Source organism: Sinobaca sp. H24, from assembly GCF_023845525.1.
In genome coordinates, this window is sequence record NZ_JALBWT010000010.1 from 57,672 (window position 1) to 114,489 (window position 56,818).

General features: G+C 45.8%; 60 protein-coding genes and 12 pseudogenes (2 of these 72 only partly in view). All 72 read right to left on the reverse strand.

Annotated features, from left to right (window positions below; translation table 11 throughout):
* Positions 1-407, reverse strand: the 5' portion of a protein-coding gene (gene rimP / locus MMY81_RS14420; RefSeq protein WP_252313457.1) for a ribosome maturation factor RimP. 25 nt of this gene lie to the left of the window's left edge; only the first 407 of its 432 coding nucleotides appear in the window; its start codon is at positions 405-407; its stop codon lies beyond the left edge, outside the window.
* A 225-nt stretch (positions 408-632) separates the two neighbouring features.
* Positions 633-4,909: pseudogene (locus MMY81_RS14425) on the reverse strand (PolC-type DNA polymerase III).
* A gap of 155 nt (positions 4,910-5,064) precedes the next feature.
* A pseudogene (locus MMY81_RS14430) lies at positions 5,065-6,767 on the reverse strand (proline--tRNA ligase).
* 162 nt (positions 6,768-6,929) lie between these two features.
* Positions 6,930-8,195 (reverse strand): annotated as a pseudogene (gene rseP / locus MMY81_RS14435) (RIP metalloprotease RseP).
* Between the two features lie 13 nt (positions 8,196-8,208).
* Positions 8,209-8,543: pseudogene (locus tag MMY81_RS14445) on the reverse strand (hypothetical protein).
* Entirely contained in the window at positions 8,516-9,349 is an 834-nt protein-coding gene (gene dxr / locus MMY81_RS14450; RefSeq protein ID WP_252313459.1) for a 1-deoxy-D-xylulose-5-phosphate reductoisomerase, read from the reverse strand. Before dxr ends, MMY81_RS14445 begins: the two are co-directional and overlap by 28 nt.
* 43 nt (positions 9,350-9,392) lie before the next feature.
* Positions 9,393-10,193 (reverse strand): phosphatidate cytidylyltransferase, encoded by an 801-nt coding sequence (locus MMY81_RS14455; protein ID WP_252313460.1) that lies wholly within the window; start codon positions 10,191-10,193, stop codon positions 9,393-9,395.
* A gap of 14 nt (positions 10,194-10,207) precedes the next feature.
* Positions 10,208-10,909, reverse strand: a complete 702-nt coding sequence (locus MMY81_RS14460; RefSeq protein ID WP_374562005.1) for an undecaprenyl pyrophosphate synthase — start codon at positions 10,907-10,909, stop codon at positions 10,208-10,210.
* A gap of 295 nt (positions 10,910-11,204) precedes the next feature.
* A pseudogene (gene frr, locus MMY81_RS14465) lies at positions 11,205-11,711 on the reverse strand (ribosome recycling factor).
* A 59-nt stretch (positions 11,712-11,770) separates the two neighbouring features.
* Entirely contained in the window at positions 11,771-12,478 is a 708-nt protein-coding gene (pyrH, locus tag MMY81_RS14470) for a UMP kinase (RefSeq protein ID WP_252313461.1), read from the reverse strand.
* A gap of 101 nt (positions 12,479-12,579) precedes the next feature.
* A pseudogene (gene tsf / locus MMY81_RS14475) lies at positions 12,580-13,453 on the reverse strand (translation elongation factor Ts); the annotation flags it as partial.
* Positions 13,454-13,699: 246 nt separating this feature from the next.
* Positions 13,700-13,956 (reverse strand): annotated as a pseudogene (gene rpsB / locus MMY81_RS35285) (30S ribosomal protein S2); the annotation flags it as partial.
* A 14-nt stretch (positions 13,957-13,970) separates the two neighbouring features.
* Complete coding sequence (locus tag MMY81_RS35290; RefSeq protein ID WP_374562008.1) at positions 13,971-14,150, reverse strand: hypothetical protein; 180 nt, start codon at positions 14,148-14,150, stop codon at positions 13,971-13,973.
* 7 nt (positions 14,151-14,157) lie between these two features.
* Complete coding sequence (locus MMY81_RS35295; RefSeq protein WP_374561949.1) at positions 14,158-14,307, reverse strand: 30S ribosomal protein S2; 150 nt, start codon at positions 14,305-14,307, stop codon at positions 14,158-14,160.
* A gap of 238 nt (positions 14,308-14,545) precedes the next feature.
* Positions 14,546-14,971: a sigma-70 domain-containing protein gene (locus MMY81_RS34045; RefSeq protein ID WP_308215329.1), complete on the reverse strand. Its 426-nt coding sequence runs from the start codon at positions 14,969-14,971 to the stop codon at positions 14,546-14,548.
* Positions 14,956-15,270: a sigma factor gene (locus MMY81_RS34050; RefSeq protein ID WP_308215330.1), complete on the reverse strand. Its 315-nt coding sequence runs from the start codon at positions 15,268-15,270 to the stop codon at positions 14,956-14,958. Before MMY81_RS34050 ends, MMY81_RS34045 begins: the two co-directional genes overlap by 16 nt.
* A 23-nt stretch (positions 15,271-15,293) precedes the next feature.
* Entirely contained in the window at positions 15,294-15,494 is a 201-nt protein-coding gene (locus MMY81_RS14490) for a hypothetical protein (protein ID WP_252313462.1), read from the reverse strand.
* A 298-nt stretch (positions 15,495-15,792) separates the two neighbouring features.
* Positions 15,793-16,422 (reverse strand): chemotaxis protein CheC, encoded by a 630-nt coding sequence (locus MMY81_RS14495; RefSeq protein WP_252313463.1) that lies wholly within the window; start codon positions 16,420-16,422, stop codon positions 15,793-15,795.
* Positions 16,423-16,449: 27 nt separating this feature from the next.
* A complete protein-coding gene (locus tag MMY81_RS14500; protein ID WP_252313464.1) occupies positions 16,450-17,496 on the reverse strand; it encodes a protein-glutamate methylesterase/protein-glutamine glutaminase in 1,047 nt (348 codons plus the stop codon).
* 18 nt (positions 17,497-17,514) lie between these two features.
* Positions 17,515-19,553 (reverse strand): annotated as a pseudogene (gene flhA, locus MMY81_RS14505) (flagellar biosynthesis protein FlhA).
* A 19-nt stretch (positions 19,554-19,572) separates the two neighbouring features.
* Entirely contained in the window at positions 19,573-19,749 is a 177-nt protein-coding gene (locus MMY81_RS34055; protein WP_308215331.1) for an EscU/YscU/HrcU family type III secretion system export apparatus switch protein, read from the reverse strand.
* A pseudogene (locus MMY81_RS14510) lies at positions 19,733-20,559 on the reverse strand (EscU/YscU/HrcU family type III secretion system export apparatus switch protein). The gene MMY81_RS34055 and the pseudogene MMY81_RS14510 overlap by 17 nt, the downstream one beginning before the upstream one ends.
* Before the next feature lie 184 nt (positions 20,560-20,743).
* Complete coding sequence (locus MMY81_RS14515) at positions 20,744-20,902, reverse strand: flagellar biosynthetic protein FliR (protein ID WP_252313465.1); 159 nt, start codon at positions 20,900-20,902, stop codon at positions 20,744-20,746.
* 35 nt (positions 20,903-20,937) lie between these two features.
* Positions 20,938-21,072, reverse strand: a complete 135-nt coding sequence (locus MMY81_RS14520; protein WP_308215336.1) for a flagellar biosynthetic protein FliR — start codon at positions 21,070-21,072, stop codon at positions 20,938-20,940.
* A gap of 440 nt (positions 21,073-21,512) precedes the next feature.
* Positions 21,513-21,611 carry a flagellar biosynthetic protein FliQ gene (locus MMY81_RS35300; RefSeq protein ID WP_374562012.1) on the reverse strand — a complete coding sequence of 33 codons (99 nt, stop codon included), beginning with the start codon at positions 21,609-21,611 and terminating at the stop codon, positions 21,513-21,515.
* A gap of 188 nt (positions 21,612-21,799) precedes the next feature.
* Positions 21,800-22,375 carry a flagellar type III secretion system pore protein FliP gene (gene fliP, locus MMY81_RS14525; RefSeq protein ID WP_374561954.1) on the reverse strand — a complete coding sequence of 192 codons (576 nt, stop codon included), beginning with the start codon at positions 22,373-22,375 and terminating at the stop codon, positions 21,800-21,802.
* Positions 22,372-22,764 (reverse strand): flagellar biosynthetic protein FliO, encoded by a 393-nt coding sequence (gene fliO, locus MMY81_RS14530; protein WP_252313466.1) that lies wholly within the window; start codon positions 22,762-22,764, stop codon positions 22,372-22,374. The genes fliP and fliO overlap by 4 nt, the downstream gene beginning before the upstream one ends.
* Positions 22,761-22,961 carry a hypothetical protein gene (locus tag MMY81_RS14535; protein ID WP_252313467.1) on the reverse strand — a complete coding sequence of 67 codons (201 nt, stop codon included), beginning with the start codon at positions 22,959-22,961 and terminating at the stop codon, positions 22,761-22,763. The genes fliO and MMY81_RS14535 overlap by 4 nt, the downstream gene beginning before the upstream one ends.
* 505 nt (positions 22,962-23,466) lie before the next feature.
* Complete coding sequence (gene fliY, locus MMY81_RS14540) at positions 23,467-24,582, reverse strand: flagellar motor switch phosphatase FliY (RefSeq protein WP_252313468.1); 1,116 nt, start codon at positions 24,580-24,582, stop codon at positions 23,467-23,469.
* Positions 24,575-25,564, reverse strand: a complete 990-nt coding sequence (fliM, locus tag MMY81_RS14545) for a flagellar motor switch protein FliM (RefSeq protein ID WP_252313469.1) — start codon at positions 25,562-25,564, stop codon at positions 24,575-24,577. The genes fliY and fliM overlap by 8 nt, the downstream gene beginning before the upstream one ends.
* 18 nt (positions 25,565-25,582) lie before the next feature.
* On the reverse strand, positions 25,583-26,020 hold the full coding sequence (gene fliL, locus MMY81_RS14550; RefSeq protein WP_252313470.1) for a flagellar basal body-associated protein FliL: 438 nt from the start codon (positions 26,018-26,020) through the stop codon (positions 25,583-25,585).
* Positions 26,021-26,236, reverse strand: a complete 216-nt coding sequence (locus MMY81_RS14555; RefSeq protein ID WP_120192248.1) for a flagellar FlbD family protein — start codon at positions 26,234-26,236, stop codon at positions 26,021-26,023. It lies immediately after the preceding gene.
* 57 nt (positions 26,237-26,293) lie between these two features.
* Complete coding sequence (gene flgG / locus MMY81_RS14560; RefSeq protein ID WP_252313471.1) at positions 26,294-27,085, reverse strand: flagellar basal body rod protein FlgG; 792 nt, start codon at positions 27,083-27,085, stop codon at positions 26,294-26,296.
* 80 nt (positions 27,086-27,165) lie between these two features.
* Positions 27,166-27,555 (reverse strand): TIGR02530 family flagellar biosynthesis protein, encoded by a 390-nt coding sequence (locus tag MMY81_RS14565; RefSeq protein WP_252313472.1) that lies wholly within the window; start codon positions 27,553-27,555, stop codon positions 27,166-27,168.
* Between the two features lie 15 nt (positions 27,556-27,570).
* The gene (flgD, locus tag MMY81_RS14570; protein ID WP_252313473.1) at positions 27,571-28,050 is read right to left on the reverse strand and encodes a flagellar hook assembly protein FlgD; all 480 of its coding nucleotides are present in this window, start codon (positions 28,048-28,050) and stop codon (positions 27,571-27,573) included.
* Positions 28,051-28,057: 7 nt separating this feature from the next.
* Positions 28,058-28,915, reverse strand: a complete 858-nt coding sequence (locus tag MMY81_RS14575; protein ID WP_252313474.1) for a flagellar hook-length control protein FliK — start codon at positions 28,913-28,915, stop codon at positions 28,058-28,060.
* Positions 28,916-28,980: 65 nt separating this feature from the next.
* Positions 28,981-29,391, reverse strand: coding sequence for a hypothetical protein (locus MMY81_RS14580; protein ID WP_252313475.1), 411 nt, complete (start codon positions 29,389-29,391; stop codon positions 28,981-28,983).
* Positions 29,392-29,422: 31 nt separating this feature from the next.
* Entirely contained in the window at positions 29,423-29,830 is a 408-nt protein-coding gene (locus MMY81_RS14585; RefSeq protein ID WP_252313476.1) for a hypothetical protein, read from the reverse strand.
* A 33-nt stretch (positions 29,831-29,863) separates the two neighbouring features.
* A complete protein-coding gene (locus tag MMY81_RS14590) occupies positions 29,864-30,103 on the reverse strand; it encodes a magnesium transporter MgtE N-terminal domain-containing protein (protein ID WP_252313477.1) in 240 nt (79 codons plus the stop codon).
* A complete protein-coding gene (locus MMY81_RS14595; protein WP_252313478.1) occupies positions 30,069-30,467 on the reverse strand; it encodes a hypothetical protein in 399 nt (132 codons plus the stop codon). Before MMY81_RS14595 ends, MMY81_RS14590 begins: the two co-directional genes overlap by 35 nt.
* Before the next feature lie 3 nt (positions 30,468-30,470).
* A complete protein-coding gene (gene fliJ / locus MMY81_RS14600; RefSeq protein ID WP_120192254.1) occupies positions 30,471-30,917 on the reverse strand; it encodes a flagellar export protein FliJ in 447 nt (148 codons plus the stop codon).
* The gene (fliI, locus tag MMY81_RS14605) at positions 30,914-32,233 is read right to left on the reverse strand and encodes a flagellar protein export ATPase FliI (RefSeq protein ID WP_252313479.1); all 1,320 of its coding nucleotides are present in this window, start codon (positions 32,231-32,233) and stop codon (positions 30,914-30,916) included. Before fliI ends, fliJ begins: the two co-directional genes overlap by 4 nt.
* Positions 32,208-32,450: a flagellar assembly protein FliH gene (locus MMY81_RS14610; RefSeq protein WP_252313480.1), complete on the reverse strand. Its 243-nt coding sequence runs from the start codon at positions 32,448-32,450 to the stop codon at positions 32,208-32,210. Before MMY81_RS14610 ends, fliI begins: the two co-directional genes overlap by 26 nt.
* 8 nt (positions 32,451-32,458) lie before the next feature.
* Positions 32,459-32,998 (reverse strand): flagellar assembly protein FliH, encoded by a 540-nt coding sequence (locus tag MMY81_RS14615; RefSeq protein ID WP_252313481.1) that lies wholly within the window; start codon positions 32,996-32,998, stop codon positions 32,459-32,461.
* A complete protein-coding gene (fliG, locus tag MMY81_RS14620) occupies positions 32,991-34,004 on the reverse strand; it encodes a flagellar motor switch protein FliG (RefSeq protein ID WP_252313482.1) in 1,014 nt (337 codons plus the stop codon). Before fliG ends, MMY81_RS14615 begins: the two co-directional genes overlap by 8 nt.
* An 18-nt stretch (positions 34,005-34,022) precedes the next feature.
* Positions 34,023-35,606, reverse strand: a complete 1,584-nt coding sequence (gene fliF, locus MMY81_RS14625) for a flagellar basal-body MS-ring/collar protein FliF (protein ID WP_252313483.1) — start codon at positions 35,604-35,606, stop codon at positions 34,023-34,025.
* Between the two features lie 27 nt (positions 35,607-35,633).
* Positions 35,634-35,936, reverse strand: a complete 303-nt coding sequence (gene fliE, locus MMY81_RS14630) for a flagellar hook-basal body complex protein FliE (protein ID WP_120192259.1) — start codon at positions 35,934-35,936, stop codon at positions 35,634-35,636.
* A 17-nt stretch (positions 35,937-35,953) separates the two neighbouring features.
* Complete coding sequence (flgC, locus tag MMY81_RS14635; RefSeq protein ID WP_252313484.1) at positions 35,954-36,406, reverse strand: flagellar basal body rod protein FlgC; 453 nt, start codon at positions 36,404-36,406, stop codon at positions 35,954-35,956.
* A 3-nt stretch (positions 36,407-36,409) separates the two neighbouring features.
* Entirely contained in the window at positions 36,410-36,553 is a 144-nt protein-coding gene (locus MMY81_RS14640; RefSeq protein WP_252313485.1) for a flagellar basal body rod protein FlgB, read from the reverse strand.
* A gap of 43 nt (positions 36,554-36,596) precedes the next feature.
* On the reverse strand, positions 36,597-36,806 hold the full coding sequence (locus tag MMY81_RS14645; RefSeq protein ID WP_252313486.1) for a flagellar basal body rod protein FlgB: 210 nt from the start codon (positions 36,804-36,806) through the stop codon (positions 36,597-36,599).
* A gap of 273 nt (positions 36,807-37,079) precedes the next feature.
* Positions 37,080-37,862, reverse strand: coding sequence for a GTP-sensing pleiotropic transcriptional regulator CodY (gene codY / locus MMY81_RS14650; protein ID WP_120192262.1), 783 nt, complete (start codon positions 37,860-37,862; stop codon positions 37,080-37,082).
* A gap of 20 nt (positions 37,863-37,882) precedes the next feature.
* Positions 37,883-39,277 (reverse strand): ATP-dependent protease ATPase subunit HslU, encoded by a 1,395-nt coding sequence (gene hslU, locus MMY81_RS14655; RefSeq protein ID WP_252313487.1) that lies wholly within the window; start codon positions 39,275-39,277, stop codon positions 37,883-37,885.
* Between the two features lie 32 nt (positions 39,278-39,309).
* Complete coding sequence (hslV, locus tag MMY81_RS14660) at positions 39,310-39,867, reverse strand: ATP-dependent protease subunit HslV (RefSeq protein WP_120192264.1); 558 nt, start codon at positions 39,865-39,867, stop codon at positions 39,310-39,312.
* A gap of 3 nt (positions 39,868-39,870) precedes the next feature.
* A complete protein-coding gene (gene xerC, locus MMY81_RS14665; RefSeq protein WP_252313488.1) occupies positions 39,871-40,794 on the reverse strand; it encodes a tyrosine recombinase XerC in 924 nt (307 codons plus the stop codon).
* Between the two features lie 69 nt (positions 40,795-40,863).
* Positions 40,864-42,171: an FADH(2)-oxidizing methylenetetrahydrofolate--tRNA-(uracil(54)-C(5))-methyltransferase TrmFO gene (gene trmFO / locus MMY81_RS14670; RefSeq protein WP_252313529.1), complete on the reverse strand. Its 1,308-nt coding sequence runs from the start codon at positions 42,169-42,171 to the stop codon at positions 40,864-40,866.
* Between the two features lie 129 nt (positions 42,172-42,300).
* Positions 42,301-44,379, reverse strand: a complete 2,079-nt coding sequence (topA, locus tag MMY81_RS14675; RefSeq protein ID WP_252313489.1) for a type I DNA topoisomerase — start codon at positions 44,377-44,379, stop codon at positions 42,301-42,303.
* Between the two features lie 185 nt (positions 44,380-44,564).
* A complete protein-coding gene (gene dprA, locus MMY81_RS14680) occupies positions 44,565-45,443 on the reverse strand; it encodes a DNA-processing protein DprA (protein ID WP_252313490.1) in 879 nt (292 codons plus the stop codon).
* A gap of 87 nt (positions 45,444-45,530) precedes the next feature.
* Positions 45,531-46,448 carry a succinate--CoA ligase subunit alpha gene (sucD, locus tag MMY81_RS14685; RefSeq protein WP_120192267.1) on the reverse strand — a complete coding sequence of 306 codons (918 nt, stop codon included), beginning with the start codon at positions 46,446-46,448 and terminating at the stop codon, positions 45,531-45,533.
* Between the two features lie 18 nt (positions 46,449-46,466).
* Entirely contained in the window at positions 46,467-47,627 is a 1,161-nt protein-coding gene (sucC, locus tag MMY81_RS14690; protein ID WP_252313491.1) for an ADP-forming succinate--CoA ligase subunit beta, read from the reverse strand.
* A 190-nt stretch (positions 47,628-47,817) separates the two neighbouring features.
* A complete protein-coding gene (locus tag MMY81_RS14695; protein WP_252313492.1) occupies positions 47,818-48,102 on the reverse strand; it encodes an EscU/YscU/HrcU family type III secretion system export apparatus switch protein in 285 nt (94 codons plus the stop codon).
* Positions 48,099-49,781, reverse strand: coding sequence for a hypothetical protein (locus MMY81_RS14700; RefSeq protein WP_252313493.1), 1,683 nt, complete (start codon positions 49,779-49,781; stop codon positions 48,099-48,101). Before MMY81_RS14700 ends, MMY81_RS14695 begins: the two co-directional genes overlap by 4 nt.
* A gap of 77 nt (positions 49,782-49,858) precedes the next feature.
* Entirely contained in the window at positions 49,859-50,560 is a 702-nt protein-coding gene (locus MMY81_RS14705; protein ID WP_374561972.1) for a ribonuclease HII, read from the reverse strand.
* 43 nt (positions 50,561-50,603) lie between these two features.
* Positions 50,604-51,465 (reverse strand): annotated as a pseudogene (ylqF, locus tag MMY81_RS14710) (ribosome biogenesis GTPase YlqF).
* Positions 51,466-51,569: 104 nt separating this feature from the next.
* The gene (rplS, locus tag MMY81_RS14715; RefSeq protein WP_120192273.1) at positions 51,570-51,914 is read right to left on the reverse strand and encodes a 50S ribosomal protein L19; all 345 of its coding nucleotides are present in this window, start codon (positions 51,912-51,914) and stop codon (positions 51,570-51,572) included.
* 88 nt (positions 51,915-52,002) lie between these two features.
* Positions 52,003-52,742 (reverse strand): annotated as a pseudogene (gene trmD, locus MMY81_RS14720) (tRNA (guanosine(37)-N1)-methyltransferase TrmD).
* Positions 52,742-53,241 (reverse strand): annotated as a pseudogene (rimM, locus tag MMY81_RS14725) (ribosome maturation factor RimM). Before rimM ends, trmD begins: the two co-directional pseudogenes overlap by 1 nt.
* Positions 53,228-53,644 (reverse strand): YlqD family protein, encoded by a 417-nt coding sequence (locus MMY81_RS14730; protein ID WP_252313494.1) that lies wholly within the window; start codon positions 53,642-53,644, stop codon positions 53,228-53,230. The pseudogene rimM and the gene MMY81_RS14730 overlap by 14 nt, the downstream one beginning before the upstream one ends.
* A gap of 97 nt (positions 53,645-53,741) precedes the next feature.
* A complete protein-coding gene (locus tag MMY81_RS14735; RefSeq protein ID WP_252313495.1) occupies positions 53,742-53,972 on the reverse strand; it encodes a KH domain-containing protein in 231 nt (76 codons plus the stop codon).
* Between the two features lie 28 nt (positions 53,973-54,000).
* Positions 54,001-54,285, reverse strand: a complete 285-nt coding sequence (gene rpsP / locus MMY81_RS14740; RefSeq protein ID WP_120192278.1) for a 30S ribosomal protein S16 — start codon at positions 54,283-54,285, stop codon at positions 54,001-54,003.
* An 83-nt stretch (positions 54,286-54,368) separates the two neighbouring features.
* Positions 54,369-55,718 carry a signal recognition particle protein gene (ffh, locus tag MMY81_RS14745; RefSeq protein ID WP_120192279.1) on the reverse strand — a complete coding sequence of 450 codons (1,350 nt, stop codon included), beginning with the start codon at positions 55,716-55,718 and terminating at the stop codon, positions 54,369-54,371.
* Positions 55,700-56,044 carry a putative DNA-binding protein gene (locus MMY81_RS14750; RefSeq protein ID WP_120192280.1) on the reverse strand — a complete coding sequence of 115 codons (345 nt, stop codon included), beginning with the start codon at positions 56,042-56,044 and terminating at the stop codon, positions 55,700-55,702. Before MMY81_RS14750 ends, ffh begins: the two co-directional genes overlap by 19 nt.
* A gap of 109 nt (positions 56,045-56,153) precedes the next feature.
* Positions 56,154-56,818, reverse strand: partial view of a signal recognition particle-docking protein FtsY gene (gene ftsY, locus MMY81_RS14755; protein WP_120192281.1) — the 3' portion only. The gene runs 313 nt beyond the window's last position; the window shows 665 of its 978 coding nt (coding positions 314-978); the start codon falls outside the window, past its right edge; its stop codon occupies positions 56,154-56,156.

Genomic DNA, 56,818 nt, shown 5'->3' on the forward strand with positions numbered 1-56,818 from the left:
TTTCTGCTTTTCTTTTGGCTGATTTCCAATATGCCATCTTGAAAAGAGAGCAGCGTTCCTTCGAAGACTTTATCGCCGTTTAAAGGCTTATAGGTCGTAATGTTAATATATTTGCCTACAGCGCGCTTAATGTCTTCCTCCGATTTGAGCGGCCGCTCTGCACCTGGTGAGGATACTTCGAGGTAATAATTTTCATTTACCGGATCCTGTTCATCAAGTTTTTCGCTTAGTCTCTCACTTACGGTTCCACAGTCTTCAATAGCTATTCCTTTTGGACTATCTATATATACACGCAGAAACCAATTTTTTCCTTCTTTTTTATATTCCACTTCAACTAGTTCTAGCCCTAAATCTTCCAAGATGGGCTGAACAAGTCGTCTGGCGGTATCTTTGACCCGCTCGCTCATAACCATCCTCCTTGATTATATGATAAGCTGTTTTCTTTACGCTACGCCTGTTCATGTATGAAATAAGTGCAAAATACCCTTTTTTACAAACGAAAGAGTGGGTATTTACCCACTCTTCTCCCGACGCTTCATATCCATTGCTTTCGCTTAATAGATTACCATAAATCGACTGAAAGTGCAACCAGGGCTTGTTTTCATGCGCCTTACAGGCTCCTGTTGTTCGTTTTACCATCCAGCTTCTGCTTCATCGTGTCTGTTTTTAAATAAAGACAGCTGATTGGAATCCGGCAGACCCTGCAGGCAGCCGTGCAGATCAAGGTTTTCAATAACCGTTTTTGTCGCTTTACTGCGCTGCTGCAGATCTTCTTTGGATAGAAATTCGCCGCCTTCTCTTGCTTTTACAATACTGAGCGCCGCATTTGTGCCGACTCCGTCAAGCGCGTTAAAAGGTGGTATAAGCGAATCTCCTTCTACGATGAATTCTGATGCCTTGGAGCGGTACAGGTCTGCTTTCTGGAAGGAATAGCCCCGTTCTACCATTTCAAGAGCAAGTTCGAGTACGGTCACAATGTTTTTTTCTTTCGGTGTGGCATCAAAGCCTTTTGCCTGTATTTCCTGAATCCGGCTCTTAATGGAAGTACCGCCTTTGATCATCGTATTTAAATCAAAGTCATCGGCCCGGACCGTGAAATAAGCGGCGTAGAAAAACATTGGATGATGCACTTTAAAATAGGCAATCCGCACTGCCATTAACACATACGCAGAAGCGTGGGCTTTTGGAAACATATACTTGATTTTTAAGCAGGATTCCACATACCAGTCCGGTACGCCGTGCTTCTTCATTTCTTCAACCCATTCTTCCTGAAGACCCTTTCCTTTACGGACGAATTCCATAATTTTAAATGCCAGGGCGTCGTCCACCCCTTTATAGATAAGGTAAACCATAATATCGTCACGACAGCCTATTACATCTTTGAGCTGGCATGTGCCGCTCTGGATCAGCTCCTGGGCATTTCCAAGCCATACGTCTGCGCCGTGGGAAAGTCCGGAAATCTGCAGCAGCTCTGAAAATGTGGTCGGGTTCGTTTCCTCAAGCATCTGCCGGACGAACCGCGTACCAAATTCAGGAATGCCATAGGTGCCCGTTTTACACATAATCTGCTCCGGCGTTACGCCGAGTACTTCGGGTGAGCTGAATATTTTCATTACTTCTTTATCATCTACGGGAATAGTCTTTGGATCAATACCGCTTAAATCCTGCAGCATACGAATGACAGTCGGGTCATCGTGTCCGAGAATATCGAGCTTCAGCAGGTTATCATGAATGGAATGAAAGTCAAAATGGGTCGTCCGCCATTCCGAACTTTTATCATCGGCCGGAAACTGAACCGGGCTGAAATCGTGGATATCATACTCCTCGGGTACAACGATTATACCCCCCGGGTGCTGGCCGGTTGTCCGCTTTACACCTGTACAGCCTGACACAAGCCGGTCAATTTCCGCACCGCGCAGATGCATATCATGATCACTTTGATATCCCTTGACGTACCCGTAGGCTGTTTTATCAGCCACGGTACCTATCGTTCCGGCCCGGTAGACGTTTTTTTCGCCAAATAACTCTTTTGTATAATGATGCGCTCTCGGCTGATAGTCACCGGAAAAGTTTAAATCGATATCAGGCACTTTATCCCTTTAAATCCAAGGAACGTTTCAAACGGGATATCCTGACCTTCTTTAATATATTTGCTTCCGCACTTTTCACACGCTTTGTCAGGCAGGTCATAGCCCGACATTACGGAACCGTCGTTAAAGAAGTAGGAATGCTTACAGGACGGACACACATAGTGGGGCGGTAGCGGATTTACTTCCGTTATTTCAGTCATCGTGGCTACAAATGAAGATCCGACCGACCCTCTGGAGCCGACCAGATAGCCATCGTCCAGTGATTTTTTTACAAGCTTCTGTGAAATAAGATAAATAACATCAAATCCATGGCCGATGATGCTGGCAAGCTCTTTTTCCAGCCTGCTTTCAACGATCTCGGGAAGCGGGGAGCCGTAAAGCTCCTCCGCTTTCGTATAGCACATATCCCTGATTTCTTTATCCGAGCCTTCAATGGTAGGCGTATAAAGCTGGTCGGGGATGGGATGAATCTCCTCGACTGAATCGGCCAGCGCCCTCGATTCGGTCACTACAACTTTCTTTGCAAGATCATCTCCAAGAAACGAAAACTCCTCCAGCATTTCATCTGTTGTCCGAAAATGTACGGCGGGCAGCGTCTGACGGTTCAAAGGGTTCGCTCCGCCCTGTGAAGCTACCAGTATTTTACGATAGACGCTGTCTTCCGGTTCAATATAATGGGCATTACCCGTAGCGATAACAGGCATGCCGAGCTCTTCACCCAGAGCGGCTATTTTTTTAGTAATGTCATAAACAGCATCCTGGTCTTTGAGCAGCTCTTTTTCAACCAGATGGGCGTAGTTGCCGGGCGGCTGGATTTCCAGATAATCATAGAATTCCGCGGCTGCCTTGGCTTCTTCCGCCGACTTCTGCATCATCGTTTCAAACACTTCTCCCTTGTCACATCCGGAGCCGACTATAAGTCCGGCCCGGTGCTTCTGCAGAACCGACCTTGGAATACGGGGGGTCCGGAAGAAATACTCCAGATGGGATTTGGAAATAAGCGTATAAAGATTTTTCAGGCCTTCCTGAGTCTGGGCAATCAGCGTGCAGTGGGAAGGGCGGAGTCTGTAGAAATCGCCCTGACCCATGTTCTGATTCAGCTGATTATGATTGGCAATTTCTTTGTTCATTGCGTCTTTAAGCATTTTCCAGAGCAGGTATCCTGTTGCTTCCGCATCATAAATAGCCCGGTGGTGACTGACGAGTTCAATATCAAACGCTTTACATAAAGAATTCAGGCGGTGGTTTTTTAAATGCGGGTATAAAAACGTCCCAGCTCCAATGTGTCAATCACAGGATTTTTTACTTTATCCTGATCCATTTTCCGGTAGCCTTCATTTAGAAATCCCATATCAAAGCTGGCATTATGGGCAACGAGAATACCATCCTCCATAAAAGTTTCAAAATCAGTAAGCACGTCGTTAAGTTCCGGTGCCCCTTCGAGCATATCATCGGTAATACCAGTCAGATCAATAATCGTATCCGACAGCTTCTGATGCGGGTTGGAAAATCGTTCAAACCGGTCTACGATTTCTCCATCTCTTATTTTCACAGCTGCCAGCTCAATAATGGTGTCGTACACAACGCTCAGTCCCGTCGTTTCTACGTCAAACACAATATAAGTGCCGGTCGCCAGATCCCTGTCCGCTTCGTTATACGCAATCGGCACCCGTCATCTACAAGGTTGGCCTCCAGCCCGTACAGGATTTTCACGCCGTGCTTCTTCGATGCGCTGTACGCATCCGGGAAAGACTGGGCTACACCATGGTCGGTGATGGCAACTGCCTGGTGTCCCCATTCTGCTGCTTTTGCTACGTATTCGGAAGCCGTCGTCGTCGCATCCATCTGACTCATATTTGTATGAGCATGAAGCTCTACTCTTGTTTCCTCAGGATCTGCTTTATCCGTTCTAACCGCAGGCTGAATCTGTGTGACATCATTTCCGATCATCACCAGGTCACGCACAAATGTATCGTTCTGTACGCCGCCCCTCACTTTCACCCACATGCCCTTTTTCAGGGCCAGGTACATCGGCAGATCTTCTTTATCCCTGGAGAACATTTTCACGCTGATGGAATCGGTATAATCCGTAATTTTAAATGTTAGAAGCGTACGTCCGCTTCGCAGCTCTCTTGTTTCCGCCTCAAAAATACCCCTGTATAGCAATCCGGCGTTCGTCCTGGATCGTTTCAATCGGAACCGGTTCCTCTTTAATAGGATAACCGATACGAAGCGAACCGGAATCGCCGGCTTTTTTGGACCGGTCTTCCTGCTTTTTACGCTCCATCATAGCTTCGACTACTTTGGAGTGGTCTTCTTCTTTCTTCTTTTCTTCAAACGCCTCCCGCTCTTCCTGGGAGTTCTTGACATCCGCTTTAACGATGCACTTGCCGAATCCAAGCCCCGGCATAATCTCCTGAAGGGAATCCGCGAGCTTTCTCTCCATCATCGAAGCTTCTGCCTCATTTTTGCAGGAAAGAGTGATCACGTTATTTTCGATAGCAGGCAGACCTCCGTTAAGACGCTGCCTCAATGAGGCGCCATGCGTCAATCCGCTTAATTACGGCCGGCCAGTAAGATGTCAGACGGTCAAACGGCTGTTCTTCTTGATATTGTATTGAAAAAGCGGTAGACGCAACGTGCGTAAACGCTGTGTTCATCTTATTTTCAATCAGCTCGAATATTTCATAGGGAAGCGGAACCGGAAGGTAGAAATAAAAGTGCCACTTTTTCTCCTGCTTACTGATTTCCAGTTTTTCTATCCGCCCCTCCTGCAGGTATCTCTCTTTTATGTCAGCGGGGACATCCAGCTGCTCCATCAGCAGCTGAAATCTTTCTTCTCTGATACGGTTGTCTGAACTCACTGCAGAGCACCCCTTTCGTTACTTTCTTCATAAAATTATCCCATGGTTTTCTTCGATTAGAAAGTGTCATTTCTAATAAAGGGCCATGGGATAATAGCTTGATTCTTCGATTATGCGTGCTGTTTTAAATAGTCCATAAGGCCGGATACCGCAACTTCCACCGCTTCTCCGCCTTCTCTTAGTTTCACTTCCACAACATCTTCCGCCGCTTTTTTGCCGCAGGCTACTCTAACCGGAATACCGTATAAATCAGCGTCTTTAAATTTCACTCCGGCGCGTTCTTTCCGGTCATCGTATAACACATCAAAACCGGCTTCGCGGAGCTTCTTGTACAAGGATTCGCCAAGGGCAGCCTGGTCTTCCTGCTTTACGTTCATCGTCAGCAGGTGGATATCGAAAGGAGCGACATTCTTCGGCCAGATGATGCCGGATTCATCATGATGCTGTTCGACAATTGCCGCAATGGTACGGCTCACGCCGATACCGTAACACCCCATGATTAACGGTTGTGCTTTCCCCTGCTCGTCCAGAAAATCAGCTTTTAACGCTTTAGAATACTTGGTGCCCAGCTTAAATACCTGGCCGACTTCAATCCCTTTGGCGAAGCGGATCGTTCCTTTGCCGTCCGGAGCCGGATCTCCTTCTTTAATAAAGCGCAGATCTTCATAGGAGCTGACGTTAATATCGCGGTCCGGATGAACGTTCATAAAATGCTTATCTAATTCGTTAGCTCCTGTTACCGCTTCCGCTATGCCTCGCACAGCATAATCAGCCAGTATTTTCACGTTTTCCGGTGCACGGACCGGCCCGATAAAACCTGTCCGGCATCCCATTACCTGCTCGACCTCAGCATCTTCTGCCAGCCTGACTTCTGAAGAGTCCAGCAGATTGGCAACTTTAATCTCATTTACTTCATGATCTCCCCTGACTAAAACAAGCACGGGTTCTTCATCTGCTATAAATAGCACAGATTTAATAATGGAAGTACTTTCTATCGAAAGACCCTTCATCAAATCGTCAATCGTTTTCATCGACGGGGTATCCACCGGCGCCATGGACGTTTCCGGCCTGGCCGGCTTTTCATAACCGTCTGCAATCTTTGCCACTTCAATATTGGCCGCAAAATCGAAGCGTCTGAATAGGCAATCGTGTCTTCACCTACATCGGAAAGGGCCATAAATTCATGGGTGCCGCCTTTGCCGCCGATCGCTCCGGCATCCGCTTCCACTGCACGGAAATCGAGGCCGCATCTTTTAAATACAGACTGATAGGCACGGAACATGTTCCAGTAGCTTTCTTCAAGTCCTTCTTCACTGCTGTCAAAAGAATAGGCATCTTTCATGACAAACTCACGGGAACGAAGCACCCCAAAACGCGGTCTCTTCTTTCATCCCTATATTTGTTTTGAATCTGGTACAGGTTGACCGGCAGTTTTTTTGTAGGAATTCAACTCATCGCGCACGAGTGAGGTAATCACTTCTTCATGCGTGGCACCGAGTACGAAATCGCGGTTGTGCCTGTCTTTCAAGCGCATCAGCTCCGGGCCGTAATCGTGAATACGGCCGGATTCCTCCCATATTTCAGCAGGCTGCACGGCCGGCATAAGAATTTCCTGAGCTCCGGCATTGTTCATTTCTTCTCTAACGATATTTTCAATTTTTCTAAGTACTTTATAGCCGAGCGGAAGATAGCCTGTAAATTCCGGAAGCCGTCTGACGGATAAGTCCGGCTTGAGCATCAGCTGGTGGCTCGTTATGTCTGCGCCCTGCGGCACATCACGCATCGTGGGACTGAAAAATGATTGTTGTCTCATAGTAGTAGGAACCCTCTTCTTCAAGTTAAACAGACAGAAATATTCCTGCCGGTATCGTATTTAGATAAAACAAAGGCGCAGTACCCGCTCCCGACAAAAGGCTTCACCTTTTGAGTCGTTATTCCTTAGAGAAAGCTCGGGCACTGAAGCCTTGCAGCATTATTATAAAAAGAAACGGTTGATATCATTCCATGTTACTTGCCAGCATCAGCAGAATCAGCAGGGCAAATCCGAGTAAATGGACCATTCCCTCTTTCTGCGGATCAATCGGCTTGCGGCGGATCGCTTCAAGCGTAATAAAGATAAGCCTTCCGCCATCCAATGCCGGAAGCGGCAGCAGGTTCACAATACCAAGATTCACACTCAGCATTGCAGCCCACTGCACAAGCACCAGAATGCCTAGAGAGGCAACTTCGCCTGTAGCATTATAAATACCGACAGGCCCCGCCAGATCATCGAGTGAAAACTGACCGGTTAAAATCGTGCTCAGTACCTGAAAAATCAAAGTGGCTACTTCGACGACGCTGGTCGCACCGTATTCAATCGCTCCAAAGAAGGAATGCTCCGGAGCAGGCGCATTTACGCCGATCTGGCCGATTTCCTGCTCCGCCATTTCATCGTACACGCTGTCCGGCTCTACGGTAATAGTCTGTTCCTGTCCATCACGTACAATATCAAACGGAACAGCCTGACCCGGGTTCTGCTGAATGACTGACGTCATTTCCTGCCACGTATTTACCTGCTGGCCGTCCACGGCGTTTACTTCATCGCCCTGCATCAAGCCAGCCTCCTGGGCGGGACTTCCGTCCACCAGCTCTCCCATGGAAGCTTCGTCTGTCGGTACGCCGTTAATCAGCGCAAACGTCATAAACAGTATAAAGGCGAGAATAAAGTTCATGGCCGGACCCGCAAATATGGTCAAAAACTTGGGACCCGGTTTCTTGGAGCCGAACTGCCTGTGGTACGGCGCAATCTGCTCCGGCTTTTCATCGACAATCATATTGCAGGCATCATCTACATCAAAGCGCTGCAGCTCTTCTTCGTCATCGGTATATGCTTCAATAAACAGCTGTTTATCAAGATCTATACGTTCGACAGACACTACTTTTGCTTCAGGATGCTTTGATTTATTGTTTACGATGATTTCTTTTACCTTGCCGGCTTCATTCCAGACAAGACCTACTTCATAGCCGGGCTTAATCTGCACCTGCTCCGGCTCTTCACCGGCCATGCGAACATAGCCTCCAAGCGGAAGCAGCCTGACAGTATAGAGCGTTCATTGCGCTTTGTTGAAAATATTTTCGGGCCGAAGCCAATTGCAAATTCCCGGCATAATATACCGGCTTTTTTGGCAAAGTAAAGATGCCCCCATTCATGGACTGCCACCAGCACCCCAAAAATAATAATTATTGCAATTAATGTATCCAATTTTTTCCCACCTTTACCCTATTAAAGAAGCCACATATTTCCTTGTTTCTTTATCCACTTCAAGAATGGTCTGTAAATCAGGAGCACGCTGGGACGAATGCCGATGCATTGCTTTTTCTATATACTCTTCAATCGCCACAAAGGAAATACGGCCTGCGAGAAATTCCGCCACGCTATTTCATTTGCCGCATTTAAAACAGTTGTCATCGTACCCCGGTTTTCCTGCATCATACGCATACTGCAGACAGCGGTACGGTCAAAATCCGGCTTTGAAAAATGTAGCGCTCCTGCTTCCCATAAGTTTAACCTGTTTGTATCTTTTAATTCAAGCCTTTTAGGCTGGGACAGGGCAAACTGATAGGAACCCTCATATCAGGGGATCCAAGATGGGCTATCACGCTTTTGTCTTTATATTCCACGAGGGAATGCACAATACTCTCACGGTGGATAACGACTTCAATGTCATCATACGCCATATCAAAGAGCCAGTGGGCTTCGATAACTTCAAAGCCTTTGTTCATCATCGTTGCCGAATCGATCGTTATTTTTGCGCCCATTGACCAGTTTGGATGGTTCAGGGCATCCTCTTTCGTTACATTCTGCAGCTGATCCCGATTTAGATCACGGAAGCTTCCACCGGAAGCTGTAATAATTAACCGGTCTACGTCTTCTCTTCTATTGCCGAGCAGGCACTGATAAATAGCCGAATGCTCGCTGTCCACGGGCAGCAGCAGCGCCTCATGCTTTTTAGCTGCCTGCGTAACGATGTGACCGGCCGTCACAAGCGTTTCTTTATTGGCGATACCGATGTCCTTACCCGCTTCAATAGCTGCAAGCGTCGGTTCCAGTCCGACACTTCCCATCACTGCGTTCATTAGAAAATCAGCTTCCTTATACGACGCAGCTTCAATCAGCCCGTCTCTTCCAAAAAGAACCCGGATATTCGGAAATTCTTTTTGAAGCCGCTCTGCATCTTCTTTTCGTTCTACGCTGACCAGCGATGGCTTAAACAGCGCTATCTGTTCTGCCGCAAGCGTAATGTTTTTACCGGCTGTCATAGCCGCGAGCGAAAATTCTTCCGGGTGGCTTTTAATGACGTCCAGCGTTTGTGTGCCAATAGAGCCGGTGGATCCAAGCAGTGAGATTTTTTTCATAGTAGTCTCCTTTATTAATCAGCCTGTCTGTAGTATGTACGTTCTACGATAAAAAATAGAAAAAGTGCAGCAGAGGCATGACAAAAATCAAGCTGTCAAAGCGGTCGAGCACACCGCCGTGGCCCGGCAGCAGCGTCCCGGAATCTTTTACGGCATAATGGCGTTTTAACGCTGATTCTACCAGATCTCCGAGCTGTCCAAATATAGACGCCGTTAAAATAAATGCAGTGACGACCCATGCCGACGAATAGATAGGAAAGAACATGTGAAATACCCACCCTACAATAAGCGCGGCACCTATTCCTCCTATGAATCCTTCAATTGTTTTTTTCGGACTGATATCGGGCCAGAGCTTATGCTTTCCCCACTTCCGGCCGATAAAATAGGCACCGGAATCGGTCGCCCAAATAATAAATAAAGTAAAAAATACAATGAGCAGTCCAATATCATCGAGGTTGCGGGTAATAATCAGATGATAAAATCCGTAACCAACGTAGACCGCTGATAAAATAACAAAACCGGCTTCATCAAATGTAAATGAGTTTTTGGTTACTACGGTCCATGCAAGCAAAAACAAAATCATGACGAAGAAAAGCTCGGACTTGGACACATGATCCAGAAATACGACGTTCAGCCATTCAGCAGGAATGAGGAGCGTCCACATAAACAACATGCTTATCAGTCCCATAAACGACCTGGCTTTAATATGTTTCATTCGAATCAGTTCATACATAGCAGCTGAAGCAATAATAGCTACAAACGCTGTAAAAAACATTCCGCCTGCAATAACAGCGCCAAGTAATACGATGCCTCCAATTACTGCTGTTACTATTCGTTGTCTCATTGTGTCTCCCCCATCTAAACGCCCCCGTACCGCCGCTTCCTTTCCTGAAACACCTTAACTGCTTCTTCCAGGTGCTCCCCGTTAAAGTCCGGCCAGAGAACATCTGTAAACCAAAACTCGCTGTAAGCCAGCTGCCACAGCATAAAGTTGCTCAGGCGTATCTCTCCGCTCGTTCGTATGAGCAGATCCGGATCCGGAAGATTGCTGCTGAAAAGTTTTGCCTTTATATCTTTTTCCGAAATATCTTCAGCTTTAATAGAACCGCTCTCCACTTCTTCTCCAAGTGCTTTCACGGCGCGGACCAGCTCATCCCGTCCGCCGTAATTCATCGCAATATTCATAACAATACCTGTGTTGCCGGCCGTATCATCGATTGCTTTTTTAACAGCTTTCAACGTATGGGCCGGAAGCAGATCCGTGCTCCCCATCATTTGAACTTTAACGTTGTTTTCCATCAGGGAGGGAAGCTCTTTCGTAATAAATTTTTCCGGCATCCTCATGAGAAATTCCACTTCTGACTTGGGACGTTTCCAGTTTTCCGTTGAAAATGCATAGAGCGTTATATATTTAATTCCCATTAAATGGGCTTTTTCTACAATGCGATTAATGGTTTTCATGCCTTCACGATGTCCAGCGACGCGCGGCATGCCTCGTTCCTTTGCCCAGCGCCCATTTCCATCCATTATGATAGCAACGTGAGCCGGTATGTTACTGATTTAGCAGTGTCGGCCTTTTGATGCGGGCGTTTTCTGGATTTTTTAAAAATCTATCAATCATGGTTGGGGCACCAGCCTTCTTTTAATATGTAACCCATTATTTTTTTCTGCCTGTTTTCTATACCGGCAGAGTTATGCAGTCCTTTTTCATCTTAAAGCATTAGTGCTCTCAAACACAAGAGATGAGGGAAACTTTTCCTGTTAGGCGGCAGCCCTTTTCTTTATTTCTTTATAAAAGGAAAAACCCTCCTGCAAGAAGAGGGTTTTACATTCTTTCTATGTATCGTCTGTGAGCTTAAACTTCCATAATTTCTTTTTCTTTATCTGCTGCTGCTTTATCATTTCTGCAATGTGCTGATCTGTTACTTTTTGAATATCATCCTGCTGGCGACGAGATCATCTTCTGTAATATCTCCATCTTTTGCTGCTTTTTAAGAGATTCGTTAGCGTCGCGGCGGAGATTGCGGATCGCCACTTTTGCCTCTTCTGCATATTTGCCTACCAGTTTTGATAAGTCTTTGCGGCGTTCCTCTGTAAGAGCCGGTATGGAGATACGGATCACTTCGCCGTCGTTGCTCGGAGTAAGACCAAGGTTGGCTTTTTGGATTCCTTTTTCCATATCGTTGATAGAGGATTTGTCATAAGGTGCTACAACCAGAAGCCGTGCTTCCGGCACAGAAATGGAAGCCAGCTGGTTAAGAGGTGTTTCCGCCCCGTAATAGCTCACGATTACTTTATCAAGCATAGAAGGGTTAGCCCTTCCTGCTCTTAATGTTGCAAGCTCCCGTTGAAAGGAGTCGATGGATTTTTCATTTTAGCGGATGTTTCCTGCTTTGCGTTCTCTGCCACGTTTATTTCCCCCTAATTACTGTACCAATTTTTTCTTGAGTACAGCCTTTTTAATGTTGCCCTCTTCCATAATGGAAAACACGAGAAGAGGATGTCGTTGTCCATGCAAAGAGTAGAGGCCGTTGAATCCATGACGCCAAGGTTTCCGTTCAGCAGATCAAGGTAAGTAAGCTCCTGATACTTTTTGGCTTCCGGATGAACGAATGGATCCGCATCATATACGCCGTCTACTTTATTTTTGGCCATAAGAATCACTTCGGCTTCAATTTCAGCAGCGCGAAGGGCAGCTGTCGTATCTGTAGAAAAATACGGATTGCCTGTACCGGCTGCAAAAATAACAACACGTTTTTTCTCCAAGTGCCTGATCGCCTTGCGTCTTATGTATGGTTCAGCAACCTGTCTCATTTCAATGGATGTCTGCACTCTGGACTGAACGCCGTTATCTTCCAGGCTGTCCTGAAGTGCCAGTGAGTTCATGACGGTTGCAAGCATTCCCATATAATCAGCTGTTGCGCGGTCCATTCCTTTTGCGCTGCCAGCCATTCCGCGCCAGATATTTCCGCCGCCGACTACGATAGCTATTTCAATATCATAAGCCACAATCTCTTTAATCTGGGTGGCTATGGACTGAATAACTTCCGGGTCAATTCCATATCCTAATTTTCCGGCAAGAGCTTCACCGCTTAATTTCAATACTACTCTATTGTACTTTTCCATCATTTACCTCCGCTTGTCAGGTATTATTGTGAAACCCTTCTATAACATGGAAAGAGGGCCTGCCCCACTGGATATATCCAGGGAGCATACCCGCTGCACCATTATTTTTTCACTTGGGACATAACTTCTTCAGCAAAGTTATCTTCACGTTTTTCCATACCTTCTCCAACTTCATAGCGGACAAAGCCTTTTACTTCAGCGCCGAAGCTTTTCACATACTTGCCGACTTTCTGGTCCGGATCTTTTACGAATTCCTGATCCAATAGGCAGATCTGCTCGAAGTATTTGTTAATACGGCCTTCTACCATCTTTTCAACGATGTTTTCCGGCTTGCCTTCGTTAAGAGCCTGCTGCTTAAGAACTTCTCTTTCACGATCTGCTTCTTCCTGAGGTACCTGATCACGGGACGTGTAGCTCGGGTTGATAGCAGCGATGTGCATTGCTACGTCTTTAGCTGCCTGATCATCGGTTGTGCCTTCAAGAAGCGTAAGAACACCAATGCGTCCTCCCATATGAAGATACGAGCCGAACGAATCATTGTCGCTTTCTTTACAATTTCAAAACGGCGGAGGGAAATTTTCTCCCCGATCTTAGCGATCTGGTCGTTCAGGTAATCCTGAAGCGTTACTCCTTCTTTAAACGAAGCAGCAAGTGCTGTGTCAACATCTGCCGGCTCTTCTGAAAGAAGATAGGAAGTACATCTTTGACCAGTGCCTGGAAGTTTTCGTTTTTAGCTACGAAATCTGTCTCTGCATTAATTTCAAGAATAACTGCTTTGTTTCCTTCGATTAATACGGAGGAAAGACCTTCTGCTGCCACACGATCTGCTTTCTTTGCGCTTTGGAATACCTTTTTCACGAAGATAATCAACTGCCTGATCCATATCTCCGTCTGTTTCCGTAGTGCCTTTTTGCAGTCCATCATTCCGGCTCCTGTTTTTGCGCGGAGCTCTTTTACCATACCAGCTGTAATTGCCATTGTTATATTCCTCCTCAGAATAAATGCCTGTTTCTTTTCTATAGCAAAAGGATGATAAAGGGCAATCCCCTTATACCACCCTTTTGTGTACAGCATCGTTATGATGCTGTGATTATGAAATTGTTTCCTGTTTTCAGCAGCTTCTTCTTCTGTTTCTTTCTCAAGTTCAGCCTGCTCATTAGCTCTATTTGCTTCAATAACAGCGTCTGCCATTTTTGAAGTTAAAAGGCGTACAGCGCGGATCGCGTCATCATTACCAGGAATTACTTTGTCAATTTCATCCGGGTCGCAGTTTGTATCTACAATAGAAACGATTGGGATATTAAGCTTGTGCGCTTCTGCGACAGCAATTCTTTCCTTGCGCGGGTCAATAATGAAAATGGCTGCAGGCAGCTTCTTCATTTCTTTGATTCCGCCAAGGAATTTTCCAAACGGTCCATTTCTTTAACTAGGAGCATTACTTCTTTTTTAGGCAGGACTTCAAAAGTTCCATTTTCCTGCATTTTTTCGATATCCTTTAGGGCGGCAATACGCTTACGGATCGTTGCAAAGTTTGTAAGAGTTCCCCGAGCCAGCGCTGTTGATATAAACTGGCCTGAACGGATAGCTTCGTCACGGACTGAATCCTGTGCCTGCTTTTCGTTCCAACGAAAAGAATTTTTCCTCCGTCTGCAGCAATGTCGCGTACGTAGTTTATGCTTCTTCTACTTTTTTAACCGTCTTCTGAAGGTCAATGATATAAATACCATTTCTTTCAGTAAAATATAACGGCTCATTTTCGGGTTCCAGCGTCTAGTCTGATGACCAAAGTGTACCCCTGCTTCTAGTAATTGTTTCATGGAAATAACTGCCATGATTGATTCCTCCTTAGGTTTTTTCCTCCGCCTGCATCTTCTCTGCAATTGAGCTGCGCTGTGCAGCCACCTTGTTACAGATCAGCCGGGCGTGTGTATTTAACACCGTCAATTAATATATCATATGCTTATAGGCAAATCAAGATAATGAGCTTTATTTATTTGTAAAAATATTTCATTTCTAAAACCGATTTTATCCGTTGTTCTGCAGTTTTCTTTTTTCCAGGCCTGTTTTAATTTAAAGGCTTTGGAATGGATCTGGGAAATCGGGAAGTGGAAGGCTCATAATTTCCCCAATTTCCGTAAGCGTCATCTCTCTGTATAAAACAGACTGACGACCATTTTTCTTTTCAGTGAGGGATTGAATCACTTCGGCAAGTTCCTGAATGGAAGCATCTTTCATCATTAGATCTTCAGGGCTCAGGGTTTTTTCATCACGTATAGCTACTTTAAATGATTCTGATTTATCGCCTTCCGCGCTCTCTTCGTCCATTGAAAGGACATTAGCGAAAAAGCTTTCTGCACTTACCTTCCGAACTTCCGCAGTCGTTACGTTCATCTGCATGGCCACTTCCTCTTCCGTCACATACCTGCCGTGCTTTTGTTCAAGCATTTCCGTCGTTTCTTCCAGTTTTTTCGACTTTTCCCTTAATGACCTGGGCATCCAATCCTCCTGCCGAGACCGTCCAGAATAGAGCCTTTAATACGAAAAGAGGCGTAGGTATCAAATTTCAGGTCACGGCTGAAATCAAATTTTTTCATTGCGTCATACAGGCCTGCCATTGCATGGCTCCACAGATCGTCCCGACGTACACTTTTTGGCAGCCCTGCCCCAATACGCTGCACGTGATAATGAACAAGCGGCTGGTACTCATGCATGAGCTGATTGCACGCCTCCATGTCTCTATGCTCTATCCATTTTTCCCAAAGCTCCTGATGCTCATGAAAAGTTGTTCTTGCCATTGTAGTTCCCCTTTTCCATCATTTTAAATTGCGTTTTCTTCTCCATAGGCTTTTCGTATGTAAAGGTTGGCTGACCCAGGATCAAATGTAATCGTTCTGCCTTTATCGCCCCCGGTATCCTCAGCAAGCAGCGGTACGGAGTAGAGCTGCAGCGCTTCTTTTACCGCTTCTGCATTCCTGAAACCGATGCTTTTGTTTTCTTTTGCAGAAGATACAGCAAACATCTGTGCTCCCCTGCATTTTGGCGGCAAGTTTTCGGGAGGGGATATTTTGTTTATGAAAAAAATGAATAATATCTTCTATAGAAGTATCAGCAAATTTAGCTCTCAGCTGCGTGTTTTCCAACTGGTTCTCCGGGCACGCAGGAAGCAGAATATGAGCCATGACTTGCCAGAGGGCCGCTCCGCTGGTAAATGATACGCCGATGCAGGAGCCGAGCCCGGAAGTGCGAAGCTGCTCTTTTTTCTGTAGAGGCCTTTCCAGTCGGACATTCCCACCCTTATATATAACCCAGCTGAAATACTAGTCATTTATTTTTTCCTCCAGCCTGCGCAGCAGCACTTGAAAAGAGGGTGCATCAGGCAGAAATAAGAAACGTCCCGAGGCTGTCCCGCCCGGAAGGGAAACACTCTTCCATTCTGATTCCAGAAAAAGCACTTCGTTCTGCGTTTCCTGGGTGTATGTCAGCCCCTCATTCCACAGAGAAACAGCCATATCCACGGCTGCGGAGGGAGCAGCCGTCTGCATGTTTAAAGAGGTAAAGTCAGCCAGCGCGGAAATGTAGGCTCCTGATAGAATATTGCCAAGCTCCATCAGCATAGAGTTCATATACGGATCCGTTTCCAGTTCTTTCATTGTTACAGTTCTTCCTATTAAGGAGCCGGCTAATGCGTTTATATCGTCCTGTGAAAAAAGCAGGTATACAATGCCTTCTAAATCACCGTAGAAAGGAAGCAGAGAAGCTGCCATCACTTCCTCTTTATCACCATATTCAGACATAAGTTCTTGAAAAGAGACTATTTTCAATTGAACAGGCTTCATTGTTACGGGCTCGTCCAGCAGCAGGGACAGCGAATTAACAGCACGGCCGGAACCAATATTGGCCGCCTCCTTAAGCATATCCTCAAATCTGGCATCTATCGTCAGGTTCATTTCTCTGCGTCCTTTCTATTATCATTTTCAGCCGGAAAATTCCCGGGTAAGAAAAGCCGTTATATGCTCCAGTGCTATATTTTCCACTCCGGCAATCCGGGCTGCCGCTTTTGGCATTCCGTATATAACTGCAGTCGTTTCCGACTCCGCTGCAATGCGGCTGGAATTCTGTTCAAGCAGCTGCCTTACTCCCTCCGCTCCGTCCCTTCCCATTCCGGTAAGCACTGCCGCTGTCACACGGACGTGATTTAAGGCGGATAATGATTTAAATAAAACGTCTACTGAAGGCCGGTGCCCTTCGTTAGCTTCTTCCTGTGTCACGGAAAGAAACAGCCTTCCCTCTTTTTTACCGACACGCATCTGGCTGCCCCCCGGCGCTATATAAACGACACCGTTTTCGGCCGTTTCATTATGCTCCGCCTCTTTCACACGCACTCCGGAAATCTGGTTAAGTCGTCTGGCAAGAGAGCCTGTAAAGGAGGGAGGCATATGCTGAACTACAAAAACAGGGGCCGGCAGTGATGCCGGAAGTTTTGGTATAACAACCTGAAGAGCTTTCGGCCCTCCCGTTGATGTACCGATGGCAATAACGTTCCTGCACCCTGAATGGATAACTGCTTTAGGTGGAACCGTCGGTGCAGATGCTCTGGATAGGCTTCGATCCACCACCGGCTTTCCCGTACCTGCCGCTGCCGCTATTCTTATTTTAGAAAGAAATTCTTCTTTAACTTTTTCTATATCAAGGGATATAGATCCCGAAGGCTTGGCCACTACTTCTACTGCTCCCAGTTCCAGGGCCTCAACGGCCATATCGGAACCGCGCTGGGTTTTTGAGCTGACCATAATAACGGCCGGCCCGCCTGCCGGGATTTTCTTTAATACGTCTATGCCGTTCATAACAGGCATTTCCACATCCAGCGTCATTACGTCAAAATGTTCCGCCTGAACTTTTTTCAAAGCATCGCTGCCGTTTCTTGCTGCTGCTTTTACGGTCATATCCGTCTGACTGTTTATAAATTCCGAAAGCATTTTTCTCATAAACGCTGAATCATCAACTATCAGCACATCGATCACTTTCCAGTCCTCCTATTCCTATAGCTGAACGATGCCAATACTCTGGACTTCCTGGCTTGGCTCGAGTTCATTGTAAGAAAGAACCGGCACCTGCGGCAGATAGCGTTCCACAAGCTGACGCAGATGCATACGCACAGCCGGTGAACAAAGGAGAATGGCCGGCTGTCCGTTTCCGGCAGCCCGTTCCGTTTCCCTGCTTATCGATTCCAATATCTGCTGGCTTACGCCTGGATCCATCGCCAGATAATTCCCATGTTCTGTCTGCTGGATATTGTCAGCTATCTGCTTTTCAATTCCTCCACTGATCGTAATGACCTGCATCGCGCTTCCTTCCTGCGCGAACTGTTTGGTGATCTGTCTGGAAAGCCCCTGCCGCACATATTCTGTAATTAAATCCATATCTTTTGTCATCTGGCCGTATTCTGCAAGAATTTCAAAAATAGTAGGCAGGTTGCGGATCGATATTTTTTCTTTCAGCAGATTGGAAAGCACTTTCTGAATTTCTCCAAGCTGCAGCGGAGAAGGTGTTACTTCCTCCACAAGCGTTGGATATGTTTCTTTCAGATGATCCACCAGCTGTTTGTTTCTTCCCTTCCAAGCAGCTCGTGCGCGTGGGCTTTTACAACTTCTGTTAAATGCGTGGACACAACGGAAGGCGGATCAACAACCGTATAGCCGGAGCCTTCAGCGGTGTCTTTCATGTCCTCGGTTATCCAGAGGGCCGCCAGACCAAATGCCGGCTCCACTGTTTCGATCCCCTGTACGGCCGGATCTTCGACTCCCGGGCTCATAGCCAGATAGTGATCGAGCAGCATTTCCCCTCCTGCTACTTCATTGCCTTTCATTTTTATCACGTATTCATTGGGCTGCAGCTGGATATTATCCCGGATGCGGATGACCGGAACAATCATTCCCATTTCCAGAGCGAGCTGACGGCGGATCATCACAATCCGGTCGAGCAGGTCGCCCCCCTGATTGGTATCAGCTAATGGAATCAGCCCGTACCCGAACTCAAATTCAATAGGGTCAACCGTTAACAGATGAACCACATTTTCCGGAGACTTCATGTCCACTTCTTCTTCCTGGCCTGCCGCTGCTGCCGTTTCGGCTTCGAGAGCTTCCGATTTGAGCGTTTTGTTGGCAAACCAGGCTAAAACAAAGAGCAGCGAAGCAATGGAAAATGTTAAAAAGAAGTTAATCGGCGTAAAAACGCCGAGAGCAAAAATGGATCCTGCCGCAATATAGAGCATGGTAGGAAAAGCCAGCAGCTGCCGGGTTACATCCGAGCCCAGATTGCCTTCCGATACGGCTCTTGTAACGATAATACCGGTAGCAGTCGAGATAAGCAGCGCAGGTATTTGGCTGACAAGTCCGTCTCCTACGGTAAGAAGCGTAAAAGTATTCGCTGCGGTGCCGACATCCATACTGTGTTCGGTCATGCCGATCACGATACCAAAGATCATGTTAATAATGACGATAACAATACCTGCAATCGCGTCCCCTTTTACAAATTTACTTGCCCCGTCCATGGATCCGTAAAAGTCAGCTTCCCGTTCAATTTTTTCACGGCGCTGCTTGGCTTCGAGGTCGGAGATCATACCCGCATTCAAATCTGCATCAATACTCATCTGCTTACCAGGCATAGCATCAAGCGTAAATCGGGCGCCGACTTCCGAAACCCGCTCAGCCCCTTTTACGATCACGACGAATTGAATAATAATTAAGATAAGAAAAACAACAAAGCCGACTAATGCACTTCCCGATATAACGAAATTACCAAATGTTTCAATGACGTTCCCCGCATCGGCATTGCTTAATATTGAACGGGTCGTGGAGACGTTGAGACCCAGCCTGAAAAGGGTGACGAGTAGAAGAAGGGTCGGAAATATAGAAAATTCCAGTGGTTCTTTCGTATTCATTGCGACAAGAATAATTAAAAGCGCCAGCGAGATATTTAAAATGATTAATAAATCCAGTATTAGGGTGGGAAGAGGAATAATCAGCATAACTACAATCATGATGACGCCGAACAATACGGAAAACTCTCTAATTTTCATTTACTTCCTCCTCTCCTTTTCATATTTTGTGCTTGAGCCGGTAAATATACGCGAGTACTTCTGCGACGGCTTTGAACAAATCCTCCGGCACTTCGTCGCCGATATCCGCCTGGCTGAACAAGGCTCTTGCAAGCGGCTTGTTTTCCACCATCGGAATATGATTTTCGCGGGCCAGCTCTTTAATTTTTTTTTGCAACGAAATCCGCGCCTTTGGCAGTGACTACCGGAGCAGCCATCGAACCATCTTCATATTTGAGCACGACAGCAAAATGGGTAGGGTTGGTTATGACAACATCCGCTTTTGGGACTTCCTGCATCATCCGGTTCATCGCCATATCCATCTGTTTCTGGCGCCTTTTTGATTTGATGCGCGGATCCCCTTCCATTTTTTTATGTTCTTCTTTCACGTCATGCTTGGACATTCTCATCTGTTTTTCATGGTCATAGCGCTGATAGATATAATCCGGAACCGCCAGGATAACGAGCAGGATGGCGCTTGCCACCCCGATCAGGCCGGTAAGCCTCGCAATCAGGTAGAACCCGTCCAGCGGATGCTTCTGGTACATCATCAGCAGGTCATCCAGATGAATATAAATAATCGTAAAAACAACGGCTCCAACGAGCGTGATCTTGAATAATGATTTGAACAGCTCCACAATCGCCCGGGCGGAGAATATTCGTTTAAAGCCTTTTAAAGGATCGATTTTCTCCAATTTCATTTTGATGGCTTCCGGAGTATACTTCAGCCCCACCTGCATAGCAGCCGCGGCAGTACCGATTATGACGGCTACGGCCATCAGCGGCAGCAGAACGATGGAGGATTCCACCGTTATTTCAAACATGATGTCTTCCACGCTTGCAATTGTAATGTCACGAAGCAGGTATTCGGTGAACACATGGCTCATCATGTCCATGAGATATTCTCCGACTGTCCCGGCATAAAAAAACAAAACAGGAAAAAACCAAGCATCATCAGCGCTGTATTCACATCGTTACTTTTTGCCACCTGGCCTTTATTTCTTGATTCTTCTTTTTTCTTCGGGTGGCTTTTTCTGTTTTTTCACCCGAAAAAACTGCAGATCCAGACGAAGCTTCATATTATGCACTCCCCAGCAAAGTCATTAACACACGCATCGCCTCATATGTTTGATCGAATAGATTTTCCACTACTAAGTAAAAGCTGGGCAGGCCTATAGCCAAAAGCGGCATCCTGCAAATATTTTAAGCGGCAGTCCAACTACAAATACGTTCATCTGCGGAACCGCCCGCGCCATCATGCCAAGCGCGATATCTACTAAAAACAACGCACCCATAACCGGAAAGGCCATTTGGAAGGCAATCATAAACATCAGCGCAAAAGACCTGCAATATGCCGCACGACTTCTCATCTCCAAGGCAGCGTTACCTGTTCCATCGGAATAAAGTTGTAGCTGTAAAACATTCCATCGAGCATCATGTGATGACCGTCCAGCGCGAGAAGCAGCAGAAGCGTAAACGTATAAAGATACCCACCTGTCAGCGGCGTCTGAGCACCGTCTGCGGATCAATCACGTTGGCCATTAGAAACCCGAGTGACGTATCCAGAAACATACCCCGTCTGCACCGCGTATAAAAGCATCCCAGCCAGCAGGCCGATGCTAAGGCCTACCAGATCTCTTTAAATAGAATAAGCACGAACGTGCTGTCTACCTCCATCGCCGGGCATCAATGCTGAATAGTAATAAAAAAAGCAAAGAAAATACCAGTCCAACTTTAAAATAGGAGGAACATTCCGATAAGAGAATAGAGGCATCGTTGTAAAAAAAGCCAGGACTCTCGCCAGGACCAATAAGTATGCAGGCAGCTGCTCTATCCATTCCATAATGTTCTCCCTATCCAATAAAGTCGTTTAAATTACTAGCAGCTGGTATGTAAAATGCACCATCTGTGGAGCATCCAGGCCCGAATAAATCAGGCAGATCAATACTCCAAAATTTTCGGTATAAACGCCAGTGTCTGTTCCTGAATCTGTGTGTTGCCTGGAAAATCGCTACGCCAAATCCCAGGACTAAAGCACAACCAGCAGCGGACCGCATAATGAATACCATCCAACGCCGCTTTCTGCTATATTAATGACCGTTTCCGGCGTCATATCATCCACCCTCTAATAACTTAATAAAAGCGATTCTACAATCAAATACCAGCCATCCACGAGTACGAATAACAAATTTTAAACGGCAGGGAAATCATGACCGGCGGAAGCATCATCATACCCATGGACATAAGGAACTCGCCACAATCATGTCAATAACCAGAAACGGAACAAAAATCAGAAACCCGATTTGAAACGCTGTTTTCAGTTCACTTATTGCAAAAGCGGGAATCAGTGCTGTTAGAGGAACATCTTCCAGCGTTTCCGGCCTCTCGAGTCCGGCATATCCCATAAATAAAGCCAGATCCTTTTCCCTCGTATGCTGGGACATAAATTCTTTGAGCGGCTCGGTGCCTTCCGTAAAGGCTTCTTCCTGCGTCATCTCCCCATCAAGCATCGGCGTCAGCGCGGACTCATTAATGTCCGAAAATACCGGGGCCATAATGAAAAAAGTCATAAATAATGCCAGGCTGATAAGAACCTGGTTCGGAGGCATCTGCTGGGTAGCTAGTCCCATTCGTACAAAACTTAGTACAATAACAATTCGGGTAAAACTGGTCATTAAAATAAGAATAGCTGGAGCTAGTGATAAGACCGTCATAAGCGCTACAAGCTGCAGTGTCGTTGCCATGTTTTCCGGGTCGTCGCTTGTAAAGGCCCCAAAATCAATACTTGGAAACATCAGTATCATGAACCTTCATCCCTCCCGCTTCCCGGTTTGCGGTTTTTTTCTATTTCTTCAAGTCTTTTATCCAAAATCGACTTGAATTGAAATCCGGCGTGGTCTTCTTTTTTTTGTTTTTTCTTGAAAAAGAATGATGGTTCAGGTTCAGGCTGTTCCAATAATGTCTCCCTTTCCTCCTCATCTTCTATTTCTTTTAAAAGCTGAATCGATTCGCCTACGCCTACAACTAAAAGTCTTTCACCGACTTTGACGAGCTGAACCGATTTGTTCTGCCCAAGCGGCACCCCTCCCAGATTCTGCATCGTCTGGTTGGAAGAATATTTTTTGGTTCGTTTGTTTATGAATTTGAGAAGCAGGTACATAATCGTAATGACGGCTGCCAGGGCAAGAATCATCTGACGAAGATCATGACCGCGCTTCGTTCTTCTACAAGAGCGATTTCTTCTTCTGCAGCATCCGTTTCTTCTGCCGGCGGCGTTCCTTCTTCGAGCGCATCATTCAGCGTTCGGTTTTCTTCCGCCTGAACAGATGCAGCCATTCCAAGAAAAAACAATAAAGAGATAAGCCACATGCTGCATATTTTTTTAATCATTGCTTCGCCTCTTATCTTTATTAAGTAAAATACAGTGCAGTACTATGTAACAGTCAGAGCAGCTGAAAATAGAAGCATCCTCACCACATTTTTTGAAAATGTATTTATACCCAACTGCCTCCCTCCATCTGGGTACAAGGATCCTCTGTTTTCTAAAAATTAATAATAAACGTAAATATATTATGACTTTATAACAACTTTTATTCCAAATTATTACAAACTATCAGATCAACTATTAAAATTGTACAAAAAATTAGGACGTTTGTCTAACAGTCTTTTGGTTTTTGAATATGTTAGTAATAAATGCCCAGTTTATTTTTATAGTCCTTTGTATAAGACTGCAGCAGCAGTGATTGTAAATATCTTATGTTTAACCATCAAAGGTAGAATTCCGATAGGATGTTCCATCATTCAAGGAATAAAGGACTACTTTAAACTAGTTTCTTTCATCAAATCAAAAACACGCTATATCCGTTTAGAGATAGCGTGTTTTGAAAAAAATATTTTATTGAATATGGCGGATTCGGTCTTCCCGGCTTGCGATATCTGTCACACGCACTCCGAAATTTTCATCAATAACGACAACTTCCCCGCGTGCTACCAGCTTTTGGTTAACTAAAATATCAACCGGCTCGCCGGCAAGCTTATCCAATTCGATAATGGACCCCTGCGAAAAATGCAGAATATCTTTAATCGATTTCTTTGTCCTGCCCAGCTCAACCGTCACCTCTAATGAAATATCAAGAAGCATGTCGAGATTTTTCGGGTCTGATGTCCCTCGATCCATTTCTTCAAATGGAGAAAAAGCAGCATTTTCGACCCGGCTGGCAGCCGGCTGTTCTTTTGACTCCGAAACAGAAGCGTTCGTTTTTTCCTGCATGGGAGGAGCCGGAGGAACCGGCTCCTCGACGATATGTTCGTCAGCAGAGAGCTCTTCTTCCGGCGTGCCCATTAATTCTTCCACCATTTTTTTAGCAAAAGGAATCGTGACAATCTGCATTAAATAAGAATCAACCAGCGTACCGATTTTCATATGAAACGCAATTTTTACGAGCTTTTTATCTTTAGGTATATGGGATGTTCCTTCTTCATTTCCCACGTCCATTACTTCAATACCGGGCGGGGAAATATCTACTTTTTTGTTAAAAATAGTTGACATTGAAGTAGAAGCAGAGCCCATCATCTGGTTCATCGCTTCCTGCATGGCACTTAAATACATCTCACTTAATACAGCTTCCGGAGATGTTCCGTCATTGCCCATCATTAAATCTGCAATAATCGCCGCATCCGTTGAGTTAATTACCAGTAAGTTGGTTCCTTCAAATCCAGCGGTATAATCTACGTTTACTGCAACATGAGGGACCGGAAACTCCTCATTGAGCTCTGAGCTGTCAATAACGGAAATTTCAGGTGTAGTAATTTCCACTTTTTGGTTTAGCAGCGTAGAAAGAGCGGTCGCCGCACTTCCAAACGAAATGTTCCCTATTTCTCCAAGCGCATCTTTTTCAATGGAATCCAGCGCAGGCAGATCCTCTTCGGCTGGTCCCCCGCCGTTTTCTTCTTCTGCTACTCGTTTTAACAGATTGTTGATCTCGTCCTGGGAAAGCATATCATCACTCATTTGGTTCCTCCTTAATATCTTCTATAATCTGCACGCCGAGCTTTTTTCCACGTCTGCCGGGCTGTGCTTTATACTTGGGCACACCTTCTGTTAATACCGTTAACGGCTCGGTAATTTTCTGATCGAGTTCAATAACGTCTCCTTCATACAGCTGCAGAAATTCTTCAATCGTAATACTAGAATGACCGAGCACCGCCTGCAGCGTAAGAGGAGCGGTTTTTATCTGGTTGGACAGCTTCAGATACTCTTCCTGATTGGTTTCCTTTTTGGCTGTCTGCATCCAGTAATGACCCGAAATATCGGGAAGTATATCCTCCATTACAACGTGGGGAAGGCAGATATTGATCATGCCCGTCGTTTCACCGATAGTCGTCGATAACGAAATCACCACAACCGTTTCGTTGGGAGAGACCATCTGCAGAAACTGCGGATTTACTTCCATTTCTTCTGCTACCGGATCGATTTCCATCACCGATTCCCATGCTCCTTGAAAAGAATCAAGCATCGTCTGGAAAAGCCTCGTCATAATGATTGTTTCGATTTCTGTTAAATTGTCGATTTTATTTACACTGCTGCCATTACCGCCGAGTAGGCGGTCCATCATGGCATAAGCGATATTTGGATTCACTTCCATTAAAAGCCGGCCTGCCATAGGCTGTGCTTCAAATACGTTTAAAAGCGTCATTTTCGGTATGGAAATAATAAATTCATCGTACGGCAGCTGATCCACTGTGGAAACGGAAATCTGCACAAACGTCCGCAGCTGTGCGGAAAGGGTGGTAGTGAGCAGTCTGGCGAAATTTTCGTGAATTCTGGAAAGACTGCGGATCTGATCCTTGGAAAATCGGAGTGCCCGTTTGAAATCATACGTCCGTACTTTTTTTTCATGTTCTTCCTGCTTGAGTTGATCTGCATTCATTTCGCCTGTTGATAATGCAGACATCAGGGCGTCTATCTCTCCCTGGGATAATACATCAGCCACTTGCTCCCCCCTTTATTTCTATTGAATTAAGCGCTGGGTGATGTATACTTTAACCACTTTGCCTTTTGTCATTTCTTTATTTATCGTTTCCTGAAGCGCTTTTTCCATTTCTTTAAGGCCTTCTGTCGTCTGCAGTGATTCCGCAGAACGCGAAGACAAATCCATGATTATTGCGTTTTTCACCTGATAATCTCTTTTTTCCAGCTCTTCTCTTCCTTTTTCTGAATCCAGCTGGATTTTGAATGAGGCTTTAATAAAATGATCATCCGCCAGATTAGTTGTCAATTCTTCGAGTTCCCAGGAGTTTGCAGCCATTTCATCTGCCGATAATACTTCCGCCTCATCCGCCTCTGCCGTTGAACTGGTGTTTTGAATAAAATAAAACGCTCCAGCTCCGATAACGCCCACGGTTACTATAAAAATTAACAGCATACCCATTACTTTTTTGTTATTCACTCAGCTCTCCCTTTCCGGGTTTATAATTGATCCTACCAGCCCCATTTTGCGGTATGCTTCCTCACACAGTGCTTTCACTTCTGTCAGGGATTCTTTCACAAAAATCTTTTTTCCGCTCCACAGCGTAATCGTTGTATCGGGACGGGCTTCCATTTGTTCAATAAAAGGGACATTCAACAAAAACGTATCTCCTGTTAATCTGGTTAATGTAATCATATGTAATATAACAGGCCGGAACCCTGTTTTACCCGGCCTGCTCTCCTTTTCTTAGTATTAACGCTTCAGGCTCATCAGTTCCTGCAGGATTTCGTCTGCCGTTGTAATACCGCGGGTGTTCGCCTGGAAACCACGCTGCGCTACGATCATTTCCGTAAATTCATCCGCCAGGTCCACGTTGGACATTTCCAGCGTCCCGGAGATAACATCTCCCCTGCCGTCAACTCCAGGTATATCCTGAACGCCTGCTCCAGAGTTATCCGTTACTCTGTATGTGCTGCCTCCGGCTTTCTCCAATCCTTCCGGGTTATTGAACGTAGTAAGTACTATTTGGCCGACGTTCTCGTTATCTCCGGCAGCGTTTGTAATATTAACAGCTCCGTCTGTGCTGACGCTGAAGCTTTGTGCATCTGCCGGGATATTAATAGCTCCATCCTCTCCCTGGAGAATCATGCCTTCGGCGTTGACTACCGTGCCGGCTTCATCAAGATAGAAGTTACCTGATCTTGTATACAAATCTTCCTCGCCGTTATTGACCTGGAAAAATCCTTCTCCTGTAACACCAAGGTCAAGCTGGCGGCCTGTATTCTGCAGACTTCCCTGCGTATGAACCGTATCAATGCTTCCCATTTTGGAACCCATACCTATCTGCTTGCCATTAATGCCTCCCTGGCCGCCTGCTGCAGCCTGTGCTCCTCCACCCATCTGCTGGCTGATCATGTCCTGAAACGTCGCTCTTCCTTTTTTAAAACCGAACGTGTTGACGTTGGCGATGTTATTACTTGTTACGTCGAGCTTCTGCTGAAAGTTCTTCATTCCTGCAATACTTGAATACATGGATTTAATCATAATAGTTCCTCCTGGTTTTTTTATAAGTTATTTGACAGCATCAGAATCGTCGGCCTGATGCATGAAGCTTCCTCGTAAGGTCAGGCTTCTTCTTTTACGAACATCGTTCCGTTAATATTGGTGAATACGTGGTTGCTTGCTTCTTTATGGGTCATCGCTGTAATAACCGTATGATTTTCTGCGCTCACGACAAGCGCTGCACGGCTCGTCCATACTACTGAATCTTTGACTCCCTGACGCCGCGCTTCCGACATCTTTTCTTCAATCGCTTTCCATTCCCCTTCCGACACCCGGACGTCCCGCTGCGTGATTCTTTTTTCTGCATGTCTGCTGATTTTCAGCGGTTCGGCCTGCCGGGAATGAAGCAGGTCGGCAAAAGAGGCTTTCCGGCTGTTATCTGTGGGGTGCTTCACCGCCGCGCCTGGATGCGGAAGCCGGTTCCAGTCCTGCTTTCCAATATCCTGAATCATAGGTTGGGATCCTCTCTATAAGGTTGGGGGTTCCGCAGTTCCCTTATCTGCCCTTACCTGTACGAGCTGAGTACTGTCAATCCAGCTGTTGTTGTCAAGTAAATAGCGGATAGCTCCTTTGCTGTCTTTCTGAACGGATGTCACCGTATTTTGATGATCTTTTGTTTTAGCAAGCCCGTTTACTTCATCTTCTTTAGACTGCCATGTAATTTCTTTATTGATCAGCTGGCTGTGCTGAACAAGCGAGCCGCTTTCCTGTGCTTCTGTGAATTTCTGCAGTGACTGATTCATATTTGTCATTTGTTCAAGTGAGGAAAAAGAGGCCATCTGCGCAATGAATTCCTTATCTTCCATTGGATTCATCGGATCCTGATTCTGCAGCTGCGCGATTAGTATTTTTAAAAATTCATCTTTTCCGAGTGCACCGTCTTTTGCGTCTTTTACAGCAACTTTATTATCCTGGGGAAGCAGGTAATTCATATCTACACTATTCATTTTATCCCTACACTTTCTCGTTAAAGAGTATGTCTTCGAGAACATCTGAGAATGCTGATTCTTCAGAGTCCGGTTCAGGCTGGATATGTTTGAGCAGACGGCGCTTTTCTTCCTGCTCCTCTTTTTCTTTCAAGAGGCTCTCCTGCTGTTCCGTAATATCAATACGATCCACCTGCAGCTGCTGGGAAGCGAAACTCTGCCTTAACGAAGGAAGATTCTGCTCCATAATCTCTCTTGCTCCTTTGGAAGAAGCGGTGAGCTGGGCGGTCATGACCCCATCCTTCATTAAAATTTTCATATCAATCCTTCCTAAATGGGCAGGTCTTAATATAAGAGTGAGCTGCTGCGTTCCATTTTTAAATGCCTGAAGCGATGATCTGTTTAATATTTCCTGAAACTGCTTAATAAATTCCTGCTGCCGGCCATTAGCCGTTTTCGCTTCACCCAGCTGTATAAGAACCTGCTGCACCTGCGGGGTTGCTCCTGACTCTACTGCAGATTTTGTTAAAACCTGCTGCAGTTCAGCCCCGCCATCAGTTCTCGAAACTGCAGCTGGACTGATACTCGTTTCCGCCTGTGCCACACCTGGTTTTTCAGGCAGAACAGGTCCGGAACTGCCTGCTTCCGATAAAAGCTGCACGAAGCGGACAGGATCTGTAATCACTTTGTAGCCTTCTGTCGTTTTTCTGTTCGCCTCCACTCCCGGCTCTTTTACAAGAAGCACTGGTGCTTTTACTGTATCTGACAGTTTTTCACCGGCAGCGGTACCTGCGGGTAGACTGCCTTTTAATAACTCAGGCAATCGGCCAGAAATCGGAGATCCATTTTTTAACAGCTCCTGCCCGGATGGAGCGGCTGTTTTCATCGTTGCGTCGTTCAGGGCGGTTTTTAATACATCTAATTCTGAAGCCAGTCTGGATAATGCTTTTTTTACAACAGCAGGCTCTGCCCGGCTGCGACGGCTTTTTCCAGATTGGATACTGCTTTTTCCAATGCCGGTGTGATCAACGCAGCTTCTTTTAGGAGAGACTGGTTTTTGAGTGCAGGAAGCTCTTTGGCCATCTGCTCTACCATCTGCCGGCCTTGCGGTTCTGCCTTTGTTGTTTGATCTGCCGCTGCAGTTTCACTCTGTTGATGCAGAGTATGAATCTGTTGCAGAAGAGCGGCCTCCGGATGGGATGAAGCAGTTTCCACTGCACTGTTTCGAATCACAAGAGCAGTGACAGCTGAAATGACAAGTTCCGGCCTTACCTTACTGTTGTTTTCCAAAGCATCCGCCGCGTCGTATACGGCTGCTTCCTGCCTTTGCAGCGCTTCGACATCTGTTTGCTGCCAATCCACCTCAGCGCCCTGCTCCTGAACGTCCTGTTGTTCAAAAAAAACATGCAGTTCGTTTTCCAGAGAAAGAATCGTACGTTTGGAAAAGCTTGTTTACTTGTTCAGCAATTTCTTCGGGCGATAACCCGGACTGTGAAGAAGAGAGTTCTTCCAATTTCGCTTGCAGCTCCTCGGCGGCGGGTGATGAGGCCGATGCTTCTGTAGTTGCAGAAAAGGCTTTTTTCAGCGTCTTTATAATATGACCTAATGACGCTTCTGCTTCTATCCTGCTCTCCGGGGCATCTTTTCCCGGCTCGTTACCGCTCTCCTGCTGCATTTCATTATAATTTCTGCCCGCTTTACCTAGAACATCGAGGAAACCCGCATTGTTTCCTTTAGCCTGGTTCTGGGCCCCCGCCGGTTTAACCCCGGAAAGGCTTAATATCTGCTGAATAGCCTGCACTAGTTCACCTCCTTTCTTAGTAATACAGGAGTGTCATCCGGTTTCTGCGGCAGGTTCTGCAAATGCTCCCATAATTACCGCTGCTTTCTCCACTTCCATTTTTTCCAATATAGCGGACCGGTTTTCTGTATTCATTTCCTGCATGTGGCGGATGGCTTCGGCGTCGTCCAATTCATTTAGTATAGCTGCTGCATTTTTTGCGGACATTTCTTCATACATGGAAGCAAGTTCCGCCAGTTCAGGGTTGGGTTCGATTTCTTCTTCTTCCCGCATCTGCTTCTTGCCCCGCTGCGTCCACTTCCTCCTGCATCGAAAGCAGCTCTTCATCCTTTTCAACGAGTTCCTGCTCCATTGCCTGTATTTCCTCTTCAAGCAGGGCGATCGTCTCTTCATTTTCCGGTGATGCTCCAACTTCCTGCTCCGGTTCATCTTCCACGAGGGCGGAGATGCCCGGTATGCTGGCAGCCGCATTTTTACTCATTTCCGCAAGCGGTACGCCCATCATCGACAAAATGACGACGCCGATAATGATCGCAAAAGTGACCGGTACGAGTACAATCAACACAAACCACTGCACCATACCGCCTTTTTTTTCTTTCTCTTTTTCATCAATGGATGGTTTTTTCGTTTTCGCCATCGTTTAATTCCCGTTAAAAACAAAGGCCCGTGCAGAAAGTTCGTCCATTAATTTTGCATCGGTTTGTTTTGTAAGCTTTGTTTCTTCTTCTTTCTTTTTTTCCAGAAGTTTTTCATATTTTTTAAACTCCTGGAAGGAAACCGTCAGTTCTTCTTTAGCGGTATCCATTTTGGAACGCGCTTTGTTTGTTTCTACTGTTAATGTATGTATGTCCTGATGTATAAATTTCATTACTTTTCCATGGTGCTGTAAATGCAGAACCGGTACCCCTGCTCTTAGAGCTTCGGTGTCTTTACCTTCCTGCTCTTCTTTCTTTCGGAGAAGTTCGTACAATTTTGTAGCCGTTTCTTCAAAAAAAGTAAGCGCCTGCTGATATTCCTTCGTTTTTACCTGTTTTTCCTGTTCGTGCCACTTCAGCATTTTTTCAAAAACATCTCTTGTTTTACTCATGGCCGCTCTCCTTCACCAAAATCTTTTAATAACTGCTCCTCTGCTTCTAACAGGGTAAAGCGCTCTGTTTCTTCCTGCTGAACGAACTGTAATGTCAGCTCCCGCATGGAAACAGCTTCATCAATTTTCTGCGAAGAACCTCTTTTATAGGCACCGATCTGGATTAAATCTTCTGCTTCTGTATAGGTGGCCAGCATTTCCCTCAGCCTTCTGGCAGCTTTTGCATGATCCGTTGAAACGACTTCATTCATCACACGGCTGACGCTTTTTAAGACGTTAATAGATGGATAATGAGCTTTATCGGCAAGGCTGCGGTCCAGCACAAAGTGTCCATCCAGAATACCCCGCACCGCATCTGCTATCGGTTCATTAAAATCGTCCCCATCCACGAGCACTGTGTAAAAAGCGGTAATAGATCCGGCACTGCTTGTTCCCGATCGTTCCAAAAGACTGGGCAGCATAGCGAAAACAGAAGGAGTATATCCTTTCGTTGTAGGTGGTTCCCCGACGGCAAGTCCTATTTCACGCTGAGCCATGGCAAAGCGGGTAACAGAATCCATCATCAAGTTCACTTTTTTGCCCTGGTCCCTGAAATATTCGGCAACGGCGGTGGCTGTCATTGCACCTTTTATTCTCATTAGGGCGGTCTGGTCTGATGTAGCAGCCACTACAATAGATTTTTTCATTCCTTCTTCCCCAAGATCTCTTTCAATAAAATCCTTTACTTCGCGCCCCCGCTCCCCGATGAGCGCAATTACGTTAATATCAGCTTCGGAATAACGGGTAATCATGGACAGCAGGGTACTTTTTCCTACCCCGCTTCCGGCAAAAATCCCTACACGCTGGCCTTCTCCTACCGTAAGCAGCCCGTCTATTACTTTAATGCCAAGCGACATCGGCGCTTTTATCCGGGGTCTTGATAATGGATTAGGCGGTTCTTTGGACGTATTTACTTTAAGCAGCCCGGAAGGAAGAGGCCTGCCGTCCATAGGCTGTCCCATGCCGTCAATCACTCTGCCTATCAGGCCGGCGCCTGCCGATATCTGCAGCGGTTTTCGTGTTGTTTCCACCAGGCTGCCCGGGCTGATATCCGTTCCTTTTTTTAAGGGCATCAACAGCACATTTTCTTCTTTAAAACCAACAACTTCTGCTGTAATTGGCGTCGAGTGATCAGAATGGTGAATATAGCAGAGGTCTCCTATGGACGTTTTTGGCCCTTTTGACTCAATGGTTAATCCCACAACCTTCGTTACTTTTCCATAACGAATGTAAGGACTCACTTTCTCGATGCTAGGAAGCAGTTGAATGGCTTTCATCAGCAGTCCCTTCTTCCAGCAGGTGCTCGAGCTGCTGCTTTATTTCCGCAAATTGAGTGTCAAGAGACGCATTCACCCTTCCAAATGGCGTTTCTATGTAACACTGATTTTGTTCAAGCTGATGACTAGGTACAATCCAGAGCTGCTGATTTTGATACAGTACCGCTTCTATTTCATCTTTACGATCAACGGTAATATCATATTGATCGGGCGCCACATAAATAGTTATTTCTTTTTCTTCTTCACTTCATTAAGTGCCTGTTTTACCAGATCCACCCAGAGTGTTTCATCCTGAAGAACGGATTTTCCAAGCATTCGTTCTGCTACCGCCATAGCCAGTTTCAAAATCGTCCCTTCAGATGCTTCCAGGTAGGCTTCTTTTTCCACCCGGGAAGACTGTACTACCCGGCCTGCTTTGTTTATTTCCTCTGCCCAGCTTTTTCTTCCGGTCTCATAACCTTCTGCGAAGCCTTCCGCAGTACCGGCCTGTTTTGCGTCTTCATACGCCTGCTGAATTCCTGCTTTCGAATCCTCTTCTTCCCGGCTTATTTGAAAGCGGGCCTGTTCGAGCTCCCATTCTGCCTGCTCCAGCTTAGCGCGGGCATCCGCTTCAACCTGCCGCGCCCGGATTCTTGTCCGGTGAATTTCCGGAAGTACAGAAGAACCCTGGGTTGTTTGTTTTTCCGGAATAAAGGAGGCGTGAATAGCTATAGAGCGTTCAGAAGCCTCGTAAAGCGCATGTGTTTCTTTAATTACTCTAGACAACGATATCGTCCCCTCCCCCTCTTGTAATAACAATTTCCCCATTCTCTTCCAGGCGGCGCACGGTATTAACGATACGCGTCTGGGCTTCTTCCACACTTTTAACCCGTACAGGTCCCATATACTCCATCTCTTCTTTGAATGATTCGGCCATCCGATCGGACATATTCTGGAAAATAATAGCTTTTACTTCTTCACTGGCTACTTTCAGGCTGAGCTGCAGGTCTTCGTTTTCCACATCCCGGATTACGCGCTGAATCGAGCGTTTGTCCAGGGTAACAATATCTTCAAATACGAACATCCGCTTTTTGATCTCTTCAGCCAGTTCAGAATCCTCCGCTTCCAAGGCCTCCAATATGGTCCGCTCGGTGGCTCTGTCTACGCTGTTTAATACTTCAACAACCGACTCAATACCTCCGGCTTCGGTATAGTCCTGGGTCACCGTTGCCGAGAGCTTCTGTTCCAGAATATGCTCCACCTGGCTGACGATTTCTGGCGATGTGCTGTCCATGGTAGCGATGCGTTTTGCTACATCCGCCTGCAGTTTTTCAGGAAGAGCGGACAAAACCTGCCCTGCCTGCTCTGACTGCAGATACGAAAGAATAAGCGCAATCGTCTGAGGATGTTCATTTTGAATAAAGTTAAGAATTTGTCCCGCATCCGCTTTCCTGGCAAAATCAAATGGCTTTACATGCAGCGTGGACGTGAGTCTTTCAATCATTTTCATGGCATGGTCTTCTCCGAGTGCTTTTTCAAGCACATTCTTCGCATAGCCGATGCCGCCCTGGGTAATGTATTCCTGGGCCATGGCAATGTGATGAAATTCGTCCATAATCGTATCTTTCACATCATTTTCCACTCTGCGTACGTTGGCAATTTCCAATGTTAATTTTTCAATTTCCTGCTCCGTCAAATGTTTATATACTCCCGCGCTGACATCAGGGCCCATGGAGATAAGAAGAATAGCGGCTTTTTGTCTGCCGTTTAGTTTATCTTTTGTTTTTGCCACTGCTCTGCCCCCTCTCTTTTAGTCATCTGAAAGCCACGTTCTTAAAAGTTTTGTGAATTCATCCGGATTTTCCTTAGCCAGTTTTTCCAGCTGCTTTCTTTTAGCCGTTTCCGGCGACTCCTGCGGTTCTTGCAACGGCAGGACTGGATCAGGTACTGCTGACGCTTCCAGCTCATCAATATCTTCTTCTTCATCTGCTTTTCTGCGTCGGATAAGAATGATGACCAGAACAATTACTGCAGCGGCAAGAACGCCTCCTACTGCATAAGCCCACCATGGAAGACCGTTTCCGGCTTCTTCGGTTTCTACTTTTCCATTAAACGCCTGAGAAGAAACAAAAATTTTATCTTCAATGTCTCCGGCATTTTCTTCGTTTAAAAATTCTTCATCAATACTGGTGCTTACCGCCGTTGTAAGAATGTCTTCGATATCGGTAATGCTTTCAGCCGGCAGCGAGTTGGGATCTTCCGGATCCGGCGGCTCCACCATCACCTGAATGCCCAGATCTCTTATTTTATATGGACTTTCTGCAATTTCTTTGTGGATACGGTTTACTTCTGTATTAATTCTTTCTTCTGTCCGTTCGGAATCTCCGGCTGCACCGTAGGCTCCGGCAGGATAGTTAGCTATATCCTCTTCTCCGGCTCCAACAACACCGCCTTCTTCCACATCTGCTCCTTCAAAGGTTTCGGTTATTCGTTCTGCACTCACTTCCAGCCCTTCCATGTTTTCTTCATCTACAGGCTCTACAAGCGCTTCTTCCCGGTTCTCCTGAGTAAAGTCAATGTCTGTGGTAACAGAAACAACTACTTTATCATTGCCCATCATCGTGCCGAGCATTTGGTGCAGCTGCTGCTGAAGGTCTTTTTCTATTTGCTTTTGAATTTCATTTTGTTCTTCAAAAGCACTCATCGTGCCGCCTGATCCGCCGCCGTCGTAATCGAACTGCTCTGAATTCTGGTTCATGATAACGACGTTTTCGACCGGCAGGTTGGGTACACTTTTCGATACAAGGTGGTAGAGTGCTTTAATCTCGGACTCCTCGAGGGTTTCACTTCCCATTTCCACCACGATAGAAGCGGTTGCTGTACCGGCTTCGTCAGCAAGCCATGTTGATTCTTCCGGAAGGGTGATCATCACGCTTGCCGCCTGCACGCCGTTAATATTTTCAATAAGCCCCTGCAGCTCCGTCTGCATCGCAGCGCGCTCCATAACAGAGAACTCATTATCGGTCATGCCAAAACCCATCTGATCTTCGATAAACGTATAATCGATCGCTCCGCTTTCGGGGATGCCTTCTGATGCCAGCTCTACTTTAAGCGCATCCGCCTGTTCTTTCGGAACGCTTATACTTGTTCCATCATTTGTAATCTCTGACTTTACGCCCTTGCTGTCCAGACTTTCTTTAATCTGCCCTGCTTCCGCGGCTGGAAGATCCGAATACAAGGTCACGTAATTGGTTCTCATCGTGAAGAATAGCAGTAAAAAGAAAAATAGAATAATAGCAAGAAGTCCGCTTATTAACATCACATGCTGCTTTTTTGTTTTAGCAGACCAGTACTCTTTCCATTTCGCTCTTAATGTTGAAAATTGTTCCTTCATAGCTCCCCCAGCTCTCGCCCTGCTTTCTTACACCTGCATGCGCATAATTTCTTGATAAGCTTCAATCACTTTATTTCTTACTTCTACCGTGGTCTGCAGCATAACGCTTGATTTCTCCGCTGCCACCATAACTTCATGCAGGTTATCTGTTTCTCCTGTTGCAAGTTTTGTTGTCATTTCATCCGAATGAAGAGACGCTTTATTCACGTTTGTTACAGCATCATTTAAAACATCTTTAAACGAATTCATTGCTTCTGCCGGAGTATTTTCAGCCGGTTTCTGCTGAAGAGCGCCTGAAGCACTGTTAGGCATAACAGATTCTATATTCATTTTCTGCCTCTTTTCTATTAATTTCTGCCAATCTCAAGTGCTTTGAGCATCATATTCTTTGTGGCATTCATTGTTGTAACGTTTGCTTCATAAGACCTTGTTGCTCCCATCATATTAACCATCTCTTTTAATGGATCTACGTTTGGCAGCTGTACATAGCCTTCCTCATTGGCTTCCGGATGTTCAGGCTGGTACACTTCCCGAAAAGGCGTCGTGTCATCCTGGATCGTACGCACATTCACGCCGCCCTGATCGGTACTGCCTTTCTTCATCGCCTGTGAAAGATGGGAAGAAAAGTTTTCCTGTGGTTCGAAAGCCACCATCTTTCTTCTGTAAGGCTCCCATTCCCCATCCACCAGCGTACCTCTTGTGGAATCGGCATTTGCCACGTTAGCGGAAGTAACATCCATGCGGAGCCGCTGCGCAGTAAGAGCGCTTGCGGATGTATTAATACCGTCAAATAATGCCATTTATTAAGATCCCCCTCGTACAGCTGTTTTCAGGCTGCCCAATTTCCCGCTGAGACGGTCGGTCACAGCATTAAAGTAAAGCTGGTTTTTAGCCAGCTCGGACATTTCTTTATCAATATCAACGCCGTTCCCATTTGCATGATACATTTCCTGGGTCTTTTCGTTTATGTATGAATCTTTATTCCCACTACTAAAGTTTATGTGCTTTGCATTCGTTTTGGGCCTGAAGACCCTGCTCTGCAGATGCTTCTTCCAGACTCTGCTTAAAGGAAGCTCTTCTTTCTTTATACCCTGGTGTATCAGCATTTGCTATGTTTTGCGAAATGGCTTTTTGTTCGTTGGCTGCCCCTGATAATCCGCGTTCCAGCTGTTGAATAGTTGTGGAATCAAATAATCCCATACTTTTTCCTCCTATTTTATTTTATTAGTATGTTTATATACCAAGACATTTTGACAGTATTTATTCCAATAAATTACATTTAACTAGCTTAACTATTAAAATTGTATAAAAAAATAGGACGTTTGTCTAATAGAGTTTGTATAATTCATAAAGTCACTAATAAATACCCAGTTTAAATAAATAGTCCTATTCACCATCCTTTTGCACTGCTTTCTATATAAGCTGGTTTCTCATAAAAAAAACCCCGCCTTATTCAGGCGGGGAAGCATTGTATTAATTACTCGATTTAATTTTATCCAGCTCTACTAAAAATTTATCATTAAGCACTTTAATATATGTGCCTTTCATGCCAAGGGATCTTGATTCAATCACTCCTGCACTTTCCAGCTTTCTCAGTGCGTTCACGATTACAGATCTTGTAATGCCGACGCGGTCTGCAATTTTACTGGCTACGAGCAGTCCTTCTTTACCGTCCAGCTCTTCAAAAATATGCTCTACGGCTTCTAATTCACTGTATGACAAGGAGCTGATAGCCATCTGCACAACAGCTTTGCTTCTGGCTTCTTCTTCAATTTCCTGGGTTTTCTCATGAAGAATTTCCATTCCTACTACGGTTGCCCCGTATTCAGCAAGGATCAGGTCATCATCATTAAATGATTCATTCAGTCTCGCCAGCACGAGCGTGCCCAGGCGCTGTCCGCCTCCGGTAATTGGCACTACCGTCGTAAGACCGGATTTAAACAGGTCTTTATTCTCCACAGGAAAAGCGGTATATTCACTGTTCACATCAAGATTTGACGATGTTTCTTCAAGCTTGAAAAGGCCGGTCGTGTATTCTTCCGGGAATTGTCTTTCTTCGAGCATTTTTTTCATGCGTTCATTTTCAATTTCCTGCTTTATAGAAAAACCAAGCAGCTTTCCACGCCGGCTCACCACAAACACGTTGGCACCGATAACTTCCTGCAGGGTTTCTGCCATGTCTTTAAAATTCACATGGTCTCCTGTTGTTTTTTGCAGCATTTCATTAATTTTCCTGCTTTTTGATAGTAAATCCATTGATGCATCCTCCTTGTCCCCTATAAAATATATCGGCTCATATCTCTATTTTTAGCTATAGAAGCCAGTTTTTCTTCTACATATTCCGGGGTAATTGTTATTTTATCCATAGTAATACTTGATGCTTCAAACGAGAGGTCCTCCAGAAGCCGCTCCAGCAGCGTATGAAGCCTTCTTGCTCCTATATCCTCTGTCTGCTGGTTCACTTCCAGAGCGAGCTCTGCGATCTTTCTAATGGCCGCATCGCTGAACTCCACTTTAATATCTTCTGTAGCCAGCAGCGCCTGATACTGTTTTAAAAGAGCATGATCAGGCTCTTTTAGGATTTTCACAAAGTCTTCTATATTTAAACTGTCCAGTTCCACCCGAATCGGAAAACGTCCCTGCAGCTCCGGAATTAAATCGGAAGGCTTGGACATGTGAAAGGCTCCGGCTGCAATAAACAATATGTGGTCTGTTTTGACAGGTCCATATTTTGTTGTAACTGTTGATCCTTCTACAATAGGAAGAATATCGCGCTGCACGCCTTCCCGTGACACATCCGCGCTGCTGTTCTGCTGTTTGCCAGCTACTTTATCCATTTCATCTATAAATATGATGCCGAGCTGCTCTGCTTTAAACACAGCATCCTGGCCTATTTCATCCATATCCACAAGCTTTTGTGCTTCCTGTTCGGTTATTACTTTTCTAGCTTCTCTTACGGTCAGCTTCCGCGTTGTTTTTTTCTTCGGAAGCATACTGCTCATCATTTCCTGCATGTTCATACCCATTTGATCCATGCCGGCACCCTGGAACATATCCGCCATCGGAGAAGTCTGCTGTTCTACTTCCACCTGTACGATGTGGTCTTCGAGTTCGCCCATACGCAGCTGATGATCTATCTGCCGTCTCTGCTGGGCAATCGATTGATCTTCCTGCTCGGGCTCTTCTTCCTCTTCGTTCTGCTGCTGAAAAAGCATCTCAAATGGATTTTTTACAGAAGACTGCTTTTTCTTTTTCTCCGGAACGAGGAGCTTAACCAGCCTTTTGTTCGCTTCTCGTTCTGCTTCTCCCTGCACGCTGGCCATTTTTTCTTCTTTTACAAGCCGTACCGACGTTTCCACCAGGTCCCGGATCATTGATTCCACATCGCGGCCGACATAGCCGACTTCCGTGAACTTGGTCGCTTCTACTTTAGCAAACGGCGCCCCTGCCAGCTTAGCAAGTCTGCGGGCAATTTCTGTTTTACCCACACCGGTGGGGCCGATCATAAGAATATTTTTGGGAGTGATTTCCTCCTGTACCGATTCTGTCAGCCTGCTTCGGCGGTAGCGGTTACGAAGGGCTACTGCTACGGAGCGCTTGGCTGAATGCTGTCCTACGATATATTGGTCCAGTTTTTCAACTATTTCTTTTGGGGTAAGCGATATGCTCATGCTTTTATCTCCCTTCCAGCCGGAACTAATTGTTATTCCGATGCTTCGTTAATTTCTTCCATGGTCAGCTGGTCATTTGTAAAGATACAGATTTCTCCTGCTGTGCGGAGCGCTGCTTCCGCAATAGCTTTAGCTTCCATATCAGGCGCATAGTTTTTTAAAGCGCGTCCGGCTGCCAGGGCATAATTTCCGCCGGATCCGATAGCGATCATATCATCATCCGGTTCTATTACTTCACCGGTACCAGCTACGAGCAGCAGCGTGTCCTTATCCATTACGATAAGCATCGCTTCAAGTCTCCTGAGCGCTTTATCGCTGCGCCATTCTTTGGCCACCTCTACTGCAGCACGCTGCAGATTTCCTTTCCACTGCTCGAGCTTGCCTTCAAACATGTCGAACAACGTAAAAGCATCTGCCACTGAGCCTGCAAAACCTGCAAGAACCTGGCCATTATAGATTTTCCTTACTTTCTTTGCCGTATGCTTCATGACCACCGCCTGGCCGAACGTTACCTGCCCGTCCCCGGCCATAGCACTGCGGCCGTTATGCCTGACGGCGAAGATAGTTGTTGCATGAAAAGATTGATCCATATGTCAGTCCTCTCTTTTATCCGCCCGTGGATGGGCTTTGTCATATACCTGCTTTAAACGGTCTTTGGTTACATGGGTATAAATCTGTGTTGTCGACAAATGTTCATGTCCAAGCAGATCCTGGACGCTTCTCAAATCAGCCCCATTATCAAGCATATGCGTAGCAAATGTATGCCTGAGATCATGAGGGGAGAGCTTTAATGTGTGCGACATATCCTTTACCCTTTTTTCGACAATATAGCGGCAGCCTCTATCGGTTAAGGCTTTTCCACTATTGTTTAAGAACAGCGCCGGCTCTTGTACGTGGTTTTTGGAGGCGAGCTGCTTTCTGCCCTCTTCCCGGTAGCTCGTAACTGCTTCAAGTGCAAAGGAGCCGACAGGGATATAGCGCTGTTTCTGCCCTTTCCCCTCTACTAGAACCATCTGCGTACCGGCATCTACATCCGTTTCCATTAAGGACGTACATTCACTGATGCGCATGCCGGTGGAATACAGCAGTTCAAAGAGTGCGAGATCCCGCTGGCCCGTAGGAGTGGACGTATCAAAAGACTGGAACAGTTTTTCCAGTTCTTTCGTATACAAAAACCGCGGCAGTTTTTGCTGCTTTTTAGGCAGAACTGCTGCCTGAAAAGGATTAACCGCTACTTTTTCCTCCCGTTTCAGATATTTGTAAAACGTGCGGAGGGCCGAAATTTTCCGGGCAAGCGTTGCTCTTTGATAATTTTTGGAAAACAAATGCGTGTAATACTGCCTGACTACTGCCGTATCTATCTGTTCCCCGTAATCAAGGCCTTCTTCCTGTAAAAATACAAAAAAGGCCCCGATATCTTCTTTGTATGCTTTAATTGTTAATAAAGAAGCATTTTTTTCAATTTGCAAATATCGGATAAAAGACTGCACATCCTGGTGTGATGCTGACTGTGGCATTCACGTCACCTCATTGACAAAAGCTATTAAATCTTATCATAGGGAAGAATGTAACCGCAACCCAATATATTATTTTTTCATAAAATTCTGAATGGATTCCAATGCCCGTTCAGCCAGCTTTTCATTGCGCTCCTGCTTTTTTTTGATTCTCGGTTCGAGCGGGGACAACAAGCCGAAGTTGGCATTCATAGGCTGGAAATTGTTCGGATCAGCGGTCGTAATATAGTGGGCAAGCGCGCCGATAACCGTTTCATGCGGCAGAACTTCGGGTTCTTCACCTTTAACTATATTTGCTGCATTTCTGCCGGCTATCAGTCCAGCTGCCGCAGACTCTACATATCCTTCCACACCTGTAATCTGTCCGGCAAAGAACAAATCTTTTCTTGCTTTCGTCTGGTAAGTCGGCTCCATTAAATTCGGTGAATTAATAAATGTATTCCGGTGCATCACGCCATAGCGGACGACTTCTGCATTTTCGAGACCGGGTATCAGCCGAAGTACTTCCTTCTGCGGGCCCCATTTTAAATGAGTTTGAAAACCTACAATATTATAAAGCGTGCCTGATTGATTGTCCCGGCGCAGTTGAACTACCGCATACGGGCGCTTTCCGGTTTCCGGATGTTCAAGGCCTACCGGCTTCATCGGACCAAATAGCAGCGTTTTCTTTCCGCGGTTTGCCATGACTTCCACAGGCATGCATCCTTCAAAGAAAATTTCTTTTTCAAACTCTTTTAAAGGCACTGTTTCAGCTTCCGTTAACGCTTCATAAAACCGGTCGAATTCCTCTTCGGTCATCGGACAGTTAATGTAGGCGGCTTCCCCTTTGTCATACCGGGATTTCAAATATGCCTTATTCATGTCGATGCTGTCGGTTTCAATAATTGGAGCCGCCGCGTCGTAGAAATAAAGATGCTCCTGTCCGCTCAGTTCCTGAATCTGCTTCGACAGTTTTTCTGTCGTCAATGGTCCTGTGGCTATAATGACAGGTCCCTCCGGGATTTCGGTAATTTCTTCATGGCGGACTTCAACAAGCTCATGCTCTTTTACAAGCTCTGTTACTTTTGCTGCAAACTCATGACGATCCACTGCAAGAGCTCCGCCGGCAGGAACGGCACAGTGATCTGCTGCCTTGATAATAACAGAATCAAGCTGTCTCATTTCTTCTTTTAGTACGCCGACAGCATTTGCCAGGCTGTTTCCACGAAGGGAATTGCTGCAGACAAGTTCCGCAAATTTATCCGTATGATGAGCAGGCGTCTGCTTTACCGGCCTCATTTCATACAATTTTACGTTAATTCCTCTGTTGGCCAGCTGCCAGGCTGCTTCACTGCCCGCCAGACCTGCTCCTATTACTGTCACTGTGTGCTCTTTATTCATACGCCATAATCCTTTCTTCGTTTCATTTTTACTTCTATGGTCGTGTTTCTTCCATTGTACATACTGCATAGCAAAACCCCTTTTTTCAAAGGGGTATCTGCTCTTGTCTCGTTCTTCTTCAATCGGGATTTAGTTCGGCTCTTCTTTATAATCACATACGGTACATTCAACATGTACCCCTTTTTTCGTTTTCTTTTCAACAAGCAGATGATCGCCTTTCGGGCAGACTCTCGAAATTGGCTTGTCCCAGGAAACAAATTCACATTCAGGGTAGCGGTCGCATCCAAAAAACGTGCGCTGCTTTTTACTTTTTCTTTCCACAACATTTCCTGTTTTACATGTAGGACACTTCACGCCGATATCTTTAACGATTGCTTTTGTATTGCGGCAGTCCGGAAAATTGGAACAGGCCATAAACTTTCCGTAGCGTCCCATTTTATAAACCATCGCATTGCCGCAGAGTTCGCAGTCTTCTCCTGCCGGCTCGTCTTTGATCTCAACTTCGCGCATTTCTTCTTCTGCTACTTTTAACCGTTTATCAAATCCCTGGTAAAAGGCATCAATAATCTCAATCCAGTTTTCACTGCCTTCTTCAACAAAATCCAGGTCACTTTCCATTTTAGCGGTAAAGGCAACGTCAAGAATTTCCGGGAAGAATTCCACTACCAGCTCTAATACAATTTCCCCCAGTTCCGTTGGAATAAAACGTTTATCCTGCAGGGAAACATAGTTTCTGCGCTGAATCGTGTCAAGAGTCGGTGCATACGTAGATGGACGCCCAATTCCCAGTTCTTCCATTGTTTTTACGAGCCTTGCTTCTGTATAACGCGGCGGCGGCTGCGTAAAGTGCTGGTTTTCTTCTATTTCGACTTTTTGAACTTCCTGGCCTTCTTTTAAGTCCGGAAGCAGACGATCTTCTTCTTTTTTACCGTCATCTCTGCCTTCAACATAAACTTTCATAAAGCCGGCAAACTTAATTTTAGAACCGGTAGCCCGGAACATAACGCCGTTATTTTCAAGATCCACGCTCATTGTATCCATTACAGCGGGTGCCATTTCACTTGCTACAAGGCGCTCCCAGACTAATTTATACAAGCGGTACTGATCTCTCGATAAGTTGGCTTTTACGTTTTTTGGTTCGTACATAACAGAAGTAGGCCGCACCGCTTCGTGGGCATCCTGCGTATTGTTTTTCTTTTTAGCCGGCTGCTGTTTTTCTTTGCGCGTGTATTCGTCACCGTATTTTTCTTCAATAAACGATTTCACTTCTGCTTTCGCGGTCTCGGATACTCTTGTTGAATCCGTTCTCATGTACGTAATTAAACCAACCGTTCCTTCTTTTTTCCCTAGATCAATTCCCTCATAAAGCTGCTGGGCAATCATCATCGTTTTCTTAGCACGGAAGTTAAGCTTTCTTGCGGCTTCCTGCTGCAGGGAAGAAGTCGTAAAAGGCAGAACGGGATTTCGTTTTCTTTCCTTTTTTGTTACGGTCTGTACGGTAAAATCGTCGCCTTTCATTCTGCCGGTGACTTCATTCACGTCATCCTGCGTCTGAAGGTTCGTCTTTTTACCATCTAGCTGATGGAATTTCGCTTCGAAGGACTCTTCACCTGTGCTGAAGGTTCCTTCTATACTCCAGTATTCTTCCGGAATAAAAGCCTGTATTTCTTTTTCTCTATCAATAATCATTTTTACTGCAATGGACTGAACACGTCCGGCGCTTAGTCCTTTTTTTACCTTTTTCCATAAAAGCGGACTAATATTATAACCGACCAGACGGTCCAGGATTCGTCTAGCCTGCTGGGCATCGACTAAATCCATATTAATTGGTTTTGGGTCTTTAAATGCATCTTTAATGGCCGTTTTTGTTATTTCATTAAAAACAACCCGGCATGGTGAGGTTTCATCAATGTTCAAGCTGTGGGCTAAATGCCATGCTATTGCTTCCCCTTCTCTATCGGGGTCAGCTGCGAGATACACTTTTTTCACCTTTTTTGCGGCTGTTTTTAATTCTTTTAACACGGGCCCTTTCCCGCGTATCGTTATATACTTGGGCTCATAGCGGTTTTCTGTATCTACTCCCATCTGACTTTTCGGAAGATCCCGAACGTGTCCCATTGAAGCTTTCACCGTGTATTTTTTGCCAAGATATTTCCCGATTGTTTTCGCTTTAGCGGGAGATTCAACGATTACTAGATAATCTGCCATAGTTGGAGTTTCCTCCCCCTTTTCCCTTTTAAAATCTTCACCATTATCAAACACTTTCGACATCTTTGTCAAACATCTTTTAAAAAAATCGTATTTCTTCTATTTTATAATGCAGCACTTCAAAGTATCATCATTTTTGCACAGTTTCTATAAGCTGTCTACCTATTTACTTTCTGCAGAGCGAATCATCTCCAGGAAGCAGCCATGAGATTGGCATATTTCAGTACCGGCTCCGCGCCCTCCGCAATAAGCTGATTGGTCCCTGCGCTTTCTTTTGATAAAATCGGCCCGGGAAGCGCTTTGATATCCCTGCCCTGTTCCAGTCCCTGATAGGCTGTAATCAAGGAACCGCTTCTTTCTTTCGCTTCTACCACAAATACCGCATCCGATAAAGCACTGATAATCCGGTTTCTCATCGGAAACTGCCATTTCTGCGGAGAGACGTCCGGCGGGTATTCACTGACGAGTAAATGATCTTTCTTTATCTGCCTGGCAAGTTCTGTATGCTGCTTTGGATAAATATGCTTAAACCCGGAGCCAAGCACAGCTATCGTCCGGCCCCCGTTTGCTATACATTGTTTGTGAGCCTCTCCGTCCACCCCTGCTGCAAGCCCGCTTATAATGGTAACGCGGTCTCTGCTCAATTCAGGCATAAACGTTGAAATAACCTTTTTTCCATAGGCGGTCGGGGTACGGGAGCCAACGACAGCCAGCATCTTTGATGAATGGAACAGCGCTTTTTCTCCTAAAAAATACAGCACCCACGGAGGATCATATATTGTTAAGAGACGCTGCGGATAGGATGAATCCAGACTGGTTACGGTCTTAACTCCGCAGGAATGATAGTACGCTGCCGTAATGCCGGGCGAAGTGTTATGAAGATACTCAAAAAGACCCGCTGCCTGAATGCCGGAGAGCTTCAGCCTCTCCTGAAGGCGGGTTGAACTAAATGTATAAACAGCCGAAAAGGAAGGATCTATGTAGTACAAGGTACGCAGCCTGTGCCACGTTAAATAAGGTGCTGCATGTAAATGAATCAGTCTTTCGGAGGGGGTGATTGTCATGGGTTGTTCCTTTCTTATCGTGGATGGACGTGCGGGGGTTATAATGAATAAGGCGGCGCTGCCGGAACAGCGCCGCTTTTTTTTTACTTATTTAGAGGTTGGTTCGTGAGTCAAACACTTATCATACAAATTGTTTTCTTTAAGTGCTTTTAGAAGCGTCTCGCCCATATCAGATGGCGTTGCTGCTACGCTGACACCGCATGCTTCAAGCGTTTTGATTTTTTCTTCAGCTGTTCCTTTTCCTCCGGAAATAATAGCGCCTGCGTGGCCCATTCTTTTGCCTGGAGGAGCTGTAGCGCCGCCGATAAATCCAACAACCGGCTTTGTCATATTCGCTTTGATCCACTCTGCAGCTTCTTCTTCAGCTGTTCCGCCGATCTCGCCGATCATGATTACTGCCTCTGTATCGTCATCTTCGTTAAAGGCATTAAGAACATCGATAAAGTCTGTACCGTTCACAGGGTCGCCTCCGATTCCAACAGCTGTAGACTGACCTACACCTGCTGTGGAAAGCTGATGTACTGCTTCGTACGTCAGTGTTCCTGATCTGGAAACAACGCCTACATGGCCTTTTTTGTGAATGTATCCCGGCATAATACCGATTTTGCATTCTTCAGGTGTAATAACACCAGGGCAGTTCGGCCCGACAAGGCGGGTTTTTTTGCCTTCCATGTAGCGTTTTACTTTCGTCATGTCCAGTACGGGAATACCTTCTGTAATGCAGATAGCAAGATCAAGCTCTGCATCTACGGCTTCCATAATAGCGTCTGCCGCGAAGCCTGGTGGAACATAGATAACAGATGCCGTAGCACCAGTAGCTTTAACCGCATCGGTAACCGTATCAAAAACAGGGATACCTTCTACTTCTGTACCGCCTTTTTTAGGGGTTACACCGCCTACGATCTGCGTGCCATATTCAACAGCCTGTTTGGTATGAAACAAGCCGGTTGCGCCTGTAATACCCTGAACAATTACCTTTGTATCTTTATTGATAAAAATACTCATGATTATTGACCCGCCTTTCTATTTTACTAGAGATACAATTTTTTGTGCGCCATCAGCCATGGAATCAGCCGCGGTAATGTTAAGACCTGATTCTTTAAGAATTTCTTTTCCACGTTCCACGTTTGTACCTTCTAGGCGGACAACAAGCGGAATTTCAAGTCCAATTTGTTTTGTTGCTTCCACAACACCATCAGCAATAATGTCACACTTCATGATGCCGCCGAAAATGTTTACATAGATACCTTTTACCTGCTCATCGGAAAGGATGATTTTAAAGGCTTCCGTTACTTTTTCAGCAGTTGCACCGCCCCCAACGTCAAGGAAGTTGGCGGGATCGCCGTGATAGTGCTTGATAATATCCATTGTAGCCATAGCAAGACCGGCACCATTCACCATGCAACCGATATTTCCATCAAGCGCAATATAGCTTAAATCGTGCTTGGATGCTTCAATTTCTTTTAGATCCTCTTCATCAAGGTCTCTGTATTCCACAATATCCTTCTGACGGTATAATGCGTTGGAATCAAAGTTCAGCTTTGCGTCAAGTGCCATAACGCCGCCTTCTCCTGTTGTAACGAGGGGATTAATTTCAGCAATCGAGCAGTCTTTTTCAACAAATACCTGGTAAAGACCAAGCATAAACTTAACTGCCTGTCCAAGCTGCTCTTTAGGAATGTTAATATTAAAAGCTAAACGGCGTGCCTGAAAAGCCTGCATGCCGACAGCAGGATCAATATATTCCCTGAAGATTTTCTCGGGCGTTTTTTCCGCCACTTCTTCAATTTCCGTGCCGCCTTCTTCTGAAGCCATCATAACGACTTTAGATGTTTCGCGGTCAAGGACAAGGCCGACATAATATTCTTTTTTAATATCGCAGCCTTCTTCAATAAGTAAGCGCTTTACTTCTTTGCCTTCTGGTCCCGTTTGATGTGTAACAAGCGTTTTGCCAAGAATTTCATTCGCATATTCACGAACTTCATCCAGATTTTTCGCTACTTTTACTCCACCGGCTTTTCCTCTGCCGCCCGCGTGGATCTGGGCTTTCACTACGCTGACTTCTGTTCCTAATTCTTTTGCAGCTTCTACAGCTTCTTCCACTGAGAAAGCTACTTTTCCGTTAGGTACAGCGACGCCGTATTTTCTGAGGAGATCTTTTCCCTGATACTCATGAATATTCATGTATTCTCCATCCTCCTTAACGATTCTGTACGAAGTACCACATTCATTTATCCTGTGGGCAAGGATTGGGCGGAAACATTGAGTTATACAAACAACATCTCGCACACATGTATTATCGTATAAAAAAAACGCAACAAATTCAACAATTCGTCAAAACTTTATTTATTTTCTTTTTATGAATGTTTATTCATTATTTTGTATAGGACTGCCGATCCAGCCGGTATAAAAAAGAAAACACCTCTGCGACTACTTCATACAGCTCTTCCGGGATCGTCTGGTTGACTTCAAGCTGCGCCAGCATTTCAACGAGCATTGGATCTTTCTGGACGGGAATACCGTTCGCTTCGGCCAGCGCCATGATTTCTTCAGCAGTTTTTCCCTTCCCTTTTGCTTTAAGGACTGGAGACTGCCAGAGCACCGGGTCATACTTCAGGGCAGCTGCCATTTTTTTTGTTTCAGGTTCTCTGCTGTTCATATTCTGACATCCACCCCTTTATTATCAAGCCGCATAACGGAAGGCTGAATTTGTTTTTTTATTTCTTCAGTCTGCTTCCAGTTTACGGAATAGAGATCATAATTCATCCTGCCAAGCTGGGTTTCCAAAAACGGCTTTAACATTTCAAACAAGCCCTCCGGCTTCGCCTGTCCGTTATAAATTGTCAGCTGCAGCTTTCGATTTTGAATTGTAATATCCGCCGCCGTTTCCCCGAGCTTTTCTAACGTTACGTGCAGGAGCATTCGGCAGTGGTCAGGATCAAGACTGCCGTCCGGCGTTTTTTTTGCTTCCCAGTCAATTGTTAAGTCAGCAGCAAAGGAGCCGAGAAATAAAGGTATCTGGGTCTGCAGCTGCTGAAGAATACCGGGCTGTTCCAGCGCCTGCAGCTGCTGGGAGGTAATCCGGCCAAGCAGAGGGTCAAGCTGCTGCCTGGCTGAACCACTCAGCTCGGCCTGGGCCTGAAGCAGCAGGGATTTTACTTCCATGTCCGGGGCCGGACGCGCATTGCTCTGCGTAATCGAAGCCTCATGAAACAAGCCCAGCTTCTGCTGAAGCTGCAGCCACTGCCGGGAGAGCGATTCAAAGGAAGGATTCCAAAACGTATCTGCTGATGCTTTAGCCTGGAACAACTGCGTCAATGCTTTTTGCTCTAGAGGCTGAAGCGGAGAACTTCCTGGTTGAATAAGAGCATGCAGAGGTTTTATCTCACCTGGAACAGTTGAGGTAAAAAGCTGACCTGCTTTCGCCCACTGCGCTTCCGGGGATAACGATTCAATGGATTTAAAAAATGTATGTAAAAACTGCTGCTGTATTTGAGGAGACTGCACGGGAGCCGAAGAATCGGATACGGCCGCTCGATAAAGAGCCGCCGTCCATGCTGCCTGGGTCTGCCCCGGTGCAGCTGCTCCAGCTTTGATAAGAAGAGAAAAAGCCCCCTCTTTCAGGGATGATTCTGACCCTCTGTCAAGCACGGCTTTCGCGGCATCGAGAAGGGCCGGCGAAACGGATGTTTGATTTTTGTTCAGCTGCAGAAGGGTTTCCATATCTCCCAGCTGCCGTGTAAGCGCCCGGACAGTCATGCCGGGATTCTGCATATTGAAAAGAGCCTGCTGCGTGTCACGGAAAACGGATGCCGTACTTTTAGAATTTACTGCAGCAGCCAGAAGGGCTCTGTCCGGCATAATTTTTTTGGCAGCCATGGCCGCTAATGCCTCTATACTTTTTTCCAAATTGACGCCACTGGTTTCCTTTAACAGCCGGCTGCTCTGTTCGATAAATGCCTGGGAAAAAGGAATATTTTTCTGTAATAACGATTGTACAAGCGCCTGTATCCCTTTTTGTCCGTTCATTCCTGCCTTCTGCAGAAGCGGCGCCATTCCCGCAACTTTTCCCTGTCCGTCTGCCGGGAGGGCACCTAACACTTTTAAATGCAGCGTTTCCTGATTATTTTCTACCCGGAATAGATAGTTAACGTTCGCTTGAAGTGGAGCAGATAATTTTCCTGATATACTATTTTTTCCTATTTGAAGGATAACCTGCTGATTGGGAAGAAGCTTTGCTGCTTTCGCTTGAAACAGGTCTCCTTTCTGCAGGGAAGGAAGACCCGGGGAGGCAGCCCTGGTTTGAAAACTGCTGCCGGTAATATTTTGAACACCCATGCCTTCCCTCCTCTTTTACAGTAGATCGCTGACGGGTTTAAAACTTCTGCGGTGATATCTTGTCAGGCCATGCTGCTTTAATGCTTCCAAATGAGCCTTCGTCCCATAGCCTTTATGGTCTTCAAAAGAATACCGGGATAGGCTTCTGCCATTTTTTTCATCGCCGCATCCCGCTCTACTTTGGCAATCACAGATGCCGCTGCAATAGAAACGCTTCTTGAATCTCCTTTAATTAAAGACGTCTGAGGAAGTGAAACCGGCAGTTCCATCGCGTCAACAAGAAGCGCACCGGCCTTTATACCGAGTCCCTCCACAGCCCATGTCATAGCCATTTTAGATGCTTGATATATATTGTATTTGTCTATATCAGCAGCACCGACGTGCTTTATACAGTAGGCCAGCGCTTTTTCTTTTATTATCTCACTATAGTAATTTCGTTTAGCTTCTGATAACTTTTTAGAGTCTGTCAGCCCCGGGATAATTAACGTTTCCGGCAGAATGACTGCAGCAGCCGTAACAGGTCCTGCCAGCGGTCCTCTTCCTACTTCATCGACGCCGGCTACAAGCCGAATTCCCTGCCGGTGGTACTCTTTTTCAAACCGGCTCATATCTGCATACATCTGCAGCTCTTTATTTATCTGCTGCTGTTTTTTTTCATACCTGTTTAATGCCTGCTGTACGCCCGCTCTTTTATCCTGTTTCCAGGCCTGCAGCTGCTCATTCGTTGCTTTGTTTGTGTCCAGCAGTGTTTTTATCTGCGCAATTGTGCTCTCTGGCATTTTCTACTCCTTATATCGGCTTTGAATTTATTATTTACTTTTTTTAAGACTCGGGAAGGTCTTCCGGGTGCTCCAGCGTAATAGCGCCAAGTTTATCTTTTCGTAAATCATTAATAATAAGCTCCGCTGCTTTATCATAGTCCACGAAGCCTCCCTGCAGAAGGCAGCCACGCTTTCTGCCAATCATTTCGAACAGCTCCGTATCTTCTTCCGGCAGCTCCTCTGTGAGGTTATAGCGCCTTTGAAGGGCGTCCGGGTACTTCGATCTTAACTCTTTGATGATAAACAGGGCAATATCCTGAAAATCCAGCAGTTCATCTTTAATGGCTCCCGTTGCAGCCAAATGATAACCTACGCGCTGGTCATCAAATTTCGGCCAGAGTATACCCGGTGTATCGAGCAGCTCCAGGTCACTGCCTACCTTCAGCCACTGCTGTGCTTTCGTTACACCCGGCCGGTCTCCAGTTTTCGCCGTCTTTCTTCCGACAAGCCTGTTGATCAGAGTTGATTTGCCGACATTGGGAATACCGATAATCATTGCACGGATCGCACGGGGACGAATACCCTTCTTTTTCATTTTCTCGAACATAGGCGCAGCCAGCCGCTGGGCGGAATTGGTCAGCTCTTTAACGCCGCGCTGTTCCAGCGCATTCATTGACAGCACTTCGGTATGCTCGTTTTTCCAAAGCTCGGTCCATTTCGACGTGAGTACCGGTCTGCTTTATCGCTTTTCGTTAAAATAATAAGTCTCGGTTTATGCTGAGTGATGGAATCCAGCATTGGATTTCTTGAAGAAAAAGGAATTCTGGCATCTGCCAGTTCTATAATAATATCTACTTTTTTTAGTGTTCGGTTACTTCTCGTTTCGCTTTCGCCATATGGCCGGATACCACTTGAATGTGCATCTGTATTCCTACTCTCTTTATCCTGCTATTTGGTTTTCTATGTATATGTGCCTATTGGAAAAAAGACTGCAGCGTATACCGCTGCAGTCTTTACATGCATCCTATTAACGAATTTCTTTAATACGGGCTGCTTTTCCGCGTAGTTTGCGCAAGTAGAATAGTTTCGCTTGACGAACCTTACCACGGCGTTTACGCTCGATCTTATCAATACGTGGTGAATGGACTGGGAATGTACGCTCTACACCAGTTCCGTAAGAAATCTTACGAACTGTAAACGTTTCGCTGATTCCGCCGCCGCGTCTTTTGATAACGACACCTTCAAATAGCTGGATACGCTCACGCGTTCCCTCAACTACTTTCACGTGTACGACAACCGTATCACCCGCACGAAATTCTGGTAAATCCGTTTTAATTTGGTCTTTTGTAATTTCGCGAATAAGTTCTTGCATTTGTATTCGCCTCCTTTTCCCCATGCTCTTGCCCGTTCTACGCAGCGAGCGGAACATCGTATTCAATCGGCTTTCGCCACAAATTACATCATAGCACAGCAAAAAGCTTCACTTCAATGCTATTTTTATTATTTTTGCGATCCGCTTCGACTGCCAGTAAATCCGGACGCCGTTCCCGGGTACGTTTTAAAGATTCGTTTTCCCGCCATGCTTCAATATTTTTATGATGGCCGGAAAGAAGAACCTCCGGTACCTTCCAGCCCCTGAATTCTGCAGGTCTCGTATAGTGGGGATGTTCCAGCCGGTTTTCTTCAAATGAATCCTTTTGTGCTGATTCTTCATTTCCCAATACTTCCGGAAGGAGGCGGGTTACGCTGTCTGCAACCACCATCGCACCCAGCTCTCCGCCTGTCAGGACGAAATCACCGATTGAGATTTCGTCTGTTACCATGTGTTCCCGAATTCGTTCATCATAGCCTTCATAATGTCCGCATACGAGAATTAGATGCTGTTCTTCGGAAAGCTCTCTTGCTTTCTCCTGGGTATAGCGTTCTCCCTGCGGGCAAAGGAGGACGATGCGGGGCTTTGTATCGCCGGCGGCCGCCTTGACAGCCTCCAGGGCATCATAGACAGGCTGGGGGAAAGCACCATTCCCGCTCCTCCTCCATATGGATAATCGTCCACACGGTTGTGCTTATTTTCGGTATATTCCCGGAAATTGTGCAGAAAATATCGGACCGCATTTTTTTCCTGTGCTTTCTTCAGCATAGAGGAATGAAGCACTCCTTCGAACATTTCCGGAAATAACGTAAGAAAATCGATCCTCATCAGGAAAGCAGCCCTTCTATAACATGAACGTCGATCCGTTTCGATTCAATGTCTATTTTTTTGACGACATCATCGATATAAGGAAGGAGAATGTCTTTTTTATTCTGGCCGGCAGAAATGACCCATACGTCGTTTGCACCGGGGGAGAGAATTCTTTTATTTTCCCGAGATAGTCTCCCTCATCGCTCCAGACGCCGCATCCTATAATATCGCTGTAATAAAACTCTCCTTCTTCGAGAGCCCCCCGCTCCGTCTCCGGAATCTGGAGCACGGTGTCTTTTAATGAAAGCGCCTGATCCAAAGAAGTGATTTCTTCAAACGTCAGCAGCTGAAACTGCTTATGCGGACGTGTTGCTTTAATCGTAAGGGGTCGGTCGCCGACGTACAGAACGTTGCCGGTACGAAACCGTTCTTCCTCAAAATCGGTAACCGGAATAACTCTCACTTCTCCTCTGACGCCGTGCGTATTAACAATTCTTCCTACATTAAACCATTCCATTCGTGTCTTCTGCCTCCACTGCTCTAATCTCAATCACGCGCTGGTCTTTAACAATGATTTCTTCCCGGCTTCCGCCGATCCATGCATCACCGACCTGTACGTCCTTGACCTGGTCCACCTGGCCGAAAGAAATTTCAGTACCGACTGCCAGATCTTTGAGTCTTGTGATCTGTTTATCCAGCTTATCGTTTTTATCTTCCCGTTTTATTGCTTCCTGGCCGAGACGATCTACAGCCTGCTGGTTGGACTGCCCGTTTGATTTTTTATATTTCTGCAGCTGAAAACGAAGCTGCTCAATTTCCGTCTGAAGCTTTTTTTTCTGCTTTCCAAAATCCGCCAGCATTTTCTCTCTAAGAGATTCTGTTAAAACATGTTTGACTGTTACTTTTTTTATAATATTCATTAGCTCACCTCTTCTATTAAAATTATATAGGTTTTCAGCCTATGTTTCTATGTAAATACAAAAAAAGAGCGGAGTATACCCGCTCTTTTCCACTCGTTTAATCCGCAATTTCCAGGCGGACATGCTGATGCTGCTGCGACGCTGCAGCATACACGACAGACCTGATCGCGGTAGCTACTTTGCCTTGCTTTCCGATAACTTTCCCCATGTCTTCTTTGTGCACAGACAGGGTGATCACTCTGGTCTCGCGCTGCTGCTCTTCGCGCACATTCACATGTTCAGGGTGGTCAACTAAAGCTCGCGCAATTGTTTCCACAAGTTCTTTCATCCTGTTACCGCCTTTCTATCTTCATAAACTATTTAGCTTTTTTTGCTTCGCTTTTTGCTTCATGAAGCTTTTGCATAAGGCCTTCACGGGAGAACAAGTTTCTTACTGTGTCGGAAGGTTTTGCACCATCCTGCATCCATGCAAGAGCTTTGTCTTCGTCAAGCTTTACAGCTGCCGGCTTTTCCAAAGGATTGTACGTTCCGATTTCTTCAATAAAACGTCCATCACGAGGAGCGCGGGAATCCGCCACTACTACACGGTAAAAAGGTCTCTTTTTTGAACCCATTCTTTTAAGTCTGATTTTAACTGCCATATATAGGCACCTCCTAGATTATTTTCGCACATTTGCTTATTATAATAAAAAATTGTAACGCTGTAAAGGGGTTTTCCTTTTCACTACATAAATGGGAAGGACATATTGCCTTTTCCCTTTTTCTTTCCTTTACTCATAGAGCTCATCTGCTTCATCATCTTCTTCATATCTTCGAACTGTTTGAGCAGACGGTTCACGTCCTGAATAGTCGTTCCGCTGCCTTTGGCAATCCGCCGTTTCCGGCTTGCATTAATAATAGCCGGCTCCGATTTTTCCTTTTTGGTCATCGAGCGGACGATTGCTTCGACACGGCCGATCTGGCTTTCGTCCACCTGGGCGTTTTTCAGGCCTTTCATTTTTCCGGCGCCCGGAATCATGTTTAATAATTCATCCAACGGGCCCATGCCTCTGACCTGCTCGAGCTGTTCAAGGAAATCATCAAACGTCAGGTCTGCTGTGCGCATCTTCCGTTCCATTTCCTTGGCTTTTTCTTCATCTACCGAGAATTCTGCTTTTTCAATGAGGGACAATACGTCCCCCATCCCGAGAATCCGGGAAGCCATCCGCTCGGGGTGAAATACTTCAAGCGCATCAATTTTCTCTCCGGTACCGGCAAACTTAATCGGTTTATCGGTAACAGCCTTAACTGATATCGCTGCACCGCCTCTTGTATCGCCGTCCAGTTTCGTTAAGACCACTCCCGTGATGCCCAGCTGTTCATTGAAGCTTTCCGCCACATTGACTGCATCCTGACCGGTCATTGCATCGACAACGAGAAGAATTTCATCTGGATTTACTGCTTCTTTAATGTTCACAAGCTCATCCATCAACGTTTCATCCAAATGCAGACGGCCGGCAGTATCAATCAGCACATAGTCTTGATGATCTTCTTTTGCCTGCTCCACAGACCTCGTCGCAATTTCCACCGGGCTTACCTGGTCTCCCATGGAAAACACCGGCATGCTTAGCTCTGTTCCGAGCGTTTCGAGCTGTTTAATAGCGGCCGGACGATAGACGTCGGCTGCAGCCATCAGCGGCTTGCGGTTATTTTTTTTGCGCAGAAACTGGGCAAGCTTTGCGGTTGTTGTTGTTTTACCTGCCCCCTGCAGACCGACCATCATAACAACAGTCGGCGATTTGGAGGAAACCGCAATCTTGCTCTGCTCTTTTCCCATCAGGTTGGTCAGCTCTTCGTTAACCACTTTAATAACCTGCTGGCCGGGCGTCAGGCTTTTCATCACTTCCTGGCCTGTGGCCCGCTCTTTAACATCATTAACAAACTTTTTTACGACTTTAAAGTTTACGTCGGCTTCAAGCAGGGCGAGCCTTACCTCACGCATCATTTCTTTTACATCTGCTTCGGTAACGACGCCGCGGCTTTTAATTTTGTCAAAGGTCCCCTGGAGTCGTTCAGCTAATCCTTCAAATGCCATTCGCTTATTCCCCCCTCTTCCATCGTTTCGAGCTGTTCTACATACCGCAGGACATGGGCGCTGTCTGTTTTGATCTTTTCATACAGTTCAGATCTTGCTATATACTTGCTGTATAATCCAAGTTTCTGTTCGTATTCTTCGAGCATCGCCTCTGTGCGTTTAATATTATCAAAAACAGCCTGTCGGCTTACATTAAACCATTCTGCAATTTCACCAAGCGAGTAGTCATCTAAAAAGTAAAGTTCTACATATTTTTGTTGTTTATCTGTTAAAAGAAGCTGGTAAAAATCAAACAGGGCATTAATGCGGACTGTTTTTTCTAACATGGTCTCCACCTTCTTCTGCAGAATATCTATTACCTTATGCTTTTGGATGGAAAGGACGATTTTATTTTAACGCATCGTGGTTTTTCCGTCAAGTTAATAACTTAACAGCTTATGCTTCCACGAGTTCTTTGAACAGACCGTAAACGAACTGTTCGGCGTCAAATGGTTGCAGATCCTCGACTTTTTCACCCAGTCCGATCAGTTTTACCGGTACATCAAGTTCGTTTCTAATAGCGAGCACGATTCCGCCCTTCGCCGTACCATCAAGTTTCGTGAGAACAATGCCGCTTATATTCGTTACCTGCTTAAACGTTTTTGCCTGGCTGAGCGCGTTCTGGCCTGTTGTGGCATCTAGTACGAGAAGCACTTCATGCGGCGCATCGGGAATTTCTTTGCTGATAACACGCTTTACTTTTTCAAGCTCATTCATCAAATTCACTTTGTTTTGCAGCCGGCCGGCTGTATCGCAGAGCAGAATATCTGCTTTTCTCGAACGGGCTGACTGGATGGCATCATACATCACCGCCGCAGGATCTGATCCTGCCTGCTGCTTAATCACATCAACGCCTACCCGCTCTCCCCACACTTCGAGCTGTTCAATTGCTCCGGCACGGAACGTGTCACCTGCAGCAAGCATGACCTTTTTCCCTTCCTGCTTAAAAGAATGGGCAACTTTTCCAATGGTCGTTGTTTTGCCTACACCGTTAACACCTACGAATAAAAAGACAGTAAGCCCATCCTTTTGAACGTTAAGCCGGGTATCGTCCTCCCGCT

What these genes read in the sequence shown, in the direction of transcription:
- MMY81_RS14595 (WP_252313478.1), bottom strand. Translation starts at nt 30,467, where the DNA reads ATGGCGAAAACGAAAAAACCATCCATTGATGAAAAAGAGAAAGAAAAA.
- MMY81_RS14555 (WP_120192248.1), bottom strand. Translation starts at nt 26,236, where the DNA reads ATGATTACATTAACCAGATTAACAGGAGATACGTTTTTGTTGAATGTC.
- hslU (WP_252313487.1), bottom strand. Translation starts at nt 39,277, where the DNA reads ATGAGCATATCGCTTACCCCAAAAGAAATAGTTGAAAAACTGGACCAA.
- topA (WP_252313489.1), bottom strand. Translation starts at nt 44,379, where the DNA reads ATGGCAGATTATCTAGTAATCGTTGAATCTCCCGCTAAAGCGAAAACA.
- fliF (WP_252313483.1), bottom strand. Translation starts at nt 35,606, where the DNA reads ATGAAGGAACAATTTTCAACATTAAGAGCGAAATGGAAAGAGTACTGG.
- MMY81_RS14695 (WP_252313492.1), bottom strand. Translation starts at nt 48,102, where the DNA reads ATGAACAGCAGAGAACCTGAAACAAAAAAAATGGCAGCTGCCCTGAAG.
- MMY81_RS14640 (WP_252313485.1), bottom strand. Translation starts at nt 36,553, where the DNA reads ATGTATCATGCAAATGGGAACGGCGTTGATATTGATAAAGAAATGTCC.
- MMY81_RS14535 (WP_252313467.1), bottom strand. Translation starts at nt 22,961, where the DNA reads ATGATTAAAAAAATATGCAGCATGTGGCTTATCTCTTTATTGTTTTTT.
- rpsP (WP_120192278.1), bottom strand. Translation starts at nt 54,285, where the DNA reads ATGGCAGTTAAAATCAGACTTAAAAGAATGGGTTCAAAAAAGAGACCT.
- hslV (WP_120192264.1), bottom strand. Translation starts at nt 39,867, where the DNA reads ATGGATCAATCTTTTCATGCAACAACTATCTTCGCCGTCAGGCATAAC.
- MMY81_RS14590 (WP_252313477.1), bottom strand. Translation starts at nt 30,103, where the DNA reads ATGCGGGAAGAAGAAGAAATCGAACCCAACCCTGAACTGGCGGAACTT.
- fliJ (WP_120192254.1), bottom strand. Translation starts at nt 30,917, where the DNA reads ATGAGTAAAACAAGAGATGTTTTTGAAAAAATGCTGAAGTGGCACGAA.
- MMY81_RS35295 (WP_374561949.1), bottom strand. Translation starts at nt 14,307, where the DNA reads ATGGCAGTTATTTCCATGAAACAATTACTAGAAGCAGGGGTACACTTT.
- MMY81_RS14490 (WP_252313462.1), bottom strand. Translation starts at nt 15,494, where the DNA reads ATGTTTGCTGTATCTTCTGCAAAAGAAAACAAAAGCATCGGTTTCAGG.
- dxr (WP_252313459.1), bottom strand. Translation starts at nt 9,349, where the DNA reads ATGAAAAAAATCTCACTGCTTGGATCCACCGGCTCTATTGGCACACAA.
- dprA (WP_252313490.1), bottom strand. Translation starts at nt 45,443, where the DNA reads ATGACAATCACCCCCTCCGAAAGACTGATTCATTTACATGCAGCACCT.
- rplS (WP_120192273.1), bottom strand. Translation starts at nt 51,914, where the DNA reads ATGCAAGAACTTATTCGCGAAATTACAAAAGACCAAATTAAAACGGAT.
- codY (WP_120192262.1), bottom strand. Translation starts at nt 37,862, where the DNA reads ATGGATTTACTATCAAAAAGCAGGAAAATTAATGAAATGCTGCAAAAA.
- MMY81_RS14455 (WP_252313460.1), bottom strand. Translation starts at nt 10,193, where the DNA reads ATGAGACAACGAATAGTAACAGCAGTAATTGGAGGCATCGTATTACTT.
- ffh (WP_120192279.1), bottom strand. Translation starts at nt 55,718, where the DNA reads ATGGCATTTGAAGGATTAGCTGAACGACTCCAGGGGACCTTTGACAAA.
- MMY81_RS14750 (WP_120192280.1), bottom strand. Translation starts at nt 56,044, where the DNA reads ATGTTAGAAAAAACAGTCCGCATTAATGCCCTGTTTGATTTTTACCAG.
- MMY81_RS14730 (WP_252313494.1), bottom strand. Translation starts at nt 53,644, where the DNA reads ATGAATATTATAAAAAAAGTAACAGTCAAACATGTTTTAACAGAATCT.
- MMY81_RS34050 (WP_308215330.1), bottom strand. Translation starts at nt 15,270, where the DNA reads ATGGCAAGAACAACTTTTCATGAGCATCAGGAGCTTTGGGAAAAATGG.
- MMY81_RS14515 (WP_252313465.1), bottom strand. Translation starts at nt 20,902, where the DNA reads ATGTTTATGATTGCCTTCCAAATGGCCTTTCCGGTTATGGGTGCGTTG.
- MMY81_RS14705 (WP_374561972.1), bottom strand. Translation starts at nt 50,560, where the DNA reads ATGCCAGAGAGCACAATTGCGCAGATAAAAACACTGCTGGACACAAAC.
- flgD (WP_252313473.1), bottom strand. Translation starts at nt 28,050, where the DNA reads ATGAATAGTGTAGATATGAATTACCTGCTTCCCCAGGATAATAAAGTT.
- flgG (WP_252313471.1), bottom strand. Translation starts at nt 27,085, where the DNA reads ATGATTAAATCCATGTATTCAAGTATTGCAGGAATGAAGAACTTTCAG.
- MMY81_RS34045 (WP_308215329.1), bottom strand. Translation starts at nt 14,971, where the DNA reads ATGCCCAGGTCATTAAGGGAAAAGTCGAAAAAACTGGAAGAAACGACG.
- sucD (WP_120192267.1), bottom strand. Translation starts at nt 46,448, where the DNA reads ATGAGTATTTTTATCAATAAAGATACAAAGGTAATTGTTCAGGGTATT.
- MMY81_RS14565 (WP_252313472.1), bottom strand. Translation starts at nt 27,555, where the DNA reads ATGATTCAGGATATTGGAAAGCAGGACTGGAACCGGCTTCCGCATCCA.
- pyrH (WP_252313461.1), bottom strand. Translation starts at nt 12,478, where the DNA reads ATGATGGAAAAGTACAATAGAGTAGTATTGAAATTAAGCGGTGAAGCT.
- fliY (WP_252313468.1), bottom strand. Translation starts at nt 24,582, where the DNA reads ATGAGTGATGATATGCTTTCCCAGGACGAGATCAACAATCTGTTAAAA.
- flgC (WP_252313484.1), bottom strand. Translation starts at nt 36,406, where the DNA reads ATGGCATTATTTGACGGTATTAATACATCCGCAAGCGCTCTTACTGCG.
- xerC (WP_252313488.1), bottom strand. Translation starts at nt 40,794, where the DNA reads ATGCCACAGTCAGCATCACACCAGGATGTGCAGTCTTTTATCCGATAT.
- fliI (WP_252313479.1), bottom strand. Translation starts at nt 32,233, where the DNA reads ATGAAAGCCATTCAACTGCTTCCTAGCATCGAGAAAGTGAGTCCTTAC.
- trmFO (WP_252313529.1), bottom strand. Translation starts at nt 42,171, where the DNA reads ATGAATAAAGAGCACACAGTGACAGTAATAGGAGCAGGTCTGGCGGGC.
- MMY81_RS14495 (WP_252313463.1), bottom strand. Translation starts at nt 16,422, where the DNA reads ATGAACCTGACGATAGATGCCAGATTTGAGGATATGCTTAAGGAGGCG.
- fliO (WP_252313466.1), bottom strand. Translation starts at nt 22,764, where the DNA reads ATGATTCTTGCCCTGGCAGCCGTCATTACGATTATGTACCTGCTTCTC.
- fliP (WP_374561954.1), bottom strand. Translation starts at nt 22,375, where the DNA reads ATGATACTGATGTTTCCAAGTATTGATTTTGGGGCCTTTACAAGCGAC.
- sucC (WP_252313491.1), bottom strand. Translation starts at nt 47,627, where the DNA reads ATGAATATTCATGAGTATCAGGGAAAAGATCTCCTCAGAAAATACGGC.
- MMY81_RS14735 (WP_252313495.1), bottom strand. Translation starts at nt 53,972, where the DNA reads ATGAAAGAACTTGTGGAAACAATTGCGCGAGCTTTAGTTGACCACCCT.
- MMY81_RS14700 (WP_252313493.1), bottom strand. Translation starts at nt 49,781, where the DNA reads ATGGGTGTTCAAAATATTACCGGCAGCAGTTTTCAAACCAGGGCTGCC.
- MMY81_RS14575 (WP_252313474.1), bottom strand. Translation starts at nt 28,915, where the DNA reads ATGAAAACAGCCGCTCCATCCGGGCAGGAGCTGTTAAAAAATGGATCT.
- MMY81_RS14645 (WP_252313486.1), bottom strand. Translation starts at nt 36,806, where the DNA reads ATGGGATTATTTGATTCCACAACTATTCAACAGCTGGAACGCGGATTA.
- fliE (WP_120192259.1), bottom strand. Translation starts at nt 35,936, where the DNA reads ATGAATATAGAATCTGTTATGCCTAACAGTGCTTCAGGCGCTCTTCAG.